A 51,006-nucleotide genomic window follows, 5' to 3' on the forward strand; every position below is an offset into this window, starting at 1 on the left:
AGCCACCCCGCGAGAAGCCCTGCATCAGCTACTCTCAGACCAAGAAAACAGCGGTGTTGCATCGACCAGTTGAATCCACCCCCGGTACGCCGGGCGCAAATGTCCGCACGGGCAACAGGTACGGCAGAATAAGCCCGTGCCCACCTTCATCGATGAACACGGCGTCCCGATCGTCTACTACGCCTGGCCGGTCGACAACCCGCGCGCGATCGTGCAGCTCGTGCACGGGGTCGGCGAACACGCCCTGCGCTACCGGGAGGTGGCCCGCGCGCTCAACGCGGCCGGCTACTCCGTCTACGCCGACGACCACCGCGGGCACGGCCAGACCGGGATGCTGCAGCACGGTGGCGACGTCGGCCAGCTCGGTCGGCTCGGCGTCGGCGGTCTGCGCGCGGCCGTCGCCGCCGTGCACGCCTTCACCGGCGTGATCTTGCAGGCCACCCGCCACCAGACCGTTGCGCGGGGCGAGGGACCGGCTGCGCAGACCGGGCAACCGCAGGCACAGCCGGTGCCGCTGGTGCTGCTCGGGCACAGTTGGGGATCCTTCATGGCGCAGATGATCCTCAACCGGTATCCTCAGGACTACCAGGCGGTCGTGCTCACCGGCACGGCCTACCGCTGGCCCGGCTACCTCAACAGCGGGGATCTCAACGCCAGGCACAAGCACCTCGGCTCGACCGGTGCCGAGTGGCTCAGCCGGGACCCGGCGGTCGCGGCGGCTTTTGTGGCCGACCCGCTCACCACGAGCGTGCCGCTCGCCAAGCTGTTCGGCCTGCGCGACGCCGCCCGCATCCTCGGTCGCCCCGCCCGGCGGCTCCCCGCGGACCTGCCCGTGCTCATCCAGGTCGGCGGCGACGACCCCGTGGGCGGGGAACGCAGCGCCCGCAAGCTTGTGGACGCCTTCCGGCGCCGGTCCGGCCTGCGGGATGTGCGCCTGATCGTGTACCCCGGCGCCCGGCACGAGGTCCTCAACGAGATCAACCGCGACGAGGTGCTGGCCGACCTGGTCGCCTGGCTCGACGCGCATCTCCCGGCCGCCGTCTCCGAGTCCGCTGCCGACGATTAGGCTGATCACATGCATGGTGAATACAAGGTTCCAGGCGGCAAACTCGTTGTGGTCGATCTGAATGTCGTCGACAATCTCATCACCGATTTTCGCCTGGCCGGTGATTTCTTTCTCGAGCCGGACGACGCCCTCGAGGACATCAACGCAGCGGTGAACGGCCTCGCCGCCGACAGCGACGCGGCCACCATCGCGGCCGCGGTGCGGGCCGCGTTGCCGCCCCAGGCCACCCTGCTCGGGTTCTCTCCGGAGTCGGTCGCCGTCGCCATCCGTCGTTCGCTCGCCCACGCCAGCGGCTGGCGGGACTATGAGTGGCAGATCATCCACACCAAGGCCGTGCCCCCGGTCATGCAGATGGCTCTCGACGAGGTGCTCGCCGTCGAGGTCGGCGAGGGCCGCCGCAGCCCCACCCTGCGCATCTGGGAGTGGAATGAACCGGCCGTCGTGATCGGCAGCTTCCAGTCGCTGAAGAACGAGGTCGACCCCGTCAACGCCGAAAAGCACGGCTTCACGGTGGTGCGCCGGGTCTCCGGCGGCGGCGCCATGTTCATGGAGGCCGGTTCGGTGATCACGTATTCGATCTACGCTCCCACCGAGCTGGTGCACGGTATGAGCTTCGCCGACTCCTACGCCTTCCTCGACGAGTGGGTCATCACGGCGCTCAAGTCACTGGGCATCGACGCGCACTACCAGCCGCTCAACGACATCACGAGCCCCACCGGAAAGATCGGCGGGGCGGCCCAGAAGCGCCTCGGCAGCGGCGCCGTGCTGCACCACGTCACCATGAGCTACGACATGGACGGCGAGAAGATGGTGCAGGTGCTGCGCATCGGCCGGGAGAAGCTCAGCGACAAGGGCATCACCAGCGCCGCCAAGCGGGTGGATCCGCTCCGCAGCCAGACCGGGCTCAGCCGCGCCGAGATCATCGACCGCATGAAGCAGACTTTCACGAGCCTGTACGGGGCGAAACCCGGCGACATCACCGATGAGGAATACGCCAAGGCCGCCGACTTGGTGGAGAGCAAGTTCAGCACCGACGCCTGGATCGGCCGCGTGCCCTAACCAGGACGGCCCTGGCCAGCACAGCGCCTGGCGAGCACAGGATCAGGTGCCGCGGATGAGCAGGTCCTGGTATTCGGCGTGCTGGTCGATCCAGTCCGCGACGAACGGGCAGGCCGCCACCACGGTGAGGTCGGTGCGCGTGCGCACGTCGTCGAGCGCCTGCTCGATGAGGAAGCCCGCGAGCCCGTGTGCGCGCTTGGCCGGGTCGACCTCGGTGTGGGTGAAGGTCACTGACTGGCCCGCCAGCCTGTAGTCGGCCAGGCCCACCGGCTCGCCGTCCTGCCACAGCGTGTAGCGCGAGAGGTCCGGTTCGTGCCTGACGTGCGCGGTGCTGTCGGCACGGGTCATCTCTTCACTTGTCATCGGAACAGCGTAAGCCGACTGACAGAATGAGGGAATGCCAAACGCGTGGACTCAGTCCTCTCCCAGCAGGGTCATCGAGGCGGACAACCTGGTTGTGCTGCCGACGCTGCCCGACGGCGCGTTCACCCTCATCTACCTCGACCCGCCGTTCAACACCGGCCGCAGCCAGAAGCGACAGTCGACCACCTCGGTGCGGAGCACCCTGGCCAGCGGCGCCCACGCCACCGGAACCATCACCGGGTTCAAGGGCCAGCGCTACGAGCGCATCAAGGGCGATCTGCTCGGCTACGACGACCAGTTCGAGGACTACTGGGCGTTCTTGGAGCCCCGTTTGATCGAGGCCTGGCGCCTGCTGGCCGATGACGGCACCCTCTACCTGCACTTGGACTACCGTGAGGCGCACTACGCCAAGGTGCTCCTCGACGCTCTCTTCGGCCGGGACTGCTTCCTCAACGAGCTGATCTGGGCCTACGACTACGGCGCCAAATCGAAGAACCGCTGGCCCACCAAGCACGACACGATCCTGGTCTACGTGAAGAACCCCAAGGCTTACTACTTCGACTCCAGCACCGTGGACCGGGAGCCCTACATGGCGCCGGGCCTGGTCACCCCCGAGAAGGTGGCCAAGGGCAAACTGCCCACGGATGTCTGGTGGCACACCATCGTCTCGCCCACGGGCAAGGAGAAAACCGGCTACCCCACCCAGAAGCCGGTCGGCATCCTGCGGCGCATGATCCAAGCCTCCAGCCGGGAGGGCGACTGGGTGCTGGACTTCTTCGCCGGCAGCGGCACGACGGGTGCCGTCGCGGCTGCCCTGGGGCGCAAGTTCCTTCTCATCGACCAGAACCCGGAGTCGCTCGCGGTGATGCACGAGAGGCTCGGCGCCCTGCCCGGTGTGGATTTCGTCGACGCCGAGCTGGAGACAAGACTGGGAGCATGAGACTCCGCATTTTCACCGAGCCCCAGCAGGGCGCCAGCTACGACGACCTCCTCGCGGTCGCGCAGGCCACCGAGACTCTCGGCTTCGACGCCTTCTTCCGCTCAGACCATTACCTCGCCATGGGCGATCACGTCTCCGGGCTGCCCGGGCCGACGGATGCCTGGACCACCCTGGCCGGACTGGCGCGCGAGACGCAGCGCATCCGCCTCGGCACCCTGGTGTCCTCGGTCACCTACCGTCCGCCGGGGGTCCTGGCGATCCAGGTCGCCCAGGTCGACCAGATGTCGGGCGGCCGCGTGGAACTGGGCCTGGGCACCGGCTGGTTCGAACAGGAACACCTGGCCTACGGCATCCCCTTCCCGGCCAAGCGGTTCGGCATGCTCGAGGAGCAGCTCGAAGTGATCACCGGCCTGTGGGGAACGCCCGTCGGTGAGACCTACAGTTTCGCCGGCGAGCACTACACCCTCGTAGACTCTCCCGCCCTGCCCAAGCCCACGCAGTCCCGCGTGCCGGTGATCGTGGGCGGTGGCGGAGCCAAGCGCACCCCGGCGATGGCCGCGCGGTTCGCCACCGAATTCAACCTGCCCTTCCCCGACTTCGCCGACATCCCCGCCAAGTTCGCCGGGGTGCGCGCAGCCTGCGAGGCCATCGGCCGCAACCCGCAGGAACTGGTCTACTCGACTGCGCTGATCGCGGTGGCCGGCGCCGACGAGGCCGAGTTCGCCCGACGCGCTGCCGCCGTGGGCCGGGAGCCCGCCGAACTCCGCGAGCACGGGATCGCCGGGACCACCGGTGAGGTCGTCGACAGGCTGGGAGCCCTCGCCGCCGACGGCGTGGAGTGCGTCTACCTGCAGATCATGGACCTGGCCGACCTCGAGCACCTTGATTTTCTGGCCAGAGAGGTTATGCCGCAGCTCGACTGAACGGATGACCTGGGCGGCTCAGGCCGAGTCGCGAAGCACCAAGCGCGTCGGCATGAAGTTATGGTGCGGCACGGTCTCGTCGCCGGCGAGCAGGCGCAAGAGCAGGTCCGCCATCGCGAAGCCCATCTCCTTCGATGGCTGGCTCACCGTGGTCAGCGAGATCGGACCGGAGGTGGCGGCCGGGCTGTCGTCGAACGAGACCACCGCGATATCGCCGGGCACCGAGCGGCCCTGTTCGGCCAAGACCCCCATCGTGCCCACGGCCATGAGGTCGCTCGCGACGAACAAGGCATCCACGTGCGGGCTGTGTTCAAGCAGACGGCGAGTTGCCGCGGCGGCGCCCGCGGCCGTGAAGTCGGCGTGCTCCACGGCATCTGACTCGAGCCCGGCGGCCGCGAGTGCGTGCCGGAAGCCATTGAGTCGGTCGATGCCGGCGGGCATGTCGACCGGTCCGGTGATGGTGCCAATGCGGTGCCGGCCGAGGTTGATGAGATGCTGCACGCCGCTGATGGCGCCGGCCACGTTGTCGACGTCCACGAAGTAATTATCCGGGCCGGAGTGGTTCGTGGGTCGGCCACCGAATACCACGGGCATGGTGGTCTCCAGGTTCGCCACGAAATCATCGCCGGTGTGGTGCGAGATGACGATGGCTCCATCGACGTTACCCGAGCGCAGGTAGCGCATGGTCTTGTGCCGGGGGTCGCTCGACGCGACGAGGAGGTTGAGCGTGTAGTCACTCTCGTCCAGGCGCTGAGTGATGCCCTGCACGACGGCGGCGAAGTACGGGTCGCCGAAGAACTTGGTCATGTCTTCCGGCACGACCAGGGCGACCGACTGGGTGTGGTGGCTGGCCAGTGACCTGGCGGCGCGGTTGGGTACATAGTTGAGTTGTTCGATCGCGGCGTTGACGGAATCGACGACCTCCTGCCTGACCTTGGGGGAGCCGTTGACAACCCGGCTGACCGTTGCTCTGGAGACTCCGGCCGCCGCGGCGACCATCTCGAGGGTCGGCTGGGGCGGACGCGCACTCCGGATTCCCATTGTCATGGGGTCAGTCTATTTGCGCCCGGGCCATTGGTCCCGCGTGAATCCGGTGCGCCCGTGCCCAGGCCGCCCTTCAGCGCCCCCGTTCGAGGTCACGACGCGCCGTCAAATCACCGGTACGTCGTGGTCGTATTGACAAGCCTGCTTCTCCTGCTCTATGGTGACGGTGATTGATGAGAGCGCTCTCACGTTTGAATGAGAGCGCTCTCATTCCCGCACGTATGTCTTGCAATCGCACAAGCACACGCACACAAAGGAGTGAAAGTGAAGTTCTCACAACGCACCAAGGTTGGCGCCGCAGTAGCCTGCGCCGCATCCTTCGCCCTCATCGCCACAGGCTGTTCGTCGGCGGGCACCGACGGCGCCTCCGGCGGTGACATCGAGCTGACCGTCACCACGTTCGGCAGCATGGGTATGGCTGACCTGTACGCCGAGTATGAGGCAGCCAACCCCGGCATCACCATCAAGGCGAACAACATCGACACGGGTGGCAACGCTCGCACGGATGCCTTCACCAAAATTGCCGCCGGCAGCGGCCTCTCGGACGTTGTCGCCGTCGAGGAAGGCTGGCTGGGTTCGATCATGGCCGTCTCCGACCAGTTCGTCGACCTGTCGGAATACGGCGCCGACGACATCAAGGACCGCTGGGTTCCGTGGAAGCTCGAACAGGGCACCGACGCTGAAGGACGCATCATCGGTTACGGCACCGACATCGGCCCGGAGGGACTCTGCTACAACAGCGCAGCCTTCGAAGCCGCCGGGCTGCCCACCGACCGTGCCGAAGTAGCCACGCTTCTCGGCGGCGACGACGCAAGCTGGGAAAGCTACTTCGCCCTGGGCAAGAAGTACCAGGAGGCCACCGGCAAGGCGTGGTTCGACCAGTCCGGCTTCATCTGGAACTCCATGGTGAACCAGATGGACGAGGGCTACTACACCGCCGACGGCGAGCTCAACGTTGTTGACAACGCCGAGCTGAAGGCGGCCTGGACGCAGCTGGCCGACGCCAACGCGGCCGGCCTTTCCGGCAAGCAGGCTCAGTGGGACTGGAACAAGGGCTCGTCGTTCACCGACGGAACCTTCGCGACCTTCATGTGCCCGGGCTGGATGCTCGGAGTCGTTCAGGGCCAGGTCGAGACCGCCGGCGGCGACGCCACCGGCGCGACGGCCGGCTGGGACTTCGCCGACGTGTTCCCCGGCGGAGCGACCAACTGGGGCGGAACCTTCCTGACCGTCCCGACGCAGTCCAAGCACCCGCAGGAAGCCGCGGACCTGGCTGCCTGGTTGACCGAGGCCGACCAGCAGGTCGCAGAGTTCAAGGCCGAGGGCCCGTTCCCCAGCGTCACCGCTGCACAGACGGACCCCGCACTGTCTGAGGCAACCGGAGTCTCCGCGTTCTTCAACGACGCGCCGATCGCTGAAATCCTCACCAAGCGTGCCGACGGCGTGAAGGCCCAGTTCAAGGGTCCGGATGACTCCACGATCCAGGAGCAGGTCTTCGGCCCGTCCGCGATCGCGCTCGACCAGGGTGTCGCGGGCGACAAGGCATGGGACGACGCCATGACCCTGTTCGACCAGCTCATCGTCAACAAGTAGTAGCAGCACCAATCCGCTCTTGCCGGGCTTCCGGCGCCGCGACGCGGCACCGGAAGCCCGGCTCGAATGCAGAAAGTCACCATGACACGCACACTTGAACCAGAGACCAGCGCTCCCGCGCCTCTCAAGCGTCCCGGCCGCGCGAGCGCCCTCACCTACAAGCACCGGCTGAGCCGCCTGGATGTGAAAGTCTCGCCCTACCTGTACGTCGCACCGTTCTTCGTGCTGTTCGGCCTGGTGGGCCTGTTCCCTCTCGTCTACACCTTTGTGGTGTCCCTGAACAACTGGAATCTGCTGAGCGGGCCGGGGGAGTGGGTCGGCTTCGACAACTACGCCGCAGAGCTCAGTGACCCCTTGTTCTGGAATTCACTGTTCAACACCATGAGTATCTTCCTGCTCTCGAGCATTCCGCAGCTCGTGGTGGCCACGGCCATCGCCGCGATCCTCGACCAGAACCTGCGTGCCAAGACCTTCTGGCGCATGAGCATCCTCATCCCCTACGTCGTGACCCCTGTCGCGGTCGCCCTCATCTTCTCCAGCATGTTCAGCGAGCAGAGCGGTCTGGTGAACCACCTGCTCAGCTTCGTCGGCGTGGACCCGATCCTTTGGAAAACCGATGTGTTGCCCAGCCACCTGGCCATCGCCGGCATGGTGAACTGGCGCTGGACCGGCTACAACGCCCTGATCCTGCTCGCCGCCATGCAGTCGGTGCCGCGGGACATCCACGAGTCCGCCGCCCTGGACGGCGCCGGGTTTGTCCGCCGCTTCTTCTCCATCACCCTGCCGAGCATCCGCCCCACCATGATCTTCGTCATCATCACGGCGACCATCGGTGGGCTGCAGATCTTCACCGAGCCGCGCCTGTACGACGCGACCAGCTCCACGGCCGGTGGTGCGCACCGACAGTTCCAGACCACGGTGCTCTACCTGTGGGAGATGGCCTTCCAGCGCCAGAACTTCGGCAAGGCCTCGGCGATCGCCCTGATCCTGTTCGTCATCATCGTGGCGTTCGGCGTGCTCAATTACCTGATCTCGCAACGGATCGCCACGGCAGACAGCCGGTCCGACGCGAAGAACAACAAACGCGCGGTTCGCCGCACGCTCCGAAACGGCGCGAAGGAGCCCCGAGCATGACCGACACCATCGCCCGCCCAGAAACCACCCCGGAGGTACCGGGTCAGACGGTCACCGTCAAGCGGGGCAAGACAAAGCACAAAGGCCTCGGCATCGACCGTCGTCCAGGCTTCCTTACCTACGGAATCCTGATCGCGCTCTTCGCAGGCGGAACCTACCCGCTCTGGTGGTCCGTTGTCGTCGGTGCGAGCCCGTCGTCTGTGCTGTCCCAGGATTGGCCGCCGCTTCTTCCTGGCGGGCAGTTCTGGACCAACGTCGCCGCAGTCTTCGACACCATTCCGTTTTGGCAGGCCCTGCTCAACAGCGTGATCGTGTCGACGATCATCACCGTGTCCGTCGTATCGTTCTCGACTCTCGCCGGGTACGCGTTCGCCAAGCTCAAGTTCCGTGGCAGCAACGGGCTGATGGTTTTCGTCGTCGCGACGATGGCGATCCCCACCCAGCTGGGCATCATTCCGCTGTTCATCCTGATGCGCGAGTTCGGCTGGACCGGCTCCATCGGCGCGATCATCGTCCCGACCCTGGTGACGGCCTTCGGCGTGTTCTTCATGCGCCAGTACCTCGTCGACGTGATTCCGGACGAGCTCATTGAGGCGGCCCGCGTCGACGGCGCGAACATGATCACCACGTTCTGGAACGTCGCGGTTCCCGCCGCCCGTCCGGCGATGGCGATCCTGTCGCTCTTCACCTTCATGATGGCGTGGACGGACTTTCTCTGGCCGATGATCGTTTCGCCGCAGAACCCGACCCTGCAGGTGGCTCTCAGCCAGCTGCAGTCCGCACGATACATCGACTACTCGGTCGTGCTCGCAGGTGCCGTGCTGGCAACACTGCCGCTGCTCGTGCTCTTCGTGCTTGCGGGCAAGCAGCTCATCTCCGGCATCATGGCGGGCGCCGTCAAGGGCTGATCCAGCCGCCTCACGTCGCTCCCCTGAATCGGTCAGGGGAGCGACGTGTGTGGTGTCTCAGGCGAAGACGGCCACGGCCTTCGCCACCGGCGTCGGGCCGGAAATGAGGTGCAGCACCGTGTGGCTGCCTGCTCCGGTGCGGAGCAGCTCGGCCAGCACCGCTGCCACATCGGCCCGGGGCACGCTGCCCTGGGTCTCCGGCTGCACGGTTCCGCTCTCGTCGGGTCCCGTGCGCTCAAGCCGAACCGAGCCGATGGGGTCGTGATCGGTCAGGGTGCCCGGCCGCACGATGGTCCAGTCGAGGTCTCTGCCCGCGAGGTCTTCCTCTGCGCCGAGCTTGGCCTGGAGGTAGGCGACGAAGTCGGCGGGGACGCTGTCGGGGGTGGCTCCGTCACGCACCAGATCCGCTCCGGTGGAGGAGATCTGTACGAACCGGCGCACCCCGGCGGATTCGGCGGCATCCGCCAACAACACCGAAGCCCCCAGATCGACCGAGTTCTTACGTGCGTCGCCGCTGCCCGCACCCGCGCCGGCCGCGAAGACCGCGGCGTCGGCGTCGGCCATGACCTCGGCGACGGCGTCGACCGAGCTGTTCTCGAGATCGAGGACAACCGGTTGGGCTCCATCGAGGACGAGGTCTTCCTTTTGCTCAGCGTTCCTGATCAGCCCGATCACAGTGTGTCCGTCGAGGGTCAACTCCCGGGTGAGGGACCGTGCAATTTTTCCGTGTGCTCCTGCTATAACAATTCGCATACGGGGTGAAACAGACTACGGGGCGCTGGAATTCCCCGGCGGCGATGATGCCGATGCCGGGGAGTGGCGTCGGCGCAGGATATGCTCGGCAGCGTGTCAGTTCAATCGCGCCGGGGGGCGTCGCCGCGCGTACGCCGTCGACGCGCACTCGTCGCGGCCGCCGCCGCACTGCTGCTGGTCGCCGGTGGTGGAGCCCTCATCCTGGGCCAGCACACCGGCCGCGCCGCATCGAGCGAGACCACGCCGACCACATCCGCATCGCCCGGCCCGTCGGCCAGTACGCCGACCGAGCCACCGCGCCCGTCGCCGTCGGCCTCGCCTGACCCGGCTCCGGCGCCCACCTTCGACCGCGCTGCCCGGTCGATCGACGACCCGAACAGCATCTGGGTGGTCGTTGACAAGCTCCGCCCGCTCAACCCCACCGACTACGCTCCCGACGACCTCGTCGATGTGCCGATCCCGTTCGCGAACCCCCCGCAGTTGCGGCAGGAGGCCTCCGACGCCGTCGTGGCCCTGTTCTCCGCCTTCACGGCCGAAACCGGCCTGGCCTTGCAATCGCAGAGCGCGTACCGCAGCTTCGACGCGCAGACGCGGGTCTACAGCAACGATCTCGCGAACCTCGGTCAGGCCGGTGCCGACTTGAGTACCGCGCGGCCGGGTACGAGTGAACACCAGACCGGTCTCACGATCGACATCAGCGCCCAGCCCGGGCAGTGTTCACTCAACGCGTGCTTCGCCGACACCCCACACGGCCAGTGGCTCGCCGCAAACGCGTGGCGATTCGGCTTCCTGCTGCGCTACCCCGCCGACAAGACCCCGGTGACCGGCTACGAGTTCGAGCCCTGGCACTTCCGGTACATCGGGATCGACCTGGCCACGGAAATGCACGACCAGGGCGTCACCACGCTCGAGGAGTTCTTCGGCCTACCGGCCGCACCGTCCTACGGCTAAAGCCCTCGGCTGAATTCCACTCACACGCCACCCCCACAGCCTCGGGGGCCCCGACGCTCACGGTCCGTGGGTCGAGAACACCCTGCCCGCGATGAGGTCTACTATGCCTGGCACGCTCACAACACCGCCCGAAGATCGGTGGCCGGTCCGGTCCCAGACTCTTCACCAAATAGTGTGGTTGGCTTGAGATTCCCCCCCCGAATGGAGGTAGTTGTGGCTGTAGCTCGACCAGCACGGATCGGTGTCATCGCCCTGATCCTCGGCGGACTCGCCGTGGGAACCGTGGCCCTGGCGACGTCCGGCGTGGATCGAACCGGTCCGGCTCAGCGCGGTTCCACGGCGGCGGACGCCGCTGCCACGGTCGAGACCGCGCCGCGCGAGACTCCGGCGATAACGGCCGCGCCCGTCGACGTTGACCCCGCCGTGCAGGCTCAGCTGAGTTACGCGCTGGCGCACTGGAAGGACTACAACACCGACCAGTACGGTGTGGTCACCGGAAACGACTGCGTGAACTTCACCAGTCAGTCCCTGGTGGCCAGGGGCTGGGCCATGGACGAGACCTGGTGGACCAGCGGAACCGGCTCCGACTTCGACTTCTCCTCACCGTGGGTGAGTTCGACCGCGTTCATGAACTACCTCGCGGACTCCGGCCGGGCCACCGCCCTGACCGACGACCAGCGCGATCAGGTGAAGCTCGGTGATGTCGTCCAGTTCGACTGGGACAACACGGGCGACCGTGACCACACCGCCGTCGTCTCCCGCATCGAGGGCACCGGCGACGACATCGTGATCTACTACGCCGGGCACACCGACGACACCGACTACCTCTCGGTGGACTTCGCGATCACCGAGAAGCACCCGGGCGGAACCGCGTACTACTGGAGCATCCCGTAGCCCACCGAGCGCGGGCTAGCTGATCGCGGCGTCGACGATGGCCTTGGCCTCGATCTGCACCAGCTTGAGGTGCTCCGGGCCCTTGAACGACTCGGCGTAGATCTTGTAGACGTCTTCGGTGCCGCTGGGGCGGGCGGCGAACCAGGCGTATTCGGTGAAGACCTTCACTCCGCCGATGGCCGCGCCGTTTCCCGGGGCGTTGCTGAGCGCGCCGATGATTTTGTCGCCGGCGAGCTCGGTGGCGGTGATTGCTGCGCCGTCGAGCTTGCCGAGGGCGGTCTTCTGCGCCGGCGTCGCGACGGCGTCGATGCGCTCGTAGGCCGGGGCGCCGAAGTGCTCGGCCAGTTCGGCGTACCGCACGCTGGGCGACTTGCCGGTCACGGCGACGATCTCCGCAGCGAGCAGGGCCAGCAGGATGCCGTCCTTGTCGGTGGTCCAGACCGTGCCGTCGAAGCGCACGAAGCTCGCGCCGGCGCTCTCCTCGCCGCCGAAGGCGACCGAGCCGTCGATCAGGCCGGGCACGAACCACTTGAAGCCCACCGGGACCTCCCACAGCTCACGGCCGAGGAAACCGGCGACGCGGTCGATCATGGTGGAGGAGACCAGGGTCTTGCCGATCGCGGCATCCGCCCGCCAGCCGTCGCGGTGGCTGTAGAGGTATTCGATGGCCACGGCCAGGAAGTGGTTGGGGTTCATCAGGCCGGCGTCCGGCGTGACGATGCCGTGCCGGTCGGCGTCGGCGTCGTTGCCGGTGAGGATGTCGAAGTCGTCCTTGTGCGCCAGCACCGACGCCATCGCCGAGGGGCTGGACGGGTCCATCCGGATCTTGCCGTCCCAGTCCAGGGTCATGAACGCCCAGGTCGGGTCGACCAGCGGGTTGACCACGGTGAGGTTGAGCTCGTAGCGGTCGCGGATGGCGCCCCAGTAGCCGACGCTCGCGCCGCCCAGCGGGTCGGCGCCGATACGGATGCCGCTCTTCTTGATGGCCGCCATGTCGATGATGTTCTCGAGGTCGTCGACGTACTGGCCGCGGAAGTCGTAGGTCTCCACGGCGCTGGGCTCGGCCATGAGCACGGCGCGCATCTCGTCGGCGATGATCTCGTTGGCGCGATTGGCGATCCAGGAGGTGGCGTCGCTGTCGGCCGGTCCGCCGTGCGGCGGGTTGTACTTGAAGCCGCCGTCCATGGGCGGGTTGTGGCTCGGGGTGACGACGATGCCGTCGGCCTGGTCGTCGTGTCCGGCCCGGTTGTAGGCGAGGATCGCGTGCGACAGTGCCGGGGTGGGCACGAAGTCGTCGAACTCGTCGACCAGCACCCGCACGCCGTTGCCCACCAGCACCTCGAGGGCCGTGGTGGTGGCCGGGGCGCTGAGGGCGTGGGTGTCGGCGCCGATGAACAGCGGGCCGGTGATGCCCTGGGCGGCGCGGTACTCCACGATCGCCTGCGTTGTGGCGAGGATGTGGTTCTCGTTGAACGCGGTGTTCAGCGAACTGCCGCGGTGCCCGGAAGTGCCGAAGACAACCCGCTGGGCGGGCACCGACACATCCGGCTTGAGGTCGTAATACGCCCTGATGAGGGCCTCAACGTCGATCAGATCGGATTTCTGGGCCGGGGTGCCTGCGCGTGCGTTCATAGTGCCCAGTCTTGCACTCCAACTAGGCTGTGAGCCATGCCAGAGACTCCCGATGTGCACTACAGCTTCCTGGGGCCGGCGGGAACCTTCACCGAGGCCGCCCTCGCCCAGGTTCCCCAGGCCAGGGGCTTGCCGTGGCGCGCGGTCAACAACGTGGGGGAGGCCTTCGCCGACGTCGTGAGCGGGCGCAGCGTCGCCGCCATGATCGCCATCGAGAATTCGGTCGACGGCGGGGTGAGCGCCACCCAGGACGCCCTGGCCAGCGTGCCGAACCTGCGGATCATCGGCGAATACCTGGTACCGGTCAACTTTGTGCTCGTCGCCAGGCCCGGAACCGCCCTCGAGGACGTCAAGATCGTCAACGCGCATCCGGTGGCCTACGCGCAGTGCCGCAGCTGGCTCGAAACGACACTGCCCAGGCACGGGCACATCCCCTCGTCGAGCAATGTCTCCGCCGCCGCCGCCCTGTTCGAGCCGGGACCAGCGGATGCCGCCGTCGCGCCGCCCGGTATCGAAAAGCACCATGACCTGGTGGTGCTCGCCCGCAACATCGGTGACAACCCCAACGCCGTCACCCGGTTCGTGCTCGTCGGACGCACCACCGTGATCCCGGAGCCGACCGGCGCCGACAAGACCAGCGTGATCGTGGAGCTCCCGGAGGACCGGGCCGGCGCCCTGCTGGAGATGCTCGAGCAGTTCGCCACCCGCGGCGTCAACCTCAGCCTGATCCAGTCCCGGCCGATCGGTGACTCCCTCGGCCGGTACCGGTTCGTCATTGACGCCGACGGGCACATCCTCGACGAACGGGTGGCGGACGCCCTGCTGGGGTTGCGCCGGTTCAGCCCCAAGGTGATCTTCCTCGGTTCGTATCCGCGAGCCGACAAAGCGGCCAATGTGTTCACCGACCGGTACGACGACGGTGTTTTCATCGAAGCCAGGGACTGGCTGCGCGGTCTGGTCTCGGGGGAGCCGACAGCGTGACCGAGCCTGGGGGGCCCGAACGGCCGGCGTTCGACCCGCGGCACGACGCCAGGTTTCAACGCGGCTACCAGCCCGGTGATCCACCCCGGCCCGCCGCTCGCCCCGGGCTGATCGGCGCGTCGCCGGCGAAACCTGCCGCCGCGGTCGGCGGAGCCGCGGCGCCGTTCGAGGACCTCGTCGTCGGCACCGACGGTGCATTCGACGATCTCGACGCCCTGGCCTTCGACGGCGACACCTTCCAGGACGAGCTGGAGCCCTCGAGGTGGAACCCGTACATCGCGCTGCTCTGGGTGGTGGCCCTCGCGCTTCCGGCGGGTGGCATGGTGTTGCAGTGGCAGGCCGTGAGCGGAATGTTCGGGAACAATTCGTATACGGGAAACGGGGAACCGCCGGTCGCGTTCGTCCTCCAACAGTTCAGCTACCTGGTCGCGCCACCCCTGATCTCGAGCGGGATCGTGATTCTCGGTGGCCTGCTGTTCTGGCACGCCTGGGGCTGGCGGGCTCGCCGGCGCCGAAGCGCCCAGGGCCTCTGACGGCTCACCGGACTCCCGCGGATCCGTCCGTCGGCATCGGCCAGCCGGCCGGTACCCGCACCAGCAGGGCACCGGCATCCGCCCGGAGGAACACGCTTGTCACCAGCCCGAATTCGTCGCCGTCCAGCTCGAATTGCTGCGGGTGGTCCGGCACGATCCGGATGTCGGTGCCGACCAGCGTCGTCATCGCACGTTCGCTGTCGGTATCGGTGAGCTCGATGATCCGCCGGCCCACGGCGGAGCGCCGCAGCACCCCGTTCTGCCAGGTCACCCGTCGCCAGATCATGAGCCAGCCGAGCACACCCTTGGGCTGCAACACGGCGATGTCCAGGACGCCGTCGTCGAGGAGGGCGTCGGGCAGGAACTGGATGTTTCCGGGCAGCACCCCGCAGTTGGCGATCAGGATGGTGCTCACCAGCGCCTGGTGCTCGCTGCGGGTGCCCAGGCTGTAGCGGATGCGGAACGGTTCGGCCTTGGGGATGGCGCGCATCCCCGCATCCACATAGGCCAGCCAACCCACCTGCTTCTTCAGGTCCGGGCGCGTCTCGGCGATCATCTGGGCGTCGAGGCCGAGCCCGGCCATCACCAGGAAGACCTGGTCGTTGATGCTGTTGTCGGCGTAGGTGACCGAGGCCACGCCGAGGTCGATGGCCTTGTCGGCCCCGCCGAAGGCGATGCTGATGGCGTCGTCGAGGCTGTTCAGGGGCAGCTGCAGATTGCGGGCCAGCAGGTTGCCGGTGCCCACCGGCAGGATGCCCAGGCTCACCTCCGACCCACGCAGCGCTTCGGCCACCGCCCGCACGGTGCCGTCGCCACCCGCAGCGAGCACCATGGTCACACCCTGGCGCAGCGCCTGCCGGGTGACCCGCTGGCCGGGGTCGGCCACGGAGGTCGCCAACCAGAGCGGTTCGGCCCAGCCCGCCGCGGCGGCCGCGGTGTTCACGCCGAGGCGAAGCCTGTCGACATCCGTCTTCACGGGGTTGTAGACCACCGCGGCACGGCGCAAACTCGAGGGGATGTCGCTGGGTCCGGAACTGGAGGCTGGCACCCGCTCAGGCTAGCAAGGGGGCAACGGCTGGCGCTTGTAGACTGACCGAGTGATTGATCCGGTGCTGCTACGCGAAAATCCCGACCTCGTCAAGCGATCGCAGGAGGCGCGGGGCGACTCTGTCGAGGCCGTCGACGCCGCGCTCGCCGCGGACGCCGACCGGCGATCCTCGATCACCACCTTCGAGGCGCTGCGTGCCTCGCAGAACGCCTTCGGCAAGACCGTGGCACAGGCGCCGCCCGCCGAGAAGAAGGCCCTGGTCGCCCAGGCGCAGAGCCTGGCCGCGGAGGTCAAGGCGGCCGGAGTGACCGCCGCGGAGGCCGAGGCGCGTTTCACGAGCGTGATGCGCACCATCGCCAACCCGATCATCGACGGCGTGCCCGCCGGCGGCGAAGACAACTTCGCCACCCTGCGCACCCACGGCGAGATCCCCACCTTCGACTTCGAGGCCCGCGACCACCTCGAACTGGGCGAGATGCTCGGCGCCATCGACATGGCCCGCGGCGCCAAGGTCTCCGGTGCCCGGTTCTACTTCCTGCGTGGCATCGGCGCCCGGCTCGAGATCGCGTTGATGAACATGGCGTTGGACCATGCTCTCGCGGCCGATTTCATCCCGATGATCACGCCCACCCTGGTGCGCCCGGAGATCATGGACGGCACCGGGTTCCTCGGCGAGCACGCCGACGAGATCTACCACCTGCCCGCCGACGATCTCTACCTCACCGGCACCAGCGAGGTTGCCCTCGCGGGCTACCACAGCGACGAGATCCTCGACCTGTCCGACGGTCCGCTGCGCTACGCCGGCTGGTCCACCTGCTACCGCCGCGAGGCCGGGTCGGGCGGCAAGGACACCCGCGGCATCATCCGAGTGCACCAGTTCAACAAGCTCGAGATGTTCACCTACGTGCTGCCCGAAAATGCCGAGGCCGAGCACAACCGCCTCGTCGCCCTGCAGGAGGGCATGCTGCAGGCCCTCGGCCTGAGCTACCGGGTGATCGACGTCGCCGCAGGCGACCTGGGTTCCAGCGCCGCCCGTAAGTACGACATCGAGGCCTGGGTGCCCACCCAGGGTGCCTACCGGGAGCTCACCAGCACCAGCAACTGCACGACCTTCCAGGCCCGGCGCCTCGACATCCGTTACCGCACCGAGTCGGGCAAGACCGCCCCGGTCGCCACCCTCAACGGCACCCTCGCCACGACCCGGTGGATCGTCGCCATCCTGGAAACGCACCAGCAGGCCGACGGTTCGGTTCTCGTGCCGGAAGCACTGCGCCCCTACCTCGGCGGGCTCGACGTCCTCACACCCATCCGATGAGCCCCACCACCGACGCGCCCTGGCTGGTTGCCCTCGACATCGACGGCACCACCCTGCACGAGGACGGCACCATCAGCGACGCCGTGATCCGCCAGGTGCGCCGGGTGCACCAGGCGGGCCACGAGATCATGCTGGCAACCGGCAGAAGCGCCGCCGCCACCCTCCCGGTGCTCGAGCGTCTCGGGATCACGCCGCAATTCGTGGTCTGCTCCAACGGCGCCATCACGCTGCACCGAGACGCGGATGCCCCGACCGGGTACCGCCGCGAATGGGTCGAAACCTTCGACCCCAGCGACGTGCTGCTCTCCATCCGCTCGCACCTCACGGATGCCCGGTACGCGGTGGAGGACGAGCACGGCTTCTACCGGTACACGGAGGTGTTCCCCGACGCCACGATCGGCATCGACAGTGAGCACGTCGCCTTCGACGAGCTGCTGCGCCACGACGCCACCCGCGTCGTCGTCGTCTCGCCGGACCACGACATGGAGGACTTCCTCGCGGTGGTCGAGCAGATGGGTCTGAACCGGGTGAGCTACGCGATCGGCTGGACCGCCTGGCTCGATATCGCCCCCGACGGTGTGAACAAGGCCACCGCCATGGAGCGGGTGCGTGCCGAGTGCGGCATCCCACGCAGCCGGGTGATGGCCGTCGGCGACGGGCGCAACGACATCGACATGCTGCTCTGGGCCGGCGCGGAGGGCCGCGGTGTGGCCATGGGCCAGTCCCCGGACGACGTCCTCGAGGCCGCCAGCGAGCTCACCGTGAGCGTGCAGGACGATGGCCTGGCCGTGGTCCTCAGCAGCCTCTAGCACTCCAGTACACACGGTAATTCGCGGGGGTCGGCCGCCGTGCAGGGCGTTGCCAGTTTCGCGTGTCAGGCTACTTATTCCGTGATCGGCTAAGATCGGGCGAAGTTCGATGTTGGATCCGGCCCGTCACGGGGCGGTCCCGCGTTGAATCGGGAGGGCTGTCCGAGCGGCCGATGGAGCCAGTCTTGAAAACTGGTGGGCAGAAATGTCTCGTGGGTTCGAATCCCACGCCCTCCGCGCCGCGAGGCGCTGCACCTGCATAACGACGAAAGGATCTGCGTGAGCGACCAATTGCGCCCCCGCTCGAAACGATCGAAGCAGACCAGCCCGATCGCCCGGCACGGCAGGCTCAAGCGGTCCAACGCATTCGCCAACATCGCCAAGGTGCTCGCCGCCGCCCTCGCCGTGGTCATGGTCAGCGGTGTCTCGGTCGCGGCCCTCGCCACCCTCAACGTGGCCACCAGCGTCAAGGAACCCATCCGCCTGGACAGCGAGACCGCTGGTCCGATCCCGCAGATCAGCTCCATCGACGGCGGGGCCAACCTGCTCCTCGTCGGCAGCGACAGCCGTGTCGGCCAGGGCGGCGGCTACGGCGATCCCGAAGAAGAGACCGCGGTCCTCAACGACGTCACCATGCTGCTGCACATCGCCGAAGACCACAGCAGTGCCACCGTGGTCAGCTTCCCCAGGGACACCTACGTGCCCATCCCGGAGTGCACCGGCCCCGACGGGGAAACCTACTCGGCCATGAGCAGCCAGAAGATCAATAGCACCCTCAGCTACGGCGGGCTCAACTGCACGGTGTCGACGGTCGAGGAACTCACCGGCCTGCCGATCCAGTACGCCGCCGTCGTACAGTTCAACGGCGTGGCGGCCATGTCAGAGGCCGTCGGCGGGGTGCCCGTCTGTATCGCGGAGCCCATCGTCGACGAACACACCGACCTGGACCTCGCGGCCGGCGAGCACGAGCTCAAGGGCCTGGAGGCACTGCAGTTCCTGCGCACCCGTTACGGCGTCGGCGACGGCAGCGACCTCGGTCGTATCAGCAACCAGCAGGTTTTCCTGTCCTCGCTCGTGCGCACCCTCAAGAGCGCCGAGACGCTGAGCGACCCGATCAAGCTGTACTCGATCGCCAAGGCCGCCGTGGACAATATGGAGCTGTCGACCTCGCTGCAGAGCATGGACACGATGGTCTCCATCGCGATGGCGCTGAAGGACATTCCGCTGGAGAAGGTCGTGTTCGTGCAGTACCCGGTCTACAACGTCGACGGGGGCGTCGAACCCGACGAGTCCGCCGCCGACGATCTGATGGCGTCCATCCTCGCCGACGCCTCGCCGACCCTGGCACCCGGTGAAGCCGACTTCCGCTCCGTGGCAGACCCTGCCGCCGCCGCGACCGAAGCGCCCGTTGAGCCGGTTGACCCTGCCGTGCCCGCGCCGACCGATCCCGCCGCGACCGATCCGGCCACCACCGAAGAGGCGCTGCCGAGCAATGTTTACGGGCAGGACGCGTCCCAGTACACCTGCTCGGCCGGGCGCACTCTGGCCGACCAGTAGCACCGTCGGCACCCGCCCGTGGGGATGGTGTTCAAACTGACGTCGTGGTGCGGTTAGTATGGTGGATGTGTGTTTGCGCAAGCAGGCATCCGGGAGACGTCGCATAGCCCGGCTTAGTGCACCACCCTGCTAAGGTGGAGTGCCCTTCACAGGGCACCGAGGGTTCAAATCCCTCCGTCTCCGCTCTTTGAAAAGCCCGCCAGACCCCCGGTCAGGCGGGCTTTTCTGCGTTCCGCTCAGGGAACTGTCGAGAGCTTCACGATGGTGGCCGGGGTCAGATCGACGGTCACCCTCTCGGGATGGATCCCCGCCGCCGCGAGGGCGGCCTGCAGCGCGGCGGTGTCGGGCACCGGCGGTGCGCCCACCACCCGCAGGGTCACCTCGGCGCCTCGGGTGGAGACGCCGGTGACCGTCCAACCGACGCCTGCGGCCCACTTCTCGCCCACGGTCTGCACGGTACCCTCCACGTTGCTGCGGGCCGTGACCTCGACGCTGGTGAGAGTGAGGGGGATGCCGATCAGCAGCAGCATCACGGCGAGCACGGCCACCGGGCGCAGCAGGCCGGGCGCCCCGGTGTCGCCGGGTGCTTTCCGGCGAGTGAGCCGGCTCACCCCGTAGACCGACATCACCACGATGCCGGTGCCGAGGATGGCGACGACGTTGGTGACGAAGAGCAGCAGCGCCCCCAGGAACTGGGGGACGGAGCCCGACTCGAGGACCAGGCCGGCCACGGTCAGCGGCGGGACCAGGGAAATGGCTATCGCGACGCCGGGCAGCGTATCGGAGATGTCCCGGCGCACCAGCGCCACCGAGCCGACGACGCCGGTGCCGAGGGCGGCCAGCAGATCGATCAGACGGGGATTCACCCTGGCCGAGACCTGGGCATTCGTGCTGGCGAGCACGTCGGTCTGCACGAGGAGGCCGACCGCGAAGCCGATCACCACGGCCGCGGCGGCGCCGCCCAGCACCAACACCAGGGAGCGGATGAGGTTCGTCCTGTCGCCGAGCACCGTCGCGAGCATCGTGCCGAGGATGGGCTTCATCAGCGGAGCGACGATCATCGCGCCGATCACCGTGGCGGTGGAATCGCCCACGATGCCCGCCGAGGCGATGATCGATGCGAGCACCAGCAGCATCCAGAATCTGGAGTACCGCGCGCTGGACGCCGGCCCGTCGAAGAAGACGGAGTCGCGCATGCTCTCGGTGGTGTTGAATCGGTCGGCCACGCTGCGAACCTAGCCCTCGTGCGAACCCGACGGTAGGCGGGGCAGAATGGGGCATGGTCACCAGACTTCTGCTGATCTCCGATACGCACGTTCCCCAGCGAGCCCGGCGGCTGCCCGAGCAGGTCTGGCGGGCTGTCGACGAGGCCGACCTCGTGCTGCACGCCGGGGACTGGGTCGACCTCAGCCTGTACGAGGAGCTGACCCGCCGGGCACCGGCGCTGTTGGGCGTGTTCGGCAACAACGACGGCGCCGACCTGCGCCGTGTGCTGCCGGAGATCGCCCGGGACACCATCGAGGGCGTCCGCTTTGCGATGATCCACGAAACCGGTGCCGCCACAGGGCGCCAGAAGCGCATGGACGAGGCCTTTCCGGACACCGATGTGCTCGTCTTCGGGCACAGCCACATCCCCTGGGACAGCGTGTCGCCCCGGGGTCTGCGGCTGCTGAACCCGGGGTCGCCGACTGACCGCCGGCAGCAACCGGCACACACCTACCTGACGGCTGTTGCCGACAACGGGCAGCTCACCGACGTCACCCTCGTGCCGGTTCTGCCGGACGAGGTCAGGCGCGGGTAACGGGCTGGACGAGGAACCTGGCCACGAACTCGTCGGCGGCCACGGGCCGCGAATACAGGTAGCCCTGCGCGAGCAGGCAACCGCGCTCCCGCAGCCACTCAGCTTGCGTCTCGGTTTCGACACCCTCGGCGATCACCTGCAGTCCGAGGGTCGCCGCCAGTTTTATCGTCAGTTCCGCGACGGGGGATTCCCGTTCGGTCTCGATCACGGCCACGAAGGACTGGTCGATCTTGATCACGTCGAGTTCGATCTCGGTGAGCCTGGACAGGCTGGAGTGGCCGGTGCCGAAATCGTCCATCGAAATGATCACTCCGGCGCCGCGCAGCACCCGGATGTTGTCGCGAACGGCCGCGGCATCGCTGCCGAAGTGGGTCTCGGTCACCTCGATGTGCACCAGGGCGGCCGGCAGACCCACATTGGCGCACTCGGTGAGAACAAACTCTCCGTAGCCGGCCGAGGTCAGTTCGCGCGCCGAGGCGTTGATCGCCACGCTCACCGGGTCGTCCTCCCCACGCAGCCGGCGCCAGCGTGCTGCCTCCGCGACCGACTCGCGGACGACCCACTCCCCGAGGACCACGATGGACCCGCTCGCCTCGCAGAGCGGGATGAACTCGGCGGGGGGCACCAGCCCCCTGGTGGGGTGTTGCCAACGCACCAGGGCCTCTGCGCCGATTGCGGCGCCGGTGGCCAGGTCGACCACGGCCTGGAAGCGCAGAAAGAATTCGCCGTTCCGCAGGCCGTCCAGCACGGCTGCCGGGGAGGCGTAGTAGCCGCCGTGGATGATCATCTTGCCGTGGCCTCCCACGCGCTGGGCCTCGAAGAGCGCCTTGCCGGCCCGGCCGAAGAGCTCGCTCTCGGACTCGCTGCCCTCCCTGGCTGAGATGCCGGCTGAGAACTTGGCCACCTGGACTTGCACCCGCACCATCAGGTCGCAGGCGTCGCCGGCGGTGAACCCGGGCAGCAGGATCGCAAACGCATCGCCCTCCACGCGGCCCATGGTCGCCGCACTCGGGAGAGCCTTGACCACATCGGCGACGAACTTCATGATGGCCAGGTCGCCGCCCTCCCGGCCACGTCGCCTGTTCACCAGGGCGAATTCGTTGATATCCAGTCGCACCAGGGAGAGCGGCTCGGTGGGAGCGGCGTCCCGCATGGCGGCGCTGAGCACCTGTTCGAATCCGGCGAAATTGTGGATGCCGGTGAGCTCATCTGTCTCCGCGAGGAGGGCGCTGCGGGCGAACCAGGTGAGCCCCAGGCCGGTCGCCAGCATGAGGAGCGACGACATGGCGACATCCGCCGGGTCGGCGCCAGGTTGCACCGCAAGCACGATGAGCGACAGGGGGATGAAGACCGCCGGATAAATCAGGGATTGCGCGGCGGGGAGCACCGCGAATGCGACCAACGCCAGCATGCTGGGGGTCCAGGCGAAGGTGAGGGTGACCGGCTCGGCGCCGGTGGCCGCCTGGCAGAGCAGGTCCATGACGCCTATCCAGCACAAGGCGAGATGGCGCAGCGGCACCCGCATCCTGGTGCGGAACCCGGCGGAGAGCGCTCCCGTGACGATGAGGACTGCTCCGACGCACAGGAGCACGAGCATCGGTTCATCGTTCTGCACCCACTTGTACCAGGCGTACAGGAGCAGGGGCAGGCCGAAGCCGGCCTGAGCCACGCCGAGCAGGAGGCCCGCCGACTCGTTGGCGTTGAAGAGCCCGGGGCGGTAGCCCGCGGCCAGACGTTGCGCAGAGCGCGCCATTCACCCACCCCCTGCCCCACAGTTGTCGGCGTCATCGCCGGGTTGTGTACAATCTACCCCGCCGCCCCCCGAAGACGTGACACGCGACTACTCCGCCGGTTTGAGGACCTCGTTCGTGAACCCCTCGAGACGGGCCAGCAACCCGGCACCCCTGGAGGTGATCATCTCGGCGGGGTTGGGTTGCATCTGCGACGGTGGCGGCAGGATGCGGATGAGCGTGGAGCAGGCCAGGTCGGAGCAGATGTAGGTTCCGACGGTGTTGCCGTCCCGACCGGCCTGGCCGGCCTTGGGCACGCTGAACAGGCTCACCTGGTGCGCCGGCTGCTGCGTGCGGCACAGCGAACAGAACGCAGACATCGACCGACCGGGCCCCCGCGCTGCGGCCCGCAGCATCATGCCCAATGGAGCATCGCCCCGCCAGAACACAATGTAGCCGCGGTGTGCGGCCTGCGGGTCACGCCAACCCAGGTACTCACGTTCGTCCCAGATGGTTTCGTGCAGCCCGGGGAGCGGCATCCGGGCGATCTCGTCGGTGGTGGCGTTCACGATGGAATCCCGGATCTCGGTAGCAGAAAGCGGTTTCATGATCTCCCTCCGATAATCCGTACAGCGTAGTCGAGGCCTCCGGCGGGCTCAATGGTTCCGCCCCCGGCGCAGGGTGCGCCGGGGACGGAGGCTCAGAGCGGCGGCAACACCGCCGCAGGGGGTTACGCGACCGCGCGCAGACCGTCCAGCAACGGAGTGGTGGGGTGGCCGATCAGGGTGGCCAGGTCGCTCGACCCGCCGGCCAGCAGGCCGTCGCGGGTGTTGCCGTCCAGGGCCACCACAAAGCCGACGGTGCCGCCGTCCAGGCCGGCGCCGGTGAGGATGGCCGTGTGCTCCTCTGGGGAGACCGGGGTGAAGACGACAGGGCGGCCGACGACCTCGGTGAGGGCGGCAGCCATGTCGGTGCCGGTCCAGGCGATGTCTCCGGCGAGCTCATAGACGGCGTTCTCGTGGCCGGGGGTGGTGAGCACCACGGCTGCGGCTTCGGCGTAGTCGCTGCGCGAGGCGCTGGCCACCCGGCCCGCACCGGTGCTGGTGAGGTAGACGCCCGTCTCCCGGGCCTGCTGCACGGCGGCCGCGTAGTTCTCGGTGTACCAACCGTTGCGGAGGATCGTGAACGGAACGCCGGATGCCAGCAGGGCCTCCTCGGTGGCCTTGTGCTCGGGGGCGAGGATCAGGGCCGAGGTGTCGGCCTTCGGGGCGCTCGTGTACACGATGCGGCCCACTCCGGCGGCGACCGCGGCGGTGATGGCGTTGCTGTGCTGCGCGACACGCTGCCCCACCTCGCTGCCGGAGACGAGCATCAACACGTCGGCGCCGGTGAACGCGGCGGCCAGGCTGGCCGGCTCGGCGTAGTCGATGACCGCCGTGGCCACGCCCATCCCGGCCAGGTCGGCCAGACGCGCTGTGTTCCGGCCGACGGCGGTGATCTCGGCCGGGGTGACGCCGCGGTTGATGAGGTGCTCGACGATGAGGTGCCCGAGCTGGCCGGTGGCTCCGGTGACGACGATAGACATTGGATGTTCCCTTCGCGACCCGCAAGATGCGTGCCTTCTGGTCGGTGCAACCCGCCGGCCCGCCCAATACTTCCCAACCGCAGGTACCCACCTTTAGGTAAGCTGGTTTCTATGACCGCTGCACTATCCACCCCGGCCGCCCCGTCCACCGCCGACGCAGTCGTGCGGGAGCGCCTTGCCCAGCTGGTCGGCGATCCGGCACCGGCCGGGGCCGGGATGCCGGCGGCGAACGTTTTCGCGGCCGGCTGCGCCAGCCGGGTGGTGCTGGACCACGTCACCAGCAAGTGGGGCGTGCTTGTGATCGTGGCGCTCACCGAGACCAGCCTGCGCTGGGGCGAACTGCGCCGTGGTATCGAGGGCATCAGCGAGAAGATGCTCGCGCAGACCCTGCGCACCCTCGAGGCCGACGGTCTCGTGCACCGCGACGCGCAGCCCACCATCCCGCCCCGGGTGGACTACAGCCTCACCGACCGTGGCCACGAGCTCGCCGCTCATCTCCTGCCGCTGGTGCGCTGGGTGGGCGTGAACGCCGGCGACATCGTGGGCGGTCGCTGAGCCGGCGGGGTCGGCGGCGGCTACAGGTTGGGCAGGAACTGCAGCCAGGCCATCCGGCGCTCGCCGCGGGGGTCGGATTCCACCCGGTCCTCCTCGTCGAAAATGAGGGTCAGGCGATCGCCCTCGGTGTAGACCGGCCAGCCCGGCCCGGTGAGGCCGGTGGCCGCAAAATGCAGCCAGTGCTCGCGCATCCGGTCGCCGGTGCGCAGAAAACTCGCCCGGCCGCCCAGGGCCGTGAGTTTGCGCAGCTGACTGTCGGTGGCCGACGTGGAGAGGGCGAGCAGTTCGAGTCCGTGCGTGGCGTCGAAGCCGAGGAGGCGTAACAGCCGGGGAGCCAGGTCGAAGCGGTAGAGGTAAACCGGTGCCGACCGGGAGTGCAGCTCGGCAACCTGCACGCTGGGAAACCAGAACGCATAGTCGCCGCTGAAGTCCACTTCGGCGCGCAGGGCAGGCAGGGCGGAATACACCGCCCGCATGTCCTGATGGGAGCCGGGCGGGGCCTCGTCGAAGAGCGACTGGATGCGCTGGATCGACCGCGGCAAGATGTCGATCCGGCCGCGGAACATCGAGCCCTCCCTGTCGTTGGTGCCGATGATCAGCGGCACCGGATGAGCGTGCCCCTGGCGGAAAGCGTCGAGGGGGCGTTCGGGCAAAAAACTCCCGTCGACGACGGGGGCCATGCAGAAGGTGCCCGGGTCGACATCCGGGGTGCGTCGTTGCAGCACGAGGGCGGCACGGACCAGGGCGGGCCACGTGGCGGTGTCCAGCAATTCGGCGGCGGGCCGCCGGCCGCCGGCCAGCTCCGGCGCGCGGCCCTGCCGCAGCACCTCGATGAACTCGGAGGCCCAGCGGCCGGCCAACGCGGGGGAGTACGCCGCGTTCGACGGCGGGCTCTGGGCGATCGCCCTGGCGAACAGTCCACGGGCTGCGGGCGTCGCGAGCAGCGTCACCACGGCATTGCCGCCGGCAGACTCGCCGATCACGGTGACGTTGTGCGGGTCGCCGCCGAACGACCGGATGTTGTCCCGCACCCATTCCAGGGCGGCCACCTGGTCCCGCAGCCCGAGATTGCTCTCAAAGGGACGGTTGGGGGTGCTGAACCGACTGAAGTCGAGGTAGCCGAGGGCGCCCAGCCGGTAGTTGAGGGCGACGTAGACGGTGCGGCCGCTCCGCACGATGGTCTGGCTGCGTTCCGTGAAGTCTTGTGAGGAACCGGAGGCGTAGCCGCCGCCGTGGATGAAGACCATCACCGGCAGATCGGCCTCGTCCGGCCGGTCGGCGGGCCGCTGCACGTTCAGGCTGAGACAGTCCTCGCCCATGCGGGTGCGGCGGCTGACGCCCTTGAACTGGGTGCCCCGGTCTTGCGGGGCGACGGGGCCGTAGCTGCCGGCGTCGCGGACGCCCGCCCACGGGATCACCCGCTGGGGTGCGCGGAACCGCAGCGGCCCGACCGGCGGGGCCGCGTAGGGGATTCCGCGCCAGGTCTGCACCCCCGCGACGGGGAGGCTGCCCCGAACCAGGCCGCCGGCGACGAGAACCTCCAGGGGCCAGGGCCGGAATGCGGACGGTGACTGGTGCGCCGGGGCGTTGTCCGGCAGAGGGCGGAGCATCGTGTGTCCCTCCTGCCCCGGTTCGCGTGCTCGGGGCCTGTCGTGCCCTAGCGGTACTTACGAATTCGGTTCGAACCCGAAGCGTTCGCCGGCGTCCCACTCCTGTCGCAGGTTGCCGTAAGCGGGGATGCCGCGGTTGGCCTTGAGAATCGCGGCCAGGTGCATCAGGTTCCAGGTCATGAACGTGGTGTTGCGGTTGGTGAACTCGTTGTCAGGGCCGCCGGAGCCCGCATCCAGGTAGCTCGGCCCTGGACCGATCTCGCCGATCCAGCCGGCATCCGCTGCGGGCGGGATCGTGTAGCCGATGTGCTGCAGGCTGTACAGGATGTTGGACGAGCAGTGCTTCACGCCGTCCTCGTTGCCGGTGATGATGGCGCCACCCACCTTGCCGTAGTAGATGTACTGGCCCTTGTCGTTGTACTCGGACGACATCGCGTAAAGCCGTTCGATGACCCGTTTGGTGACCGAGCTGTTGTCGCCGAGCCAGATGGGCCCGCCGAGCACGAGGATGTCGGCGGCCGCGACCTTGTCGAATAGGGCCGGCCAGGCATCCGTCGCCCAGCCGTGCTCGGTCATGTCGGGGTAGACGCCGGTGGCGATGTCGTGATCGATGGCGCGGATGACCTCGACGTGCACACCCTGCTCGCGCATGAGGTGTGCGCTGAGGGAAATGATGCCCTGGGTGTTGCTGATCTCCGGGCTGCGCTTGAGGGTGCAGTTGATGAACAGGGCGCGCAGTCCCTGATATTCGAACGAGGCCTGCGTGTTTCTGAGCGTGTGCACCATGGGGGCAGTCAAGCACCTGGCCCGCGCATCGTCTAGCCCGGTCTCTGCGCGGAAGTGCGGGCCGGGCGCGGCGCGAACCGCCGGGCCAGGAACAGCACCGGGATGAGCAGCGCCATCGGCAGCAGGAACGCCTGGGCGAGCCCGGTGGAGTCGGCGAGGAGACCCACCAGCACGGCGCCGAGCACCGCCCCGGCGTAGTTGAACAGGTTGACCCTGGCGATCACCTCGTCGCTGCGGGCCTCGTGCAGCTCGCCCGCCGCGCTGAATGCCAGCGGCACCAGGGCACCGACCCCGAAACCGGCCAGGGCGAAGCCGGCCACGGCGGCCCAGGTGACGGGCACCGTCGCCACGACCAGGCAGCCGAGGATCGCCAGCACCGTGGTGCAGGCGGCCAACGCGACCCGGCCGAACCGGCGCACCAGCACGTCGGCGCCGATGCGGGTGACCAGGATGGCGGCCTGGTAGGCGGCGTAGCCGAGCGGAGCGATCGCGGCGCCGGTGAGAAGCACATCGTGCAGGTACACCGTGCTCCAAGTGCTCACGGCGGAGTCCACCACGAAGGCGGCCAGCACCACGGTGCCGAACAACACGATGCCGCGGCGAGGCAGCTTGCCGTGCGGGGCCGCATTCGGGGCCGGTGGAAGCTTGGTACGCCGCGGGTCGAAGCCGCGCAGACCCACGACGGCGACGGCGAGGGCGACGACGGCGCCCGCAACCAGGGCGATGCCGGCGTTGGCCGCGGTGCCGGCAACGGCCGACATCAGCAGGGCGCCGGCGATGGCGGCGCCGGTGTACCAGGCGAAGAATCCGGCCATCACGGAGACGCCGATGCGCTGCTGCACCAGCACGCCCTGCATGGCGCCGGCGGCATCGACGATGCCCAGGCCCGCGCCGTAGATCGCGAACGCGGCGATGAACGCGGGCAGCCCCACCGGGGAGGCGATCAGCGGCAGGGCCACGGCCTCGAGGAGCAGTCCCACCACCAGGGCCACCCTGCTGCCCCAGCGCACCGCGAGTCGATCGGCCAGCAGCGAACCGCCGGCCGCTGTGAGGCAGACCAGCAGAACGATGAGCGACACCACGGTGTCGTCGATGCCGTACCGGGTCTTCAGGTTGGGCAGCGAGGTGACGACCACCGCGTAGCCGAAGCCCTGCGCGGCGTAGCTGGCGCTCACCGCCACCCGGGAACGACGGATGCCGACCACGGGGCGGATGGTGGTCGGTGCGCTCATGCGGTCGGCTCCAGATCGTCGGTGGTCGGGCCGCACGAGGACGATGGCGCATCGGTGCACAGGGCGGTGCCCGGAGGTTATCAGGGTGCAGCCGTGTTCGGCGGTTGCAGTGCAGATGTCGGTGGAAACAACGCCGAGAGCGGGGCTCGGCGGCATAACCTGCCGGAAACATCCGCCTCGTACGCTGTGGGGTCTCGGCTTCGCGCGGTGCGGCGCCTCTGACGGAAGGTCCCTATGGAAACCACATTCACCCTGGCACTGCCGTCATGGTTGACCGAGCTCATGCCCGGACTCCCGCAGACGCTGCCGACCCTGGACGAGCGGATGGCCCTGGTGAATTCGCTCGCCGCACGGAACTACCGGGAGGGCAACGGCGGACCGTTTGCCGCCATCGTCGTCGATGCCGGTACGGGCGAGCTCGTGTCGGTCGGGGTGAACGTGGTGCTGTCCACCGGCGTGGCCGGAGCTCATGCCGAGGTCATGGCCCTCGGGCTGGCGCAACGTGCGACAGGCTCTTGGGACCTTGGCGCCGATCCGGCCCGTCCCCTGGAACTCGTGGTCAACTGGCGCCCCTGCGTGATGTGTTACGGCGCAACGATGTGGTCGGGGGTGCGCCGACTGGTCGTGGCCGGCTCCGGCGCCGAGCTGGAAACTCTGACCGGCTTCGATGAGGGCCCGATGCGTGAGGACTGGGCGGAGCAATTCGAGGCCCGGGGCATCACCGTGGTGCAGGACATCGGCCGCGACGAGGCGCTACGGGTGTTCCGGGAGTACGGCGCGGCGGATGTGCTGGTGTACAACGCGCGCGGTGGTGTTGACTGATCGGGTGACCTCCAGCCAACGGCGCATTCTGATTGTGGCCATCCTGTCGTCATTCGTGGCGTTCCTGGACGGCTCGATCATCAACGTCGCTCTGCCGGCCATCTCCAGGGAACTCGGCGGCGGCCTGCCGCTGCAACAGTGGGTGGTCGACGGTTACCTGCTCAGCCTGGGCGCGCTGATCCTGGTGGCCGGGTCGCTCTCCGACACCTTCGGCCGGGTGCGGGTGCTGCGCGCGGGCCTGATCTGGTTCGGGATCACCTCCCTGGCCTGCGGATTGGCGCCCACCGGAGTCCTCCTCGTCATCGCCCGACTGCTTCAGGGGGTGGCGGCGGCGCTGCTGGTTCCCAGTTCGCTGGCCCTGATCACCTCCACCTTCCGCGGTGTCGCGCAGGGCAAGGCCATCGGCGCCTGGACCGGCTGGACCGGGGTCGCCGGCATCGCCGGCCCGTTGCTCGGCGGCATCCTGGTGGATGCGGTGAGTTGGCGGCTGGTCTTCTTCATCAACGTCATTCCGATCGCCGTCACGATGTTCCTGCTGCGCCGCGTTCAGGAACCGACCCGGCCTGCCGTAGGCGCCCGCGTCGACGTGCTCGGCGCCTGCCTGGCCGTGGTGGGGTTGGGCGGGCCGGTCTTCGCCCTGATCGAACAGGGCCGGTTCGGCTGGGGCAGCCCCGTCGTCTACCTCCCGATGGCCATCGGCCTGATCGCGTTCGCGGCCTTCCTCTGGTGGGAGGCGCGGGCCCCGCAGCCGATGATGCCGCTGGGCCTCTTCAGGGTGCGCAACTTCGCCGTGGGCAACATCGCCACCGTCGGGATCTACGCCGCGCTCAACCTGGGCTTCTTCCTCTTCGCCCTCTACCTCCAGGAGGTCGGCGGTTTCTCCGCCACCCTCGCGGGGCTCGCCGGCATCCCGGCCACCGTGATGATGCTGCTCTTCGCCACTCTCTTCGGCACCTTGGCCGGTAAATACGGGCCGCGGCTGTTCATGACGATCGGCCCGTTCGTGGCCGGTGCCGGCTTCCTGCTGGTGACCACGGCGGTACCGCCGGTCAACTTCGCCCTGCAGGTGCTGCCGGGAATCGTGCTGGTGGGACTCGGCCTGGCGATCACGGTGGCGCCGCTCACCTCGGCCGTGCTCGGCTCCATCCACTCCGGCCAGGCGGGCATCGGTTCGGCGATCAACAACGCCGTGGCCCGTGTCGCCGGCCTCGTCGCGATCGCCCTGACCGGCACCATCGTCGGGTCTGCGCTGGATGTCGCCGGCTTCCAGCGCGCGATGGTGCTGGTGGCCGCGTTGATGTTCGCGGGCGGCATCGTTTCCTGGCTGGGTATCCGCACGGCCGTGCCCACAACGGATGCGCCGGTCGCGGCTGTCGGGGAGCCCGGGTAGCCATGGAGCATCCGCTGCTCTTCGACGAACCGGATGCCGCGTTGGAGCGCCTGCGCGCCCTGTGCCTGGCCTTCCCCGAGGCCGTCGAGGTGCTCGCCTGGGGGCGGCCCACCTTCCGTGCCGGCAAGAAGATCTTCGTCACCGTCGGTGCGAGCATGGACCGGCCGCACAGCATGGTCTTCAAGCCCGACCCCGAGGAGCGGCGGGCCCTCGTGCAGGATGCGCGCTTCTTCATCCCGCCCTATTTCGGCCCGGCCGGCTGGCTCGCCATCGACTTCGATTCACCCCGGACCGACTGGGTGGAGTTGGCGGAACTGGTGGAGACCTCGTATCGACAGGTCGCCCTGAAGCGCCAACTGGCGCAATTGGACCGCTGGAGGGCCCCAGGCGCACCAGAGGGCTCAAAATAACTGTTATAGTTTCTAAGTTGTCTTCGAGGGTTTCGGTCCCGAATTCATCACTGCGCCCGTAGCTCAACGGATAGAGCATCTGACTACGGATCAGAAGGTTGGGGGTTCGAATCCCTTCGGGCGCACAGATTGAAAGCGGTTCACTTCGGTGGGCCGCTTTCGTCGTTTCCGGCCGTGACAGGATGGGTTGATGAGCCGCTCCTCGGACCCTCGCACGTACGACCTCGATTCGCTCCGTGACCGGGTGGTCTCCGAAGCCGGGGGAGCGGTCGATGACAGCATCCCTCAGTTGGCCGACGCCGACCCGGGGTTGTGCGGAATCGCGCTCGTGCTGCCGGACGGCACCGTGCGGAGCAGTGCACAGGCCGACGTGCTCTTCAGTGTGCAGTCGGCCGTGAAGCCCTTCCTCTTCGCCCTGGCCCTGCTGGACACCCACGGCGAAGCGTTTGATCGCATCGGCATCGAACCGACCGGTGAGGCCTTCGACGCCATCAAGCTCGAAAGCGGCACCGGCCGCCCACCGAATCCCATGGTCAACGCCGGAGCACTGCTCACCGCCGCCCTCGTCGACGGTGACGACGTCGCCGCCCGGAACGACCGCATCCTGCGGGGCCTGTCGGCTTTCGCCGGGCGCCCGCTCGAGGTGGACGAGGGCATCGCCCGCACCGAACACCTACTCGGCGACCGCAACCACGCTCTGGCGCACCTGATGCGGTCGGAGGGCACCCTGCGGGTCAGCGCCGACGACGCCGTGGAAGTGTACGCCAGGGCCTGCGCCGTGCTCGTCGACGCCCGGGCCCTCGCGGTGATGGGCGCGACCTTGGCCTGCCGGGGCGTGAACCCCGTTACCGGGGAGCGGGTGGTGCCGGCCGGGATCGCCCGCGACGTCGTGTCGGTGATGGCCACCTGCGGGGTCTACGACGGGTCGGGCCGGTGGATGCAGAGCGTCGGGATTCCGGCGAAGTCGAGCGTCTCCGGCGCCATCGTGCTGGCAGCACCCGGCCGGCTCGGCGCCGCCGTGGTCAGCCCGCCGCTGGACGCGCAGGGCACCAGTGTGCGCGGGCGTCTCGTGAGCGATCGGCTCAGCGTCGACCTCGGCCTCCACGCCTTCGGCTGACCGCCCCCGGTCGGGGCTTAGTGCGTCGCCCGCTCCTGGTTGCCGAGCTCGGCGAGCACACCGGCCAGGCGGAGCGCGAACTGCGGGGGAACGTTCTGCGGCAGCGCATCCACCGGCCACCACGCGACATCGTCGCTTTCATCGCTCGCCACCGGGGCGGCCTCCGGTCTGGCGATCGCCGCAAAGCCCACGTCCCAGTGCGTACGGCAGCTGAAGCCGTCACCCAGGTTGTGCCGGTCCAGATCCAGGATGCCGCCGCCGACCGGATCGAGGTCGTCGATTCCGCATTCCTCGCGGGCTTCCCTGAGGGCGGTGTCGACAACGGAGCCGTCGGCCGCCTCGACGTGACCGCCCAATTGCACCCAGAACCGGCCCTTCTTGTGAAAGCACAGCAGCACCTGCGCCAGGTCGGGGGTGAAGACGAAGCAGCTCCCGGTGACGTGTTCGGGGCCGCCGTGGCGTTCCAGCGCTGCCTCGGGCGAGCCGAGGACGAACCCGAGGTACTCGTCCCGCAGCACGGCCTGCCCGGGTGCGAGCGGCATCCAGGCCCGGAGCCGGTCGATCAGATCGTCAGCGCGCGCGGCGACGGGTCCGCCGGCCGGATCGGTGGCGGGGGAGCGGAGGTCGGGATCGGGCATACCTGAGGGTAGCCGCCGGCAACTGGTGCCCGTGCGGACAACTGCGCCCGGTACGCCGGGCGCAGTTGTCCGCTGCGGCAACGGTTACGCCGGTCAGCGGGCGTGCTCGACCACGAAGTCGGTGCCTGGGAAGACCAGGGTCTCGTGACCGTCGTCGAAGGAGACCAGGTAGGGCGGCTCGCCCTCGGGGCCGCGGACCTCGCGAATGGTGCCGTGCCGGTCAGGCGTTGAATCGGTTTTGCCGCGGATGATGATCCGGTCGTTCTCTGCTGCGCGCATAACGCACCTCCTGTCGGGCAGATTACGCTCGCGGCCTCCGCCTGCACAGGGGCGTTGGCGCTCGGCGAGATTCCCGCAGCGCCGCAGCGGGCACAAAACTGAGCTAACCTTAGTTTTGTCCAACGCGCCACCCGGATTCTCAGTCAGGCAGCGTTCGGGTCGTCTGGCCGAGATGGCAGTCCTGCAAGGGAGTGCCACGGCGAGGTGAGGGGTAGGGCCCTTACCTCGCCGCCACCCGCGGCGGCTCAGACCGGCTGGTCCGGTCCCAGCCGTAGCCGGTCGCACAGGGCGGTGAGCTGCAGGAGTTCATCGTCGCTCAGGCTGTCGCCCACCCGCGTGCTGATCGAGCCCATGTGGTCCAGCGCCACCCGCCGAAAGAGCGCGAAGCCGGCATCCGTCAGCTGCACGATGGCGCCGCGACCGTCGTCGGGGTCGGCGTGCTTGAGCACGTAGCCCCTGGACGCCAGGCGGTCCACCAGCCGGCTCACGCTGGGCTGGGTGAGCAACACATGCTTGTTCAACTCCCGCAACCGGATGCTGCGTTCGGGCTGGCGGGACAGATTGAACATCACGTCGTACTCGTTGAAGGAGATCTCGCGGGACGGGAAGTCCTCGGCCAGGCTGCGCATGATGGCGACCTGGGCGCGAAACAGCGACTCCCACGCGCCGACGGCTATTGCACGATCGACCATGTTGCCTCCTCACCGTGCCCCCGGGCATCCCGTGTTCAACAATATGGGATCGGCGCGGCGTCCCCGGCAGCCTAGCCCGGTCGATCGCGCATTGCCGTCCGTGCGGCCGGACCGTTCTATAGTGCGCGTATGGATGCCTCGCGAAGTCGAACCCCGTCCGTCGCCGTCGTCATCAATCCGAGCAAGTTCCCGGATCTTGAGGAAACGAAGGCTCGGGTTGGCGCCGCCGCGAGCCGCCTCGGCTGGGATGACCCCCTGTGGTTCGAGACGAACAGGGATGATTCGGGCGTCGCCGCGGCCCGGTCGGCACTGGCGCTTGCCCCGGACCTCGTCTGCGTCATGGGCGGCGACGGCACGGTGCGGGCGGCAGCGGGCGTGTTGCGCGGCACCTCGGTGCCGTGCGGTCTGCTCCCCAGCGGCACGGGAAACCTGCTCGCCCGCAACCTGGGCATCCCGGTCGATTCTCTCGACGACGCCCTGGAGATCGCGTTCCTGGGGCAGAACCACGCCATCGACGTGGGACTGGCTACCTTCGACGATGGCGAAGAACGGGTGTTCGTCGTCATGGGCGGAGTCGGCCTGGACGCCGACATCATGGCGCAGACCGATGATGGCCTCAAGAAGAAGGTGGGCTGGGGCGCCTATGTCGTCGCCGGTGGAGCGACGATGTTCCGCGAGGGATTCGGGGTGACCCTGTCTGTCGACGGTGAGGAGCATACGAGCCACGAGTGCCTCATGGTGTTGGCCTGCAACTGCAGCTCGGTGGTGGCCAATATCGAACTCGCCACCGGCGCGAAGGTTGACGATGAACGACTGGACCTGGTGGTGCTGCGGCCCAACGTCGTTGCCGGTTGGCTGGGCGTGGCGGTCGAGGTCGCCGCGCGGATCCGCAACGGGGCCGCATCGCTGCGCCAATGGTCGGGTCGCGACTTCGGGTTTCAGCTCGACCGCCCGGTGCTCGCCGAGATTGACGGTGACCCGGTCGGCGAGACCCGTGCCGGTCGGTTCAGTGTTGATCCTGGCGCCCTGGTCGTGCGGCTGCCCGTTCCCGCCAGGCTCGGCCGGCGCTGAGCGGCTCCGGATCAGGCATCCCGACGACCGAAGAGCACGAACGCGGGAGCCAGGAGCAGGACGACCCAGGCGACCATGACGACACCGCCGGGGAGTGGCTCAAGCAGCCCCATGCCCGGGTACCGCGAGATGAGTTGCAGCCCCGCGAGGTCGGGGGTGAACTTCAGCCAGGGGAGCAGACCGACCAGCGCCACCCCGAGCCCCAGGACCAGGGGGATTAGGACGATCACCGGAAGCAGGATGGACCTGGCGAGAACCGTAAGCGCGGCCGAGATGAGGCTGATGCAGGTCCAGTTCAGGCCGACCATGAGCAGGTTCAGCGTCATCGCCGGGGTGAGCTCCAGCTCGGCGATGCCCGCTCCCCCGGTCGATACCTGACGCACGGCGACGCCCAACCCGACGGCGACGACCGCCAGCAGGAAGGCGAGGGCGGCGACGACGATCGCCTTCGCGCCCAGGAGCCGCAGCCGGTTCGGGACGGCCAGCTGGGAACTGCGAAGCAGACCGTTCTGGTACTCGCAGCCGACGATGAGTGCAGCGAGCAGGATGACGAGCGGTTGGCCGAAGCCGGCGACCTCGAACCCGCCCGTGTCGTCGCCGGTCGCGGCCGGTGAGCGGGAGGCGGCGACATTCAGCCCCATCGCGAAAGACAGCGCCGGCGGCAGCACGAGGGCGGCGCTGATCGTCACCAGGGCGGCGGGGAGCGTGCGGATCTTCGTCAGCTCCGCGGCGATCGCTCGATACATGAGCGCTCCGCCCCGGCTACGCATCACGGCGCCGGAACACGATCCCGGCCAGTGTGAGGCTAGCGACAACCCACCCGACCAGCACGATCGCGCCGGCCGCTGCGCCAAGGTGGGTGCCGTCCGCCGGCGTGTACAGGCTGGCGCCGGCGGCCGGCGGGACGAATCGTGCGGGTGCCCACAGGGTGGTGAGAAAGTCGCCCAGGCCTACCGACAGCGGCACGATGACGACCAGCGGCAGGATCGCGTTGCGGGCCAGCACGCCGATCGCGAACGCCAGCAGGGCGAGTGCCGTCCAGGTCAGTGCGACGCCGGCGATGTTTCGCCACACGAGCGGCGGAAAGGCCAGCGGGTCCAGGCCCTGGTCGCCGAGCGCGAGGTGCCGGAGCACGGTGCCGCCACCCATCGCCGCGCTGGCGGTCACCGCGACCACGAGAGCGAGAACCGCAGTCCGGGTGGCGAAGAGTCGGAGCCGGTGCGGGTCAGCGATGAGGGAGCTGCGGAGCAGCCCGGTACGGTACTCGCTGCCGGCATACAGTGCGCCGAGCGCGATCATCAGGATGAGCCCGATGTTCATCATGTCGAACCCCTGATACTCCACGGGCAGCGGCTGAGCGGAGTACAGCTGCGGGTTGGTCGCCGAGGTTGCCCCGGCCAGGTCGCCCCCGGTTGCCGCCACCTCCGAGCGGCCCGCGAGGTAGGTCAACGAACCGGTGAGGGCGATGGTCAGCACGGGCAGCATCCACAGTGCCGTGGTTGTGGTGAATTTGACCACCTCGGTCCCGACCCGGTTCCCGGACGCCCCCAGGAGAAGGCCGTTCACGGGAGGAGACCGGGGTCGGTCAAGGCGAAGAACGCGTGTTCCAGAGAGGGCCGGCTACCGCGCACGGCGGCGACACTCCCGGTTGCAACGATGCTCCCGTCGTTGATGACCACCACGTCGTCCGCGAGATCGGCCATCTCCGTGATGAGGTGGCTGGACACCAGAACCGTGTGCCCGGCGTTGGCCTGGCCTCTCAGGAATGACCGCAGCCAACGCAGCCCGTCGGGGTCGAGGCCGTTCGTGGGCTCGTCGAGCACCAGGGTCGCCGGTGATCCGAGCAGCGCAGACGCGATCCCCAGCCGCTGCCCCATTCCGAGCGAGAACGTGCCGACCTTGTCCATTGCGTGGTGCTCAAGACCCACGATCGAGAGCACCTCCGGCACCCGGCTCGGCGCGATGCCATTGCTCGTGCACATCCACCGGAGATGGTCCCGTGCGGAGCGCCCGGCGCTGGCACCCGGGCCGTCGAACATCGCACCCACCGTCCTCATGGGGCGGTCGAGGTCGCGGTAGCGTTTTCCGTCGATCAGCGCGAGACCGGATGAGGCCCGGTCCAGACCGAGCAGGATTCTCAACGCCGAGCTCTTCCCGGCGCCGTTCGGGCCGAGGAACGCGGTGACCCGAGCGGGCCGGGCCTGGAAGCTGATGCCGTGAAGCACCTCCCGTCGACCATGCGATTTGTGGATGTGCTCGATGCTGATCATGCCTGCCTCTCTGCCCGGGGAACGGCCGGTCCTTCCAGTGAAGTGGGCCTCAGCGCGGCACGCATCCGACCCAGGGCGGCGCTGTGCAGCTGCCGGCGGGCCCAGGACTGTCAGACCTGGGTCCGATGCCCCCGACTCGGCCGCTCAGTAGACTCGGGCGCATGACACTGGGGGAGCGTCCGGCACGGCGATCCCGGGCGGCGCCTCTCGCGATCGCCGCATTGACAGCCGTGCTCCTCGTCTCCGTCACATTCGGTGTGACGGGCGCGCTCGCGGTCAGCCTCCCGATCGGGATCATCGCCGCCACCGTGACGATTTCGGTGTGGGCACTTGTCACCCTTCGCGCCGAGCGCGATGCCCACGAGGCCGCGCTCACCGAGTGGGCAGCGGCGAGCGCTGTGGCGGTCGAACGCCTCCAGATTGCCCGTGACCTGCACGACATCGTCTCGCACGGGCTGGGCCTGATCACCGTTCGCGCGGCCACCGCCAAGCACCTCGACGACCACGGTGAGAGCCGTGCCACCCTGTTGCAGGCGCTGGGGGACATCGAGACGGCCAGCCGGGAAGCGACGGTGGAATTGCGCCGCATGCTCGGGGTGCTGCGCCGCACCGACGACCCCGCGCCGCGGCTGCCGGTGGACAGCCTCGAATCCCTGCCCGGACTCATCGCCGGAGCGACCCGAAACGGCCTGGCCGTCGAGTTCGACGGTGGAAACCTCGGCGACGTGTCGCCGGGCGTGCAGCTCGCGATCATCGTCATCGTGCGCGAAGCACTCGCCAACACCCTCCGGCACTCCGGGCCGACGGCCGTCCGGGTGCGGCTGGTTCGCAGCGGATCCGTCATCACGCTGACGGTGACCGATGTGGGGTCCACACCAGCATGGCTGGCTGTCCCGGGTGCAGGGCAGGGGCTCGTCGGGCTCCGGGAACGCACCCAGAGCCTCGGCGGCACTCTGGTGGCCGAACCACACGGGCGCGGATTCCGCCTCGAGGCCCGGCTGCCCGACCGGGACGAACCATGACCGCGCCCGCCCGGCCCATCAGGGTGGTCCTGGTCGACGACCAGCTGCTCCTGCGCCGTAGTCTTGCCCAGGTCATCAACACCGCGGCCGGACTCCTGGTCGTCGGCGAGGCGGGTGACGGGTTCGAGGCCGTCGACGTCGCTGAGGCCACCCTCCCCGACGTGATCCTCATGGACGTGCGCATGCCCCGGCTGGACGGCATCGAGGCCACCAGACGAATCTGCTCGAACCCCGCTCTCCGCGGCGCCCGGGTGCTGATGCTGAGTATGTTCGAGCTCGACGAATACGTGTTTGACGCGTTGCGGGCCGGAGCAAGCGGCTTTGTGCTCAAGGACAGCAAGCCGGGCGATCTCATCGACGCCATCGTCCGCACCAGCACGGGCGAGGCGCTCTTCGCCCCGTCTGTTCTCACCCGGCTCGTGGCGCACTACCTGAACCGCGCGCCCGAAGCCGCGGGAGCAGCGGCCAAGCGCGGAGCGGCAGCCGCACTCACCGACCGCGAGGTCGAAGTCCTGGGGTTGATCGGTCGGGGTCTCTCCAACGACCAGTTGGCCGTGCACCTCACAATTTCGGTCAAGACGGTGAAATCACACATCTCGCACCTGCTGAGCAAACTAGCCGCGCGGGACCGCGCGCAGCTGGTCATCGCCGCCTACGACAACGGGCTCGTGCTGCCGAGGAGGCTCTAGGAGTCACCCCTTAGACAACTCCCTCGGGCGGCGATGGTGGGGTTAGCCCGCCTGCGAGTACGGGAGCCAGCTCGATGGTGCGTGCTTGAGCGCTTCCGTAGCGTCGGAGACAGACGAAGTCCCGCCTCACCGCCATCGCTCTGAGGTGGCCTTCCCGGCAGATCGGATCCTTGTGGAGACGCTCAACGAGCTCATACTTTCCTGGGCGGCATCCCCCTTCGTGCTCGTCGTGGTTCTGCTGCTCGTGGCACTCGACGGGTTCTTTCCGCCCATGCCCAGTGAGCCCGTCGTGGTGGCCGTCGCCGCGATCGGGGTTGCCACCGGGACCCCGAACCCCTGGGCGGTGTTCCTGGTGGCGGCCATCGGGTCGTTCGTCGGTGACAACTTGGCGTTCTCCCTCGGCCGCCGGGTCGACCTCGAACGCTTCCGTTGGACACGCGGGCCGAGAGCGTCCCGGCTGCTCGATCGTGCGCGCCGCGCCCTCGACGGGCGTGCGGCGTCCGTCATCCTCACGGCTCGATTCGTGCCCGTCGGCCGGGTTGCGGTGAACGTCATGGCCGGCTCGAGCGGGTTTGCCCGACGCCGTTTTGTGCCGCTCAGCGCGGTGTCTGGGGTGGCATGGGCCGGCTACTCGGTCCTCGTCGGCGTCTTCGCCGGCGCCTGGTTACGGGATCAGCCGGTGCTGGGCGCCGTGGTAGCGGTCGCGGTCGCGCTCGCGGGAGGCGTGATCATCGACCTGGTGGTCCGAAGGGCCCGTCGGTCGCGTGACCGCCGGTCCTATGACGGCAGTTTGGCCGCGATCACGCTTACTTCGATGAGGGCTCCCGGTACTCCCAGTCCCGCCACCCGTGCCGCGGTCACCAGCGGTGGGACACCGGGCCCGACGAGCCGCGGCGCGATGGCGCCGTAGGCGGCGCCGAGATCGGCATCCGCGGCGATTAGTACAGTCCACTGCACGACGTCGACGAGGGATGCGCCGGCCGCTCCGAGCGCGACAACAACGTTGTCGACCGCCCGGCTGGTTTGCTCGGCGATATCCGCGGAGATGACAGTGCCGGTGTCGTCAACGCCGTTCTGACCGCCCACATATATGGTCGTGGCTCCCGCGGGAACGATCGCGACGTGACTGAACGCCGGACTCTTGACGAGTCCGGCGGGTTGCAAGCGGATGATGTCCACGGTGTTTTCTCCGATTCTTCCTGGACGACACGCTACGCCCGCAACCGCGAGGGCGGACGCGCAGCCTGCCGGCACGCAGGGGGCATTTATCGCGATCCACGCGAACGCACTGTGAACTCGCAGGAAAATAACGATTGGATAACTGGCGCTCCGTTACCTCTTCGTTATATATTCGTAGTGCGTCAACCGTTTGCTGTGGCGGAAGATGCGAATGTGATTGCAGGACACTCTTGGTGCAAGGGAAGAGGGTCGGTCGTTTGCCTCTACGACCGGCCCTCAATCACGTTAACGGCCGGTGAGTGCGCCCGTTGCTCGAGCGTGGAGAGACCTCGCGGGTCGACCTCGGCAAACGAGCGGGTGCGACCCAGCTGCCGGCGACGGTTAGAAGCGGTCGGGGCTGGGCGTGCTGGCCTGGCGGATCGACACGTCGGCGTGACGGTCGAAGCGGTAGCCCACGCCGCGCACAGTGCGCACGATGTCTTCGTAGCGGCCCAGCTTGGCGCGCAGACGACGCACGTGCACGTCGATGGTGCGCTCGTTGGGCGCATCCTCTTCGCTCTCGGCGTCCCACAGCTTGGCGATGAGCTCGGCGCGCTCGATGGTGCGGCCCTCGCGCAGCACCAGGTACTGCAGCAGCTCGAACTCCTTGTAGGTGAGCGCGGCGGTCTCGTTGTCGAGGATCACGCGCTTGCGGGAGATGTCAACGACCACGCCGCCGGGCGCCCGGTCGGCGTCGTCGGCCGTGGTGCGGCGCTTGGCGAGGGCGGCCGGGTCCTGCAGGGCCAGGCGCACGACGTCCACGTCCCGGCCGCCGACGCCGTCGGGAGCCAGGGCCACGGCGGCGTGAGTCTCGGACGAGGGGGCGATCGCCTGGGTCAGCTTCTTGAGTTCCTCGACGATGCGGTGCAGGCTCGTGCCCGCTGCGGCGGCCTTGGCCTCATCGATACCGACGTAGAGCACGAAGCCACGGGCCTGGCTGCCGTCGGGTACGGCGCGGATGCGCGGTGCGGCCGGTGCGGGCGCCGGGGCCAGGGTGAGCTCGGGGCGGTAGGACTGGACGGAGCGGGCTGAGTCGATGTGTGCGAGTGACATGATCGGAATCCTTGGGGGTGATGATGCGCAGGGAACCCGGCGCATCCGCGCTCATGGGTTCGAGAAAGGGCGGCCTGAGCGGCCGGTGGAGCGGGCGGCCTCGGTAGCGAGGGCCCTGGAGTCTCCCTGCCGCGGTGGCGGCGTCCTCAGCGGCTGCAGATCAGCGGGTGAGGGGCGGGTGACTCGGCGAGAGTGCCTGTCTGGTCTAGCGGCACATTCGGCAACACGCCATAACACTGCCGGGCATCATCATGCCGGCAGTCCCCAAAGCCTCGGCGGAGGTCGGGATGCGTGTGGTGGAAGTCATGAGTGTGAGTAAAGCCGACTGTGACAAGTTGTGTCAATTCAGTGACGGCGGAAAGCGCCCGGTGGCCTGCATCAGGTTCACGAGGGGCTGTGCGAGTTCGTAGGATCTCGCACGAAACGGCGATCCATCAAAGAAATCCACCGAGAAACGAACTATTTCAAAGTTTTGTGAATCTAACCGCGGTCGGCGCGCCGGGCGTCGCAGGATCTGCGTACTGCGGGCGCGCCGAATGTGACGATGCCCGCAGCCGGTTGAACAGACCGGGCCGGATCAGACCAGGCCGTAGAGCCTGTCGCCTGCGTCACCGAGGCCGGGCACGATGTAGCCGTGCTCGTCGAGGCGTTCGTCGACGGCGCCCAGAACGATGGTGACCTCACGGCCGGCCAAAGCGGCCTCGACGGCGGCGAGACCCTCGGGGGCGGCCAGGATGCAGATGGCGGTGACATCGACGGCGCCCCGGTCGAAGAGGAACTCGATAGCCGCGATCAGCGAGCCGCCGGTAGCCAGCATCGGGTCGAGCACAAAACACTGACGGTCGGACAGGTCGTCCGGCAGGCGCTCCGCATAGGTGGTCGGCTGCAGGGTCTCTTCGTTGCGTGCCATGCCCAGGAAGCCCACTTCAGCGGTGGGGAGCAGCTTGACCATGCCCTCGAGCATGCCCAGGCCCGCGCGGAGGATCGGCACCACGAGCGGCTTCGGGTCGCTGATCTTGACGCCGCGGGCGATAGCCACCGGGGTCTGCACGGTGACCTCGTCGACGCGCACGCCGCGAGTGCCCTCGTAGGCCAGCAGCGTCATCAGCTCTTCCACCAGCGCCCGGAACATCGGTGACGAGGTGCTCTGATCACGCAGCACCGTGAGCTTGTGGGTGATGAGCGGATGGTCGGCTACGTGGACTCGCATAGGCTCAATCTACTAGCTCACACGGGTATCCGGCTCTCGTGGGCTACTCGGAAATGGGGTGGGGTGGTGCGGCAGAGCGAGGAACACCTGGCCTGGATGCGGCTGGCCCTGCACGAAGCGCACGGCGCCCTGGCCAGCGGCGACGTTCCGGTCGGCGCTGTCGTGCTGGACGCCGCCGGCCGGGTGATCGGTCGGGGACGCAATGAACGGGAACTCCACCAGGACCCGACCCTGCACGCCGAGGTTGTCGCCATCCGTGAGGCAGCAGCCGCCACCGGGGACTGGCACCTGACCGGTTGCACCCTCGTGGTGACTCTGGAGCCCTGTGTGATGTGCGCCGGCGCGATCGTGGCGGCCCGCATCCCCCTCGTGGTCTTCGGGGCCTGGGACGAGAAGGCCGGCGCCGCCGGCTCGCTCTACGACGTGCTGCGGGACCGACGGCTCAACCACCGGGTCGAGGTGGTGTCCGGGGTGGCCGAGGGCGAGTGCGGCCTTCTGCTCACCGAGTTCTTTGAGGACCCGCTGCGTCGCCCGGCAGGGCCGACAGCCACTCGCTGAACATCGCGCTGGACGCCTGCTGCATGGCAGCGGAGTGCTGGGCGCGTTCCTGCCGCAGGGCGTCGGGCTCCAGACCCTCAGCGCGGACCTCGGCCTCGGAGGAGCTCAGCCAGGTCTCGTGCATCTCCGCGGTCACCTCGGGGTGGAACTGCACGGCCAGGGCCCAGTCGTCGATGGCGAAAGCCTCGTTGCCGTAGGCGGCCGACCCGGCCAGGCGGATGGTGCCCGCCGGCAGGTCGAAAGTGTCACTGTGCCACTGCATCATCGGGATGCCGCTGACGTGGCGGAGCGGGGAGGCCTGGCCGGCCTCGGTGGGCTCCACCAGGCGGAAACCGATCTCGTTGCTCTGGCCTCGGTAGACCGGGGAGCCGAGGGCGCTGGCCATCAGCTGGGCGCCCAGGCAGACGCCGAAGACCGGGCGGCGGGCGGCGAGCCGGCGGGTGAGCAAGTCGATCTCGTCGGTGAGTACCGGATAACTCTCGGTCTCGTATGCGCCCATCTCACCGCCGAGCACCACCAGGAGGTCTGCCGCGGCCGGGTCGATGCCGCGCACGCCGTCGGCGCCAAGGGTGTCGATGTAGTGCACGGTGTAGTCGTGGTCGAGAAGCACCTGCTCCAGGTTGCCCAGGTGGATATCGTCGGCGTGCCGCAGGACGACGGCGATACGGCTCGCGCTCATTCGCGTCCCTTGATGAAGATCGTGTCGGTGGGCGGGTTGACCGTGGCCGGGTCGATGTAGAGGTCGGGCTCGAGGTAAACCACCCTGGCGCTGGGCACGGCCTCGCGGATGCGGGCCTCGATGATGTCGATCCCGGCGGCCACGTCGGAGAACCGCTGAGCGGAGTCGAAGGAGAGCTTGGCGGCCACGAGGAGTTCGTCCGGGCCCAGGTAGAGGGTCTTGAGGTGGATGAGGTTCTTGGTCTCCGGGCCGGCCAGGATGGCGGCCTTGATGGCGTCGACATCCTTGTCGCTGGCGCCCTCGCCCACCAGCAGGCTCTTGGTCTCGATGCCCAGGACGATGGCCACCAGCACGAGCAGCACGCCGATCGCGAGGGTGCCGACGGCGTCCCAGGTGGCGTCGCCGGTGAGCACGGTCAGACCTACGCCGCCCAGGGCCAGCGTCAGGCCGGTCAACGCCGCAACGTCTTCGAGCAGCACCACGGGAAGCTCGGGGGCCTTGGCGTGCCGAATGAACTGCACCCAGGTCTCGCCCGTGCGGGTGTGGTTGGACTCCTTCACGGCGGTGCGCAGCGAGAACGACTCCAGGCCGATCGCAACCAGGAGCACCAGGATCGGCAACCAGGCGTTCTCGAGTTCGTGCGGGTTTTGGAGTTTCTCGATGCCCTCGTAGATCGAGAACACACCGCCGACGGAGAACAGGATGATCGACACCACGAACGCGTACACGTAGCGTTCACGCCCGTAGCCGAACGGATGCTCGGTGTCGGCGGCCTTCTTCGACTTGCGTCCGCCGATCAGCAGCAAGACCTGGTTGCCGGAGTCTGCGAGCGAGTGCACGCCCTCGGCCAGCATCGAGGAGGACCCCGAGACGAACCAGGCGATGAACTTGGTGATCGCGATACCGAGATTGGCGAGCAGCGCCGCCACAATCGCCTTGTTTCCGCCTGATGCGCTCATGCGACCAATCCTAGAACCGTCCATCTTCTCGATCGGCCAGATGCCCCGGGTAGGCCTGGCGCGAAAAACTACACTGGGGGGATGACTTCGACCGCACCCGTCACCCTGCCCGCCATCGCCTTCCTGGGCGCCGGATCGATGGCCAGGGCCGTCCTGGCCGGACTGCTCAAGCCCACCGTGACGGTGGACGGCGGCATCCGCACCACCAACCGGTCAGCCGCCAAGGCTGCCGAACTCGCCGGCACCGCCGGGGTGACCGCATGGGCGACCGAGACCGAACCGAACGCCAACAGACTCGCGGTGAAGGGGGCCGGCATCGTCATCGTGGCCGTCAAGCCCGCGATGGTGCCCGACCTGCTCGCCGAGATCGCCGACAGCCTCGAGCCCGGCACCCTCGTCGTGAGTGTGGCCGCCGGAGTCACCATCGCCACCTTCGAAACGCACCTGCCCGACGGGGTTGCTGTGATCCGGTCGATGCCGAACACTCCAGCCGTGGTGGGCATGGCCGTCACCGGGCTGAGCGCCGGCACCCGCTCGACGGCGGTGCAGATGGAGCTGGCGACCGCCCTGTTCGAGACGGTGGGTGAGGTGCTGGTGGTGCCAGAGGACAAGATCGACGCTCTGAGCACCATTTCAGGATCTGGCCCGGCCTACGTCTTCTACCTCATCGAACAGCTCACCCAGACGGCCATCGACAAGGGCTTCACCCCCGCCCAGGCGGCGACCATGGTCAACGGCACCTTCCTCGGCGCGAGCGCACTCCTGGCCGTGTCCGACCTGACCCCCACCGAGCTGCGCCGCCAGGTGACCAGCCCCAAGGGCACCACGGAGCGGGCCGTGCAGCAACTCGAAACCGGCGACGTCAAGGGCCTGTTCGACCGGGCGACGGATGCCGCGCTCGCGCGGGCCCGGGAACTCGCCGCCTCCTAACCCCCGCTCGCCTCGCCAGCCCATCTCGGCGGTCGATTCAGGTATTGGCGTCAGTCCGGTACAGGTTGCCTAATTGCCGTTCGACCGGCACGGTGCCCTCTACGATCACATCCCCGGTGTGAGCGGTGGTTACCGTATCGATGAGGACGATGTGCACTTCCTCGTCTGCGACAGGGTTGTGCTGCACGCCGCGGGGGACGATGTAAAACTGTCCCGGCGTGAGCACAACCTCCTGGTCGTCCGGCAGTTGAATTCGAAGCCGACCCGAGACGACGATGAACATTTCGTCCTCGGCGTCGTGCGCGTGCCAAACCAGCTCGCCGAGAAGCTTCGCAACCTTGACGTACTGATCGTTCACCCGCCCGACGACCCGTGGCGTCCAGTGCGCTTCAACCTGCCGGAGTTCTGCCTCGAGGTCGATGCCGGAGAGGAGTGTCATGGAACCATTCTGCGTCGACCAGCGTGTGTTCGGTTAGGAGCCGAGGGCCGCGAAACGTTCGATGTCGCCCTCGGTGCCGGCGACGATGATGAGGTCATGGTCGGAGACCACCGTCTCGGCCGTGGCATAGGTGAACGGGCGCCCAGGGCTCTTCACGCCCACGACGGTCACGTGATGCTTGGTGCGCACCCCGGACTCGGTGAGGTTCAGGCCGCGGATCGGCTTGGGCGGGTACATCTTCACCAGGGCGAAGTCGTCGTCGAATTCGATGAAGTCCAGCATCCGCCCCGATACCAGGTGGGCGACGCGTTCGCCGGAATCGGCCTCGGGGTAGATCACGTGATTGGCGCCGATGCGTTCGAGGATCTTGCCGTGCGACTGCGAAATGGCTTTGGCCCAGATCTGCGGGATCTTGAGGTCGACCAGGTTCGCGACGATCAGCACACTGGCCTCAATCGAGGAGCCGACGGCGCAGACCGCAACGGAGAAGTCCTGGGCGCCGATCTGGCGTAACGCGTCGATGGACTTGGCGTCGGCCTGCACGGCGTGAGTGACTCGTTCCGACCACTTCTGCACGAGTGCCTCGCTGCTATCCACGGCGAGCACTTCGCGGCCCAACCGATCGAGCTTGCCCGCGGTCGCCGCGCCGAAACGGCCCAGCCCGATGATGAGCACGGGAGCGTTCTGCTTGATCCGGTCAACCAACTATCGGCCTTTCCTCGGGGCGTTTGAACAACTGTCTGCTCTGGCTCGCTGCCAGCGCCGCCGCGAGAGTCACTGTACCAACCCGGCCCATGAACATCGTTGCCGCCAGCACATAGACCCCCTCAGGGGGGAGCTCGGCCGTGAGACCCGTCGACAGCCCGACGGTGGCGAACGCCGAGATGACATCGAACAGCACCACATCCAGTGCCTCCTTGGAGATGTGCAGGATCAGGATGCTCGACACGGCCACGGTGGTCGCTCCCCAGAGCACCACACTCACCGCCAGGCGCAGGATGTCGCTGGGGATGCGGCGACCGAAGGCCTCCATCTGCTCCTTGCCCTGGGCTTCGGCGAACGCGGCCAGGAACAGCACCGCAAGGGTGGTGACCTTGATGCCGCCGGCGGTGGAGGCCGAGCCGCCACCGATGAACATCAGCATGTCGCTGAGCAGCAGGCTGGAGCCGTGCAGGTCGGCGATGTCGATGGTGGCGAATCCGCCGGACCTGGTCATCACCGACATGAACAGGGACTGGAAGATCGTGTCGCCGGCGTTCAGGGACCCGAAGGTCTTTGGGTTGTCGAACTCCAGGATGATATAGAAAATCATGCCCGACACCATCAGCAGCGTGGTCGTCCAGAGCGTGAGCTTTACGTGCACAGACCAGCGGCGGGGTGTGCGCCAACTGCGGGCGAAGGTCATCAGCACCGGGAAGCCCAGGCTGCCCAGGAACACGCCGACCATCAGCGCGCCGAGGAACCAGTAATCGTTGGCGAACTGACCGATGCCGCCGGCGTTCGGGCTGAACCCGGTGTTGGTGAACGCCATCGCCGCGTAGTAGATGCTCTGCCAGAGCGCCTCACCGGTGGGCACGCCGTCAATCAGCATCCGGGGGAACAGCAGCAGGGCGACCGCCGCCTCGATGACCAGGGTGCTGATGGCCACGGTCAGCAGCAGGCTGCCGACCTCGCCGAGGCGCACGGCCTGGCCCTCGTTGACCGGGCCCATATGGATGCGCGACGGGTTCGAGTCGCTGGCCGCCATGAGCTTGGCGCGCAGGCCCAGCCGGCGGGAGATGACCAGGCCCATCAGGGAGGCCAGGGTCAGCACGCCGACGCCGCCGATGTTGACACCGATGACCACCAGGGCATTGCCGAACGGCGACCAGTGCGTTGCCATGTCCACGGTGCTGAGTCCGGTGACGCAGATCACCGACACCGCGGTGAACACGGCGTCATGCAGCGGGGTGTCGGTATCGCCGGCCGAGGCGATCGGCAGGGAGAACAGCAGGGTGAAGAGCAGGATCAGCGAGGTGAAGACGAGAAGCGCGAACCTGGACGGGGACCTGCGCACCAGGCCGTCGACCGAGTCCCGGAGGTGCCCGTACCAGGTGTTGGAATGCTGCGTGAAACGTGCGGTGGGGGCCTGCGTTTTCATTCGAATCGCCTTGCCTGACCTGGGGTCGCTGACAACTTGTCATAGCACCCGCACCCGGAATGACTAGCCTTGGGGCATGGCAGACATCTTTGGCGTAGTGGCGGACTCGACCCGACGCGATATCTTACGCATTCTCCTCGAGCGCTACAACCAGTCCAGTGCCGCCCAGGGGGAGCTGAGTGTCTCCGACATCGTCAGTTCGCTCGGGTTGAGCCAGCCGACGGTGTCCAAGCACCTCAAGGTGCTGCGTGAGGCCGGGCTGGTCGGTGTGCGCGAAGAGGGCCAGCACCGCTACTACCACCTCGACTATGCCCCGCTCGAGGTGATCGAGGATTGGCTGATCCCGTTCCTCAGTATCGACGTGGACACCGTGCTCGCGGGGGTCGTCGATGACACCGAGGTCCTCAAGGATGAGCAGCGCGCCTTCGCTGCGGCGATCGGTAAGGCTTTCGCTGATACCTCCTTCCAGATGCAACACGTGGTCAAGGACTCCGGGGTGAAGAAGAGCGTCAAGAAGTGGCGCAAAAGCGACTAGCGGGCGGCCGGGCTTCGCTTTACAGTGACGGGCACACGCACTCGTCGATAGCAGGGAGCCGCCATGTCACGTGCGCTTCCCGACTCGCGACTCGACGATCTGCGCTTCCTCACCGTCGCCGAGGTCGCCGAGGTCATGAGGGTGTCCAGGATGACCGTGTACCGCATGGTGCATGCCGGTGAGCTGCCCGCCGTGCGCTTCGGACGCTCCTTCCGGGTACCGGAATCGGCGGTCCTGAGGGCAATCGAACCCACTCTCGGAGGAAGTGAGTCGGACGGGACTTTCTTTATCCGTTAGAATGGGGTTTTCGTGTCGGTCGCGAATCCCGCGGCTAAACCAAATCTTTGTGAGGTCCGTGTGGGTTCTGTAATCAAGAAGCGACGCAAGCGTATGGCGAAGAAGAAGCACCGCAAGCTGCTTCGTAAGACTCGCCACCAGCGTCGTAATAAGAAGTAGACGGTCTCGACCGTTTTACCTGAAAAAGCGCTAGGTCACTGACCTAGCGCTTTTTGCTTGCGTGTGCGGCTTTGATCTGCGCGATCTTCATGTGCATGATCGGCCAGCCGCGTGCCAGTGCGTAACGCCGCAGCGTGGTGTCCGGATTCACGGCGACGGGGTTGCCGACGAGTTCGAGCAACGGAATGTCGTTGTGCGAATCGGAGTACGCCCAGCAGAGTGCCAGGTCGATGCCGCGATCCTCGGCGAGCCCGCGAGCGACGACGGCCTTGCGGCTGCCGTGGCAGATGCCGTCGACGAGCTGACCCGTGAAGATGCCATCGACGGTGGCGAGCTTGGTGCCGAGCGCGCCGGTGAGGTCCAGGCGTTCCGCGATCACATCAGCGACCTCCTGGGCCGTCGCGGTGACCAGCCACACCTCGCGCCCTGCCTTGAGGTGGGCGTGCGCCACGGCGACGGTTTCCGGCCAGAGCCGATGGATGAGCCGACTGTCGAAGATGTCGTGGCTGAGGCCGACGAGTTCGTCCCTGGTGTGCCCGGTGATGATGTCCATGGCCCGCATCCGGAGCCGGGCGATATCGACCCCGTCTTCGCCGACCGCCAGGAACCGGGTCTGATTCCAGCCGAACGCGAGAATGTCGGCGAGCGAGATGAACCGCATCCGCCAGGCACCGACGCCCAAGTGATAGAGGCTCGCACCGCGCAGAAGCGTGTTGTCCACGTCGAAGAACGCGATAGCGCGGGGACCGGATTCGTCGGACATTGCGCTTGAGTCTACTCACGGTGACCGCACAGCAGCGGCCTAGGCTGGGGGTATGTCCACCGCGCACCTCACCCTGATCGGCAAGCCGGGATGCCACCTCTGCGACGACGCTCTGGGCGTGGTCACCACGGTGCTCGCGGAGCTGGCTGCCGAACCCGGCTCCCCGACCGTGCTGCTCGAGGAGAAGTCGATTCTCGATGACCCTGAGCTGCACGAACTGTATGTCGAAGACATCCCGGTGCTGCTCATCAACGGGCTGGTGCACAACTACTGGCGCATCGACCCGGCGCGCCTGCGCACCGCACTCCTGGAGGTCCGATGACCATTCTGCATATCGTGTCCTGGAAGCTGGCGGCCACTGATCCTGCCGAAAAGGCCGAAAACGCCGCCCAGATGGCGGCTCGGCTCGGCGCTCTCGTGGGTGTGGTCGACGAGATCCGCTCGTTTCGCATCGGACCGGACGTGGTCGGCGGCGCCAACTGGGACGTGGCCCTCGTCGCGAAGTTCGACGACGAGGCGGCGCTAGGTCGGTACCAGGCGCATCCGGCCCACGTGGCGGCGGGCGCCTACGTGCGCTCGGTCACCGCCGAACGGATGGCCGTGGACCTGGTCGTCTGACTGACGCTCGGTCCCGCCCCGAGGCCGCGAGAGCGGGGTCGTGGTTGCTTCGGGGCGCTGCGGTGACCGTTGGGCCGCTTTCGCGGGAGGTGCCTTTCGCGAGAGCGGTGGTGTGGTTGCTTCAGGGGTGTTGTGGTGACCGGTTGGCCGCTTTCGCGGTCTGGGCACGGGGTGCGGGGTGCTTGTGGCGCGAAAAAACGGCCGAGCTGGTGCTCGGCCGTTTTTCGTGTGGTGCGGGGGTGTTAC

Annotated in this window: 57 protein-coding genes, 3 tRNA genes and 1 pseudogene; 34 read left to right on the top strand and 27 right to left on the bottom strand. The window is 67.9% G+C overall.

Translation table 11 applies throughout. The features are described from left to right. Positions 1-136 precede the first annotated feature (136 nt). On the top strand, positions 137-1,066 hold the full coding sequence (locus tag E3T19_RS04500) for an alpha/beta fold hydrolase (protein ID WP_134408217.1): 930 nt from the start codon (positions 137-139) through the stop codon (positions 1,064-1,066). A gap of 9 nt (positions 1,067-1,075) precedes the next feature. Then, positions 1,076-2,125 (top strand): biotin/lipoate A/B protein ligase family protein, encoded by a 1,050-nt coding sequence (locus E3T19_RS04505; RefSeq protein ID WP_088454901.1) that lies wholly within the window; start codon positions 1,076-1,078, stop codon positions 2,123-2,125. 42 nt (positions 2,126-2,167) lie between these two features. On the opposite strand, the gene E3T19_RS04510 is transcribed toward E3T19_RS04505, so the two are convergent. Next, positions 2,168-2,488, bottom strand: coding sequence for a GNAT family N-acetyltransferase (locus E3T19_RS04510; protein ID WP_241980012.1), 321 nt, complete (start codon positions 2,486-2,488; stop codon positions 2,168-2,170). A gap of 34 nt (positions 2,489-2,522) precedes the next feature. On the opposite strand from E3T19_RS04510, the gene E3T19_RS04515 reads away from it, so the two are divergent. Further along, on the top strand, positions 2,523-3,428 hold the full coding sequence (locus tag E3T19_RS04515; RefSeq protein WP_088454903.1) for a site-specific DNA-methyltransferase: 906 nt from the start codon (positions 2,523-2,525) through the stop codon (positions 3,426-3,428). Continuing rightward, on the top strand, positions 3,425-4,351 hold the full coding sequence (locus E3T19_RS04520; protein ID WP_088454904.1) for an LLM class F420-dependent oxidoreductase: 927 nt from the start codon (positions 3,425-3,427) through the stop codon (positions 4,349-4,351). Before E3T19_RS04515 ends, E3T19_RS04520 begins: the two co-directional genes overlap by 4 nt. A gap of 18 nt (positions 4,352-4,369) precedes the next feature. Here E3T19_RS04520 and E3T19_RS04525 read toward each other — a convergent pair whose 3' ends face one another. Next, entirely contained in the window at positions 4,370-5,398 is a 1,029-nt protein-coding gene (locus E3T19_RS04525; protein ID WP_088454905.1) for a LacI family DNA-binding transcriptional regulator, read from the bottom strand. A 261-nt stretch (positions 5,399-5,659) separates the two neighbouring features. On the opposite strand from E3T19_RS04525, the gene E3T19_RS04530 reads away from it, so the two are divergent. The 3 genes from E3T19_RS04530 (at position 5,660) to E3T19_RS04540 (ending at position 9,030) form a co-directional block, all read left to right on the top strand. Beyond that, the gene (locus tag E3T19_RS04530) at positions 5,660-6,988 is read left to right on the top strand and encodes an ABC transporter substrate-binding protein (RefSeq protein ID WP_088454906.1); all 1,329 of its coding nucleotides are present in this window, start codon (positions 5,660-5,662) and stop codon (positions 6,986-6,988) included. Between the two features lie 81 nt (positions 6,989-7,069). Next, positions 7,070-8,122 carry a carbohydrate ABC transporter permease gene (locus E3T19_RS04535; RefSeq protein ID WP_103430255.1) on the top strand — a complete coding sequence of 351 codons (1,053 nt, stop codon included), beginning with the start codon at positions 7,070-7,072 and terminating at the stop codon, positions 8,120-8,122. Further along, positions 8,119-9,030, top strand: coding sequence for a carbohydrate ABC transporter permease (locus tag E3T19_RS04540; protein WP_088454907.1), 912 nt, complete (start codon positions 8,119-8,121; stop codon positions 9,028-9,030). The genes E3T19_RS04535 and E3T19_RS04540 overlap by 4 nt, the downstream gene beginning before the upstream one ends. Positions 9,031-9,087: 57 nt before the next feature. On the opposite strand, the gene E3T19_RS04545 is transcribed toward E3T19_RS04540, so the two are convergent. Then, a complete protein-coding gene (locus tag E3T19_RS04545; RefSeq protein WP_088454908.1) occupies positions 9,088-9,783 on the bottom strand; it encodes an NAD(P)H-binding protein in 696 nt (231 codons plus the stop codon). 93 nt (positions 9,784-9,876) lie between these two features. On the opposite strand from E3T19_RS04545, the gene E3T19_RS04550 reads away from it, so the two are divergent. Further along, positions 9,877-10,734 carry a D-alanyl-D-alanine carboxypeptidase family protein gene (locus E3T19_RS04550; protein WP_241980014.1) on the top strand — a complete coding sequence of 286 codons (858 nt, stop codon included), beginning with the start codon at positions 9,877-9,879 and terminating at the stop codon, positions 10,732-10,734. A gap of 213 nt (positions 10,735-10,947) precedes the next feature. Next, positions 10,948-11,628, top strand: a complete 681-nt coding sequence (locus tag E3T19_RS04555; RefSeq protein ID WP_166788792.1) for an amidase domain-containing protein — start codon at positions 10,948-10,950, stop codon at positions 11,626-11,628. A gap of 15 nt (positions 11,629-11,643) precedes the next feature. Here E3T19_RS04555 and pgm read toward each other — a convergent pair whose 3' ends face one another. Next, complete coding sequence (gene pgm, locus E3T19_RS04560; RefSeq protein WP_088454911.1) at positions 11,644-13,260, bottom strand: phosphoglucomutase (alpha-D-glucose-1,6-bisphosphate-dependent); 1,617 nt, start codon at positions 13,258-13,260, stop codon at positions 11,644-11,646. Positions 13,261-13,296: 36 nt separating this feature from the next. Between pgm and pheA the strand changes: the two genes are divergently transcribed. Together pheA and E3T19_RS04570 are read left to right on the top strand one after the other, a co-directional pair. Beyond that, entirely contained in the window at positions 13,297-14,241 is a 945-nt protein-coding gene (gene pheA / locus E3T19_RS04565) for a prephenate dehydratase (RefSeq protein WP_088454912.1), read from the top strand. Continuing rightward, positions 14,238-14,774 carry a hypothetical protein gene (locus tag E3T19_RS04570; RefSeq protein WP_103478750.1) on the top strand — a complete coding sequence of 179 codons (537 nt, stop codon included), beginning with the start codon at positions 14,238-14,240 and terminating at the stop codon, positions 14,772-14,774. The genes pheA and E3T19_RS04570 overlap by 4 nt, the downstream gene beginning before the upstream one ends. A gap of 4 nt (positions 14,775-14,778) precedes the next feature. On the opposite strand, the gene E3T19_RS04575 is transcribed toward E3T19_RS04570, so the two are convergent. Then, complete coding sequence (locus E3T19_RS04575; RefSeq protein ID WP_174776337.1) at positions 14,779-15,822, bottom strand: diacylglycerol kinase family protein; 1,044 nt, start codon at positions 15,820-15,822, stop codon at positions 14,779-14,781. Positions 15,823-15,871: 49 nt separating this feature from the next. Here E3T19_RS04575 and serS point away from each other — a divergent pair, with 49 nt between their 5' ends. The 5 genes from serS to E3T19_RS04600 all read left to right on the top strand — a co-directional run bounded on the left by serS (position 15,872) and on the right by E3T19_RS04600 (position 19,686). Then, the gene (serS, locus tag E3T19_RS04580; RefSeq protein WP_088454914.1) at positions 15,872-17,137 is read left to right on the top strand and encodes a serine--tRNA ligase; all 1,266 of its coding nucleotides are present in this window, start codon (positions 15,872-15,874) and stop codon (positions 17,135-17,137) included. Continuing rightward, positions 17,134-17,946: an HAD family hydrolase gene (locus E3T19_RS04585; RefSeq protein WP_134408220.1), complete on the top strand. Its 813-nt coding sequence runs from the start codon at positions 17,134-17,136 to the stop codon at positions 17,944-17,946. The genes serS and E3T19_RS04585 overlap by 4 nt, the downstream gene beginning before the upstream one ends. Before the next feature lie 152 nt (positions 17,947-18,098). Next, positions 18,099-18,183 (top strand) — tRNA-Ser (locus E3T19_RS04590). A gap of 42 nt (positions 18,184-18,225) precedes the next feature. Then, complete coding sequence (locus E3T19_RS04595; protein WP_241980016.1) at positions 18,226-19,503, top strand: LCP family protein; 1,278 nt, start codon at positions 18,226-18,228, stop codon at positions 19,501-19,503. Positions 19,504-19,595: 92 nt separating this feature from the next. Then, positions 19,596-19,686 (top strand) — tRNA-Ser (locus tag E3T19_RS04600). A 53-nt stretch (positions 19,687-19,739) separates the two neighbouring features. Here the strand turns inward: E3T19_RS04600 and E3T19_RS04605 are convergent. Beyond that, positions 19,740-20,729, bottom strand: coding sequence for a DUF389 domain-containing protein (locus tag E3T19_RS04605; RefSeq protein ID WP_134408221.1), 990 nt, complete (start codon positions 20,727-20,729; stop codon positions 19,740-19,742). A 53-nt stretch (positions 20,730-20,782) separates the two neighbouring features. On the opposite strand from E3T19_RS04605, the gene E3T19_RS04610 reads away from it, so the two are divergent. Next, positions 20,783-21,304, top strand: coding sequence for a metallophosphoesterase family protein (locus E3T19_RS04610; RefSeq protein ID WP_134408222.1), 522 nt, complete (start codon positions 20,783-20,785; stop codon positions 21,302-21,304). Here E3T19_RS04610 and E3T19_RS04615 read toward each other — a convergent pair. From E3T19_RS04615 to E3T19_RS04625, 3 genes are all read right to left on the bottom strand, one after another. Then, on the bottom strand, positions 21,291-23,057 hold the full coding sequence (locus tag E3T19_RS04615) for a bifunctional diguanylate cyclase/phosphodiesterase (RefSeq protein WP_088454919.1): 1,767 nt from the start codon (positions 23,055-23,057) through the stop codon (positions 21,291-21,293). The two genes, E3T19_RS04610 and E3T19_RS04615, sit on opposite strands and share 14 nt — an antisense overlap. 87 nt (positions 23,058-23,144) lie before the next feature. Beyond that, the gene (locus E3T19_RS04620) at positions 23,145-23,642 is read right to left on the bottom strand and encodes an FBP domain-containing protein (RefSeq protein WP_088454920.1); all 498 of its coding nucleotides are present in this window, start codon (positions 23,640-23,642) and stop codon (positions 23,145-23,147) included. A gap of 122 nt (positions 23,643-23,764) precedes the next feature. Further along, entirely contained in the window at positions 23,765-24,619 is an 855-nt protein-coding gene (locus E3T19_RS04625) for an SDR family oxidoreductase (RefSeq protein WP_103478751.1), read from the bottom strand. A gap of 216 nt (positions 24,620-24,835) precedes the next feature. Here E3T19_RS04625 and E3T19_RS04630 point away from each other — a divergent pair, with 216 nt between their 5' ends. After that, the gene (locus E3T19_RS04630) at positions 24,836-25,174 is read left to right on the top strand and encodes a helix-turn-helix domain-containing protein (protein WP_103462032.1); all 339 of its coding nucleotides are present in this window, start codon (positions 24,836-24,838) and stop codon (positions 25,172-25,174) included. A gap of 20 nt (positions 25,175-25,194) precedes the next feature. Here the strand turns inward: E3T19_RS04630 and E3T19_RS04635 are convergent, their stop codons facing one another. From E3T19_RS04635 to E3T19_RS04645, 3 genes are read right to left on the bottom strand one after another with little or no spacing between them, the layout of a single operon-like run. Continuing rightward, positions 25,195-26,784, bottom strand: a complete 1,590-nt coding sequence (locus tag E3T19_RS04635) for a carboxylesterase/lipase family protein (protein ID WP_103478753.1) — start codon at positions 26,782-26,784, stop codon at positions 25,195-25,197. Between the two features lie 57 nt (positions 26,785-26,841). After that, on the bottom strand, positions 26,842-27,570 hold the full coding sequence (locus E3T19_RS04640; protein WP_088454924.1) for a flavodoxin family protein: 729 nt from the start codon (positions 27,568-27,570) through the stop codon (positions 26,842-26,844). A gap of 32 nt (positions 27,571-27,602) precedes the next feature. Next, entirely contained in the window at positions 27,603-28,802 is a 1,200-nt protein-coding gene (locus E3T19_RS04645; protein WP_134408224.1) for an MFS transporter, read from the bottom strand. 234 nt (positions 28,803-29,036) lie between these two features. Here E3T19_RS04645 and E3T19_RS04650 point away from each other — a divergent pair, with 234 nt between their 5' ends. The 5 genes from E3T19_RS04650 (at position 29,037) to glsA (ending at position 32,541) form a co-directional block, all read left to right on the top strand. After that, positions 29,037-29,624 (top strand): nucleoside deaminase, encoded by a 588-nt coding sequence (locus tag E3T19_RS04650; RefSeq protein ID WP_088454926.1) that lies wholly within the window; start codon positions 29,037-29,039, stop codon positions 29,622-29,624. A 4-nt stretch (positions 29,625-29,628) separates the two neighbouring features. After that, on the top strand, positions 29,629-31,014 hold the full coding sequence (locus tag E3T19_RS04655) for an MFS transporter (protein WP_241980018.1): 1,386 nt from the start codon (positions 29,629-29,631) through the stop codon (positions 31,012-31,014). Positions 31,015-31,016: 2 nt separating this feature from the next. After that, on the top strand, positions 31,017-31,424 hold the full coding sequence (locus E3T19_RS04660) for an MmcQ/YjbR family DNA-binding protein (protein ID WP_103478756.1): 408 nt from the start codon (positions 31,017-31,019) through the stop codon (positions 31,422-31,424). 52 nt (positions 31,425-31,476) lie between these two features. Then, positions 31,477-31,549: transfer RNA gene (locus E3T19_RS04665), tRNA-Arg, on the top strand. Between the two features lie 65 nt (positions 31,550-31,614). Next, positions 31,615-32,541, top strand: a complete 927-nt coding sequence (gene glsA, locus E3T19_RS04670) for a glutaminase A (RefSeq protein ID WP_088454929.1) — start codon at positions 31,615-31,617, stop codon at positions 32,539-32,541. 17 nt (positions 32,542-32,558) lie between these two features. Here the strand turns inward: glsA and E3T19_RS04675 are convergent, their stop codons facing one another. The 3 genes from E3T19_RS04675 to E3T19_RS04685 all read right to left on the bottom strand — a co-directional run bounded on the left by E3T19_RS04675 (position 32,559) and on the right by E3T19_RS04685 (position 34,150). Next, positions 32,559-33,179: an NUDIX hydrolase gene (locus tag E3T19_RS04675; RefSeq protein ID WP_240632333.1), complete on the bottom strand. Its 621-nt coding sequence runs from the start codon at positions 33,177-33,179 to the stop codon at positions 32,559-32,561. 93 nt (positions 33,180-33,272) lie between these two features. Beyond that, the gene (locus E3T19_RS04680; protein ID WP_088454930.1) at positions 33,273-33,458 is read right to left on the bottom strand and encodes a DUF1918 domain-containing protein; all 186 of its coding nucleotides are present in this window, start codon (positions 33,456-33,458) and stop codon (positions 33,273-33,275) included. Between the two features lie 245 nt (positions 33,459-33,703). Continuing rightward, entirely contained in the window at positions 33,704-34,150 is a 447-nt protein-coding gene (locus tag E3T19_RS04685; RefSeq protein WP_088454931.1) for a MarR family winged helix-turn-helix transcriptional regulator, read from the bottom strand. Between the two features lie 129 nt (positions 34,151-34,279). Here E3T19_RS04685 and E3T19_RS04690 point away from each other — a divergent pair, with 129 nt between their 5' ends. Further along, a complete protein-coding gene (locus E3T19_RS04690) occupies positions 34,280-35,221 on the top strand; it encodes a diacylglycerol kinase family protein (protein WP_088454932.1) in 942 nt (313 codons plus the stop codon). An 11-nt stretch (positions 35,222-35,232) separates the two neighbouring features. Here E3T19_RS04690 and E3T19_RS04695 read toward each other — a convergent pair whose 3' ends face one another. The 3 genes from E3T19_RS04695 to E3T19_RS04705 are packed head-to-tail and all read right to left on the bottom strand — an operon-like array spanning position 35,233 to position 37,491. Next, entirely contained in the window at positions 35,233-35,967 is a 735-nt protein-coding gene (locus E3T19_RS04695; RefSeq protein ID WP_166788793.1) for an ABC transporter permease, read from the bottom strand. Between the two features lie 16 nt (positions 35,968-35,983). Further along, the gene (locus E3T19_RS04700) at positions 35,984-36,739 is read right to left on the bottom strand and encodes a hypothetical protein (RefSeq protein ID WP_134408226.1); all 756 of its coding nucleotides are present in this window, start codon (positions 36,737-36,739) and stop codon (positions 35,984-35,986) included. Between the two features lie 44 nt (positions 36,740-36,783). Further along, entirely contained in the window at positions 36,784-37,491 is a 708-nt protein-coding gene (locus tag E3T19_RS04705) for an ABC transporter ATP-binding protein (RefSeq protein WP_134408227.1), read from the bottom strand. A gap of 161 nt (positions 37,492-37,652) precedes the next feature. Here E3T19_RS04705 and E3T19_RS04710 point away from each other — a divergent pair, with 161 nt between their 5' ends. The 3 genes from E3T19_RS04710 to E3T19_RS19595 all read left to right on the top strand — a co-directional run bounded on the left by E3T19_RS04710 (position 37,653) and on the right by E3T19_RS19595 (position 40,112). After that, positions 37,653-38,513: a sensor histidine kinase gene (locus E3T19_RS04710; RefSeq protein WP_088454936.1), complete on the top strand. Its 861-nt coding sequence runs from the start codon at positions 37,653-37,655 to the stop codon at positions 38,511-38,513. Further along, positions 38,510-39,202 carry a response regulator transcription factor gene (locus E3T19_RS04715; RefSeq protein WP_134408228.1) on the top strand — a complete coding sequence of 231 codons (693 nt, stop codon included), beginning with the start codon at positions 38,510-38,512 and terminating at the stop codon, positions 39,200-39,202. The genes E3T19_RS04710 and E3T19_RS04715 overlap by 4 nt, the downstream gene beginning before the upstream one ends. Before the next feature lie 271 nt (positions 39,203-39,473). Next, positions 39,474-40,112 (top strand): DedA family protein, encoded by a 639-nt coding sequence (locus E3T19_RS19595; RefSeq protein ID WP_370294254.1) that lies wholly within the window; start codon positions 39,474-39,476, stop codon positions 40,110-40,112. Here the strand turns inward: E3T19_RS19595 and E3T19_RS04725 are convergent. The 3 genes and pseudogenes from E3T19_RS04725 to upp all read right to left on the bottom strand — a co-directional run. Next, positions 40,055-40,456 (bottom strand): annotated as a pseudogene (locus tag E3T19_RS04725) (RidA family protein); the annotation flags it as partial. The gene E3T19_RS19595 and the pseudogene E3T19_RS04725 overlap by 58 nt on opposite strands. Before the next feature lie 306 nt (positions 40,457-40,762). Then, positions 40,763-41,473, bottom strand: a complete 711-nt coding sequence (locus E3T19_RS04730) for a winged helix-turn-helix domain-containing protein (RefSeq protein ID WP_103461993.1) — start codon at positions 41,471-41,473, stop codon at positions 40,763-40,765. A gap of 577 nt (positions 41,474-42,050) precedes the next feature. Beyond that, positions 42,051-42,683: a uracil phosphoribosyltransferase gene (upp, locus tag E3T19_RS04735; RefSeq protein ID WP_088454956.1), complete on the bottom strand. Its 633-nt coding sequence runs from the start codon at positions 42,681-42,683 to the stop codon at positions 42,051-42,053. Positions 42,684-42,746: 63 nt separating this feature from the next. Here upp and tadA point away from each other — a divergent pair, with 63 nt between their 5' ends. Then, positions 42,747-43,241: a tRNA adenosine(34) deaminase TadA gene (gene tadA, locus E3T19_RS04740; RefSeq protein ID WP_255453175.1), complete on the top strand. Its 495-nt coding sequence runs from the start codon at positions 42,747-42,749 to the stop codon at positions 43,239-43,241. On the opposite strand, the gene E3T19_RS04745 is transcribed toward tadA, so the two are convergent. Both E3T19_RS04745 and E3T19_RS04750 read right to left on the bottom strand, forming a co-directional pair. Further along, positions 43,183-43,920, bottom strand: coding sequence for a glutamine amidotransferase (locus E3T19_RS04745; protein WP_134408230.1), 738 nt, complete (start codon positions 43,918-43,920; stop codon positions 43,183-43,185). The genes tadA and E3T19_RS04745 overlap by 59 nt on opposite strands. Next, positions 43,917-44,879, bottom strand: coding sequence for a cation diffusion facilitator family transporter (locus E3T19_RS04750; protein WP_134408231.1), 963 nt, complete (start codon positions 44,877-44,879; stop codon positions 43,917-43,919). Before E3T19_RS04750 ends, E3T19_RS04745 begins: the two co-directional genes overlap by 4 nt. 81 nt (positions 44,880-44,960) lie before the next feature. Between E3T19_RS04750 and proC the strand changes: the two genes are divergently transcribed. Beyond that, positions 44,961-45,809: a pyrroline-5-carboxylate reductase gene (proC, locus tag E3T19_RS04755; protein WP_088454959.1), complete on the top strand. Its 849-nt coding sequence runs from the start codon at positions 44,961-44,963 to the stop codon at positions 45,807-45,809. A gap of 37 nt (positions 45,810-45,846) precedes the next feature. Here proC and E3T19_RS04760 read toward each other — a convergent pair whose 3' ends face one another. From E3T19_RS04760 to E3T19_RS04770, 3 genes are read right to left on the bottom strand one after another with little or no spacing between them, the layout of a single operon-like run. After that, positions 45,847-46,248 carry a cupin domain-containing protein gene (locus E3T19_RS04760; protein ID WP_134408232.1) on the bottom strand — a complete coding sequence of 134 codons (402 nt, stop codon included), beginning with the start codon at positions 46,246-46,248 and terminating at the stop codon, positions 45,847-45,849. 33 nt (positions 46,249-46,281) lie between these two features. Then, positions 46,282-46,953: a TrkA family potassium uptake protein gene (locus E3T19_RS04765; protein ID WP_088454961.1), complete on the bottom strand. Its 672-nt coding sequence runs from the start codon at positions 46,951-46,953 to the stop codon at positions 46,282-46,284. Then, positions 46,946-48,388: a TrkH family potassium uptake protein gene (locus E3T19_RS04770; protein ID WP_088454962.1), complete on the bottom strand. Its 1,443-nt coding sequence runs from the start codon at positions 48,386-48,388 to the stop codon at positions 46,946-46,948. The genes E3T19_RS04765 and E3T19_RS04770 overlap by 8 nt, the downstream gene beginning before the upstream one ends. A 76-nt stretch (positions 48,389-48,464) precedes the next feature. Between E3T19_RS04770 and E3T19_RS04775 the strand changes: the two genes are divergently transcribed. The 3 genes from E3T19_RS04775 (at position 48,465) to E3T19_RS04785 (ending at position 49,379) form a co-directional block, all read left to right on the top strand. Next, positions 48,465-48,923 (top strand): helix-turn-helix transcriptional regulator, encoded by a 459-nt coding sequence (locus E3T19_RS04775; protein ID WP_088454963.1) that lies wholly within the window; start codon positions 48,465-48,467, stop codon positions 48,921-48,923. A 63-nt stretch (positions 48,924-48,986) separates the two neighbouring features. Continuing rightward, positions 48,987-49,220 (top strand): helix-turn-helix domain-containing protein, encoded by a 234-nt coding sequence (locus E3T19_RS04780; RefSeq protein ID WP_088454964.1) that lies wholly within the window; start codon positions 48,987-48,989, stop codon positions 49,218-49,220. 60 nt (positions 49,221-49,280) lie between these two features. Beyond that, positions 49,281-49,379: a 30S ribosomal protein bS22 gene (locus tag E3T19_RS04785; protein WP_003792170.1), complete on the top strand. Its 99-nt coding sequence runs from the start codon at positions 49,281-49,283 to the stop codon at positions 49,377-49,379. A gap of 43 nt (positions 49,380-49,422) precedes the next feature. On the opposite strand, the gene E3T19_RS04790 is transcribed toward E3T19_RS04785, so the two are convergent. Continuing rightward, positions 49,423-50,142 carry an HAD family phosphatase gene (locus E3T19_RS04790; RefSeq protein WP_134408233.1) on the bottom strand — a complete coding sequence of 240 codons (720 nt, stop codon included), beginning with the start codon at positions 50,140-50,142 and terminating at the stop codon, positions 49,423-49,425. A 52-nt stretch (positions 50,143-50,194) separates the two neighbouring features. Here E3T19_RS04790 and E3T19_RS04795 point away from each other — a divergent pair, with 52 nt between their 5' ends. Beyond that, a complete protein-coding gene (locus E3T19_RS04795; RefSeq protein ID WP_088454966.1) occupies positions 50,195-50,464 on the top strand; it encodes a glutaredoxin family protein in 270 nt (89 codons plus the stop codon). After that, complete coding sequence (locus tag E3T19_RS04800) at positions 50,461-50,760, top strand: Dabb family protein (protein WP_088454967.1); 300 nt, start codon at positions 50,461-50,463, stop codon at positions 50,758-50,760. Before E3T19_RS04795 ends, E3T19_RS04800 begins: the two co-directional genes overlap by 4 nt. The last annotated feature ends 246 nt before the right edge of the window (positions 50,761-51,006 follow it).

The sequence above is a fragment of the Cryobacterium sp. TMT4-31 genome, from assembly GCF_004403385.1.
GTDB lineage: Bacteria > Actinomycetota > Actinomycetes > Actinomycetales > Microbacteriaceae > Cryobacterium > Cryobacterium zongtaii.

What these genes read in the sequence shown, in the direction of transcription:
- E3T19_RS04505 (WP_088454901.1), top strand. Translation starts at nt 1,076, where the DNA reads ATGCATGGTGAATACAAGGTTCCAGGCGGCAAACTCGTTGTGGTCGAT.
- E3T19_RS04510 (WP_241980012.1), bottom strand. Translation starts at nt 2,488, where the DNA reads ATGACAAGTGAAGAGATGACCCGTGCCGACAGCACCGCGCACGTCAGG.
- E3T19_RS04515 (WP_088454903.1), top strand. Translation starts at nt 2,523, where the DNA reads ATGCCAAACGCGTGGACTCAGTCCTCTCCCAGCAGGGTCATCGAGGCG.
- E3T19_RS04520 (WP_088454904.1), top strand. Translation starts at nt 3,425, where the DNA reads ATGAGACTCCGCATTTTCACCGAGCCCCAGCAGGGCGCCAGCTACGAC.
- E3T19_RS04525 (WP_088454905.1), bottom strand. Translation starts at nt 5,398, where the DNA reads ATGACAATGGGAATCCGGAGTGCGCGTCCGCCCCAGCCGACCCTCGAG.
- E3T19_RS04535 (WP_103430255.1), top strand. Translation starts at nt 7,070, where the DNA reads ATGACACGCACACTTGAACCAGAGACCAGCGCTCCCGCGCCTCTCAAG.
- E3T19_RS04540 (WP_088454907.1), top strand. Translation starts at nt 8,119, where the DNA reads ATGACCGACACCATCGCCCGCCCAGAAACCACCCCGGAGGTACCGGGT.
- E3T19_RS04545 (WP_088454908.1), bottom strand. Translation starts at nt 9,783, where the DNA reads ATGCGAATTGTTATAGCAGGAGCACACGGAAAAATTGCACGGTCCCTC.
- pgm (WP_088454911.1), bottom strand. Translation starts at nt 13,260, where the DNA reads ATGAACGCACGCGCAGGCACCCCGGCCCAGAAATCCGATCTGATCGAC.
- pheA (WP_088454912.1), top strand. Translation starts at nt 13,297, where the DNA reads ATGCCAGAGACTCCCGATGTGCACTACAGCTTCCTGGGGCCGGCGGGA.
- E3T19_RS04585 (WP_134408220.1), top strand. Translation starts at nt 17,134, where the DNA reads ATGAGCCCCACCACCGACGCGCCCTGGCTGGTTGCCCTCGACATCGAC.
- E3T19_RS04610 (WP_134408222.1), top strand. Translation starts at nt 20,783, where the DNA reads ATGGTCACCAGACTTCTGCTGATCTCCGATACGCACGTTCCCCAGCGA.
- E3T19_RS04615 (WP_088454919.1), bottom strand. Translation starts at nt 23,057, where the DNA reads ATGGCGCGCTCTGCGCAACGTCTGGCCGCGGGCTACCGCCCCGGGCTC.
- E3T19_RS04620 (WP_088454920.1), bottom strand. Translation starts at nt 23,642, where the DNA reads ATGAAACCGCTTTCTGCTACCGAGATCCGGGATTCCATCGTGAACGCC.
- E3T19_RS04625 (WP_103478751.1), bottom strand. Translation starts at nt 24,619, where the DNA reads ATGTCTATCGTCGTCACCGGAGCCACCGGCCAGCTCGGGCACCTCATC.
- E3T19_RS04630 (WP_103462032.1), top strand. Translation starts at nt 24,836, where the DNA reads ATGCCGGCGGCGAACGTTTTCGCGGCCGGCTGCGCCAGCCGGGTGGTG.
- E3T19_RS04635 (WP_103478753.1), bottom strand. Translation starts at nt 26,784, where the DNA reads ATGCTCCGCCCTCTGCCGGACAACGCCCCGGCGCACCAGTCACCGTCC.
- E3T19_RS04640 (WP_088454924.1), bottom strand. Translation starts at nt 27,570, where the DNA reads ATGGTGCACACGCTCAGAAACACGCAGGCCTCGTTCGAATATCAGGGA.
- E3T19_RS04645 (WP_134408224.1), bottom strand. Translation starts at nt 28,802, where the DNA reads ATGAGCGCACCGACCACCATCCGCCCCGTGGTCGGCATCCGTCGTTCC.
- E3T19_RS04650 (WP_088454926.1), top strand. Translation starts at nt 29,037, where the DNA reads ATGGAAACCACATTCACCCTGGCACTGCCGTCATGGTTGACCGAGCTC.
- E3T19_RS04660 (WP_103478756.1), top strand. Translation starts at nt 31,017, where the DNA reads ATGGAGCATCCGCTGCTCTTCGACGAACCGGATGCCGCGTTGGAGCGC.
- glsA (WP_088454929.1), top strand. Translation starts at nt 31,615, where the DNA reads ATGAGCCGCTCCTCGGACCCTCGCACGTACGACCTCGATTCGCTCCGT.
- E3T19_RS04675 (WP_240632333.1), bottom strand. Translation starts at nt 33,179, where the DNA reads ATGCCCGATCCCGACCTCCGCTCCCCCGCCACCGATCCGGCCGGCGGA.
- E3T19_RS04680 (WP_088454930.1), bottom strand. Translation starts at nt 33,458, where the DNA reads ATGCGCGCAGCAGAGAACGACCGGATCATCATCCGCGGCAAAACCGAT.
- E3T19_RS04685 (WP_088454931.1), bottom strand. Translation starts at nt 34,150, where the DNA reads ATGGTCGATCGTGCAATAGCCGTCGGCGCGTGGGAGTCGCTGTTTCGC.
- E3T19_RS04690 (WP_088454932.1), top strand. Translation starts at nt 34,280, where the DNA reads ATGGATGCCTCGCGAAGTCGAACCCCGTCCGTCGCCGTCGTCATCAAT.
- E3T19_RS04695 (WP_166788793.1), bottom strand. Translation starts at nt 35,967, where the DNA reads ATGTATCGAGCGATCGCCGCGGAGCTGACGAAGATCCGCACGCTCCCC.
- E3T19_RS04705 (WP_134408227.1), bottom strand. Translation starts at nt 37,491, where the DNA reads ATGATCAGCATCGAGCACATCCACAAATCGCATGGTCGACGGGAGGTG.
- E3T19_RS04710 (WP_088454936.1), top strand. Translation starts at nt 37,653, where the DNA reads ATGACACTGGGGGAGCGTCCGGCACGGCGATCCCGGGCGGCGCCTCTC.
- E3T19_RS04715 (WP_134408228.1), top strand. Translation starts at nt 38,510, where the DNA reads ATGACCGCGCCCGCCCGGCCCATCAGGGTGGTCCTGGTCGACGACCAG.
- E3T19_RS19595 (WP_370294254.1), top strand. Translation starts at nt 39,474, where the DNA reads ATGCCCAGTGAGCCCGTCGTGGTGGCCGTCGCCGCGATCGGGGTTGCC.
- E3T19_RS04730 (WP_103461993.1), bottom strand. Translation starts at nt 41,473, where the DNA reads ATGTCACTCGCACACATCGACTCAGCCCGCTCCGTCCAGTCCTACCGC.
- upp (WP_088454956.1), bottom strand. Translation starts at nt 42,683, where the DNA reads ATGCGAGTCCACGTAGCCGACCATCCGCTCATCACCCACAAGCTCACG.
- E3T19_RS04745 (WP_134408230.1), bottom strand. Translation starts at nt 43,920, where the DNA reads ATGAGCGCGAGCCGTATCGCCGTCGTCCTGCGGCACGCCGACGATATC.
- E3T19_RS04750 (WP_134408231.1), bottom strand. Translation starts at nt 44,879, where the DNA reads ATGAGCGCATCAGGCGGAAACAAGGCGATTGTGGCGGCGCTGCTCGCC.
- proC (WP_088454959.1), top strand. Translation starts at nt 44,961, where the DNA reads ATGACTTCGACCGCACCCGTCACCCTGCCCGCCATCGCCTTCCTGGGC.
- E3T19_RS04760 (WP_134408232.1), bottom strand. Translation starts at nt 46,248, where the DNA reads ATGACACTCCTCTCCGGCATCGACCTCGAGGCAGAACTCCGGCAGGTT.
- E3T19_RS04770 (WP_088454962.1), bottom strand. Translation starts at nt 48,388, where the DNA reads ATGAAAACGCAGGCCCCCACCGCACGTTTCACGCAGCATTCCAACACC.
- E3T19_RS04775 (WP_088454963.1), top strand. Translation starts at nt 48,465, where the DNA reads ATGGCAGACATCTTTGGCGTAGTGGCGGACTCGACCCGACGCGATATC.
- E3T19_RS04780 (WP_088454964.1), top strand. Translation starts at nt 48,987, where the DNA reads ATGTCACGTGCGCTTCCCGACTCGCGACTCGACGATCTGCGCTTCCTC.
- E3T19_RS04790 (WP_134408233.1), bottom strand. Translation starts at nt 50,142, where the DNA reads ATGTCCGACGAATCCGGTCCCCGCGCTATCGCGTTCTTCGACGTGGAC.
- E3T19_RS04795 (WP_088454966.1), top strand. Translation starts at nt 50,195, where the DNA reads ATGTCCACCGCGCACCTCACCCTGATCGGCAAGCCGGGATGCCACCTC.
- E3T19_RS04800 (WP_088454967.1), top strand. Translation starts at nt 50,461, where the DNA reads ATGACCATTCTGCATATCGTGTCCTGGAAGCTGGCGGCCACTGATCCT.